Origin of the sequence: Pedobacter jeongneungensis (assembly GCF_000633455.1) — a bacterium.
Taxonomy (GTDB): domain Bacteria; phylum Bacteroidota; class Bacteroidia; order Sphingobacteriales; family Sphingobacteriaceae; genus Pedobacter; species Pedobacter jeongneungensis_A.
On record NZ_AYMG01000008.1, the window covers coordinates 1 to 57,671 of the forward strand.

Annotated in this window: 56 protein-coding genes and 1 pseudogene (1 of these 57 running past the window's edge); 28 read left to right on the forward strand and 29 right to left on the reverse strand. The window is 37.8% G+C overall.

Annotation, left to right across the window (positions count from 1 at the left end; all coding sequences use genetic code 11):
- Positions 1–290: 290 nt before the first annotated feature.
- The 7 genes from trxB to guaB all read right to left on the reverse strand — a co-directional run bounded on the left by trxB (position 291) and on the right by guaB (position 10,371).
- Entirely contained in the window at positions 291–1,247 is a 957-nt protein-coding gene (gene trxB, locus U859_RS0106375; RefSeq protein WP_025142590.1) for a thioredoxin-disulfide reductase, read from the reverse strand.
- Between the two features lie 355 nt (positions 1,248–1,602).
- On the reverse strand, positions 1,603–3,231 hold the full coding sequence (locus U859_RS0106380; protein WP_025142591.1) for an acyl-CoA carboxylase subunit beta: 1,629 nt from the start codon (positions 3,229–3,231) through the stop codon (positions 1,603–1,605).
- Between the two features lie 383 nt (positions 3,232–3,614).
- Positions 3,615–4,154 (reverse strand): hypothetical protein, encoded by a 540-nt coding sequence (locus U859_RS0106385; RefSeq protein WP_025142592.1) that lies wholly within the window; start codon positions 4,152–4,154, stop codon positions 3,615–3,617.
- A gap of 66 nt (positions 4,155–4,220) precedes the next feature.
- Positions 4,221–4,682: a MaoC family dehydratase gene (locus U859_RS0106390; RefSeq protein ID WP_025142593.1), complete on the reverse strand. Its 462-nt coding sequence runs from the start codon at positions 4,680–4,682 to the stop codon at positions 4,221–4,223.
- A 203-nt stretch (positions 4,683–4,885) separates the two neighbouring features.
- Positions 4,886–5,479: a TIGR00730 family Rossman fold protein gene (locus U859_RS0106395; RefSeq protein ID WP_025142594.1), complete on the reverse strand. Its 594-nt coding sequence runs from the start codon at positions 5,477–5,479 to the stop codon at positions 4,886–4,888.
- Between the two features lie 381 nt (positions 5,480–5,860).
- Positions 5,861–8,440 (reverse strand): TonB-dependent receptor, encoded by a 2,580-nt coding sequence (locus tag U859_RS0106405; RefSeq protein WP_025142596.1) that lies wholly within the window; start codon positions 8,438–8,440, stop codon positions 5,861–5,863.
- Positions 8,441–8,901: 461 nt separating this feature from the next.
- Entirely contained in the window at positions 8,902–10,371 is a 1,470-nt protein-coding gene (gene guaB / locus U859_RS0106415; protein WP_025142597.1) for an IMP dehydrogenase, read from the reverse strand.
- 270 nt (positions 10,372–10,641) lie between these two features.
- Here guaB and U859_RS0106420 point away from each other — a divergent pair, with 270 nt between their 5' ends.
- On the forward strand, positions 10,642–10,923 hold the full coding sequence (locus tag U859_RS0106420; protein WP_025142598.1) for a pyrimidine/purine nucleoside phosphorylase: 282 nt from the start codon (positions 10,642–10,644) through the stop codon (positions 10,921–10,923).
- A 333-nt stretch (positions 10,924–11,256) separates the two neighbouring features.
- On the opposite strand, the gene U859_RS0106430 is transcribed toward U859_RS0106420, so the two are convergent.
- Positions 11,257–12,528, reverse strand: a complete 1,272-nt coding sequence (locus tag U859_RS0106430) for a M16 family metallopeptidase (protein WP_025142600.1) — start codon at positions 12,526–12,528, stop codon at positions 11,257–11,259.
- Complete coding sequence (locus U859_RS0106435; protein ID WP_025142601.1) at positions 12,521–13,765, reverse strand: M16 family metallopeptidase; 1,245 nt, start codon at positions 13,763–13,765, stop codon at positions 12,521–12,523. The genes U859_RS0106430 and U859_RS0106435 overlap by 8 nt, the downstream gene beginning before the upstream one ends.
- A gap of 175 nt (positions 13,766–13,940) precedes the next feature.
- Between U859_RS0106435 and U859_RS0106440 the strand changes: the two genes are divergently transcribed.
- Positions 13,941–15,065, forward strand: coding sequence for a CofH family radical SAM protein (locus U859_RS0106440; protein ID WP_025142602.1), 1,125 nt, complete (start codon positions 13,941–13,943; stop codon positions 15,063–15,065).
- A gap of 166 nt (positions 15,066–15,231) precedes the next feature.
- On the opposite strand, the gene U859_RS0106445 is transcribed toward U859_RS0106440, so the two are convergent.
- Together U859_RS0106445 and U859_RS0106450 are read right to left on the reverse strand one after the other, a co-directional pair.
- Positions 15,232–16,077 (reverse strand): ferritin-like domain-containing protein, encoded by an 846-nt coding sequence (locus U859_RS0106445; protein ID WP_025142603.1) that lies wholly within the window; start codon positions 16,075–16,077, stop codon positions 15,232–15,234.
- Between the two features lie 20 nt (positions 16,078–16,097).
- Positions 16,098–16,823 carry a ferritin-like domain-containing protein gene (locus U859_RS0106450; protein WP_025142604.1) on the reverse strand — a complete coding sequence of 242 codons (726 nt, stop codon included), beginning with the start codon at positions 16,821–16,823 and terminating at the stop codon, positions 16,098–16,100.
- A gap of 124 nt (positions 16,824–16,947) precedes the next feature.
- On the opposite strand from U859_RS0106450, the gene U859_RS0106455 reads away from it, so the two are divergent.
- The 5 genes from U859_RS0106455 to U859_RS0106475 all read left to right on the forward strand — a co-directional run bounded on the left by U859_RS0106455 (position 16,948) and on the right by U859_RS0106475 (position 23,018).
- Positions 16,948–17,733 (forward strand): LytR/AlgR family response regulator transcription factor, encoded by a 786-nt coding sequence (locus tag U859_RS0106455; RefSeq protein WP_025142605.1) that lies wholly within the window; start codon positions 16,948–16,950, stop codon positions 17,731–17,733.
- On the forward strand, positions 17,723–20,728 hold the full coding sequence (locus U859_RS0106460; RefSeq protein WP_025142606.1) for a two-component regulator propeller domain-containing protein: 3,006 nt from the start codon (positions 17,723–17,725) through the stop codon (positions 20,726–20,728). Before U859_RS0106455 ends, U859_RS0106460 begins: the two co-directional genes overlap by 11 nt.
- 250 nt (positions 20,729–20,978) lie before the next feature.
- On the forward strand, positions 20,979–21,545 hold the full coding sequence (scpB, locus tag U859_RS0106465; RefSeq protein ID WP_025142607.1) for an SMC-Scp complex subunit ScpB: 567 nt from the start codon (positions 20,979–20,981) through the stop codon (positions 21,543–21,545).
- An 87-nt stretch (positions 21,546–21,632) separates the two neighbouring features.
- Positions 21,633–21,827 carry a hypothetical protein gene (locus U859_RS0106470; protein ID WP_025142608.1) on the forward strand — a complete coding sequence of 65 codons (195 nt, stop codon included), beginning with the start codon at positions 21,633–21,635 and terminating at the stop codon, positions 21,825–21,827.
- Between the two features lie 72 nt (positions 21,828–21,899).
- Positions 21,900–23,018, forward strand: coding sequence for a hypothetical protein (locus U859_RS0106475; RefSeq protein ID WP_025142609.1), 1,119 nt, complete (start codon positions 21,900–21,902; stop codon positions 23,016–23,018).
- 163 nt (positions 23,019–23,181) lie between these two features.
- Here U859_RS0106475 and U859_RS0106480 read toward each other — a convergent pair whose 3' ends face one another.
- The 8 genes from U859_RS0106480 to U859_RS0106515 all read right to left on the reverse strand — a co-directional run bounded on the left by U859_RS0106480 (position 23,182) and on the right by U859_RS0106515 (position 29,736).
- Positions 23,182–24,111, reverse strand: a complete 930-nt coding sequence (locus U859_RS0106480; RefSeq protein WP_025142610.1) for an EamA family transporter — start codon at positions 24,109–24,111, stop codon at positions 23,182–23,184.
- A 4-nt stretch (positions 24,112–24,115) separates the two neighbouring features.
- The gene (locus tag U859_RS0106485) at positions 24,116–24,595 is read right to left on the reverse strand and encodes an Lrp/AsnC family transcriptional regulator (RefSeq protein ID WP_025142611.1); all 480 of its coding nucleotides are present in this window, start codon (positions 24,593–24,595) and stop codon (positions 24,116–24,118) included.
- 119 nt (positions 24,596–24,714) lie between these two features.
- Entirely contained in the window at positions 24,715–25,035 is a 321-nt protein-coding gene (locus U859_RS0106490) for a helix-turn-helix domain-containing protein (RefSeq protein ID WP_025142612.1), read from the reverse strand.
- Between the two features lie 82 nt (positions 25,036–25,117).
- A complete protein-coding gene (locus U859_RS0106495) occupies positions 25,118–26,470 on the reverse strand; it encodes a UDP-N-acetylmuramate--L-alanine ligase (protein WP_025142613.1) in 1,353 nt (450 codons plus the stop codon).
- A 125-nt stretch (positions 26,471–26,595) separates the two neighbouring features.
- Complete coding sequence (prmA, locus tag U859_RS0106500; RefSeq protein ID WP_025142614.1) at positions 26,596–27,438, reverse strand: 50S ribosomal protein L11 methyltransferase; 843 nt, start codon at positions 27,436–27,438, stop codon at positions 26,596–26,598.
- Entirely contained in the window at positions 27,439–28,200 is a 762-nt protein-coding gene (tpiA, locus tag U859_RS0106505; protein WP_025142615.1) for a triose-phosphate isomerase, read from the reverse strand. It abuts the gene before it with no gap.
- A gap of 48 nt (positions 28,201–28,248) precedes the next feature.
- Positions 28,249–29,415 (reverse strand): GlmU family protein, encoded by a 1,167-nt coding sequence (locus U859_RS0106510; RefSeq protein WP_025142616.1) that lies wholly within the window; start codon positions 29,413–29,415, stop codon positions 28,249–28,251.
- A 72-nt stretch (positions 29,416–29,487) separates the two neighbouring features.
- Positions 29,488–29,736, reverse strand: a complete 249-nt coding sequence (locus U859_RS0106515) for a type B 50S ribosomal protein L31 (RefSeq protein ID WP_025142617.1) — start codon at positions 29,734–29,736, stop codon at positions 29,488–29,490.
- Between the two features lie 286 nt (positions 29,737–30,022).
- Between U859_RS0106515 and U859_RS31940 the strand changes: the two genes are divergently transcribed.
- A complete protein-coding gene (locus U859_RS31940) occupies positions 30,023–30,190 on the forward strand; it encodes a hypothetical protein (RefSeq protein WP_162799884.1) in 168 nt (55 codons plus the stop codon).
- Between the two features lie 7 nt (positions 30,191–30,197).
- The gene (locus U859_RS0106525; RefSeq protein ID WP_162799885.1) at positions 30,198–30,887 is read left to right on the forward strand and encodes a hypothetical protein; all 690 of its coding nucleotides are present in this window, start codon (positions 30,198–30,200) and stop codon (positions 30,885–30,887) included.
- A gap of 10 nt (positions 30,888–30,897) precedes the next feature.
- On the opposite strand, the gene U859_RS0106530 is transcribed toward U859_RS0106525, so the two are convergent.
- Positions 30,898–31,182: a hypothetical protein gene (locus U859_RS0106530; RefSeq protein WP_025142619.1), complete on the reverse strand. Its 285-nt coding sequence runs from the start codon at positions 31,180–31,182 to the stop codon at positions 30,898–30,900.
- A 296-nt stretch (positions 31,183–31,478) separates the two neighbouring features.
- Positions 31,479–31,886, reverse strand: coding sequence for a methylmalonyl-CoA epimerase (gene mce / locus U859_RS0106535; protein ID WP_025142620.1), 408 nt, complete (start codon positions 31,884–31,886; stop codon positions 31,479–31,481).
- A gap of 117 nt (positions 31,887–32,003) precedes the next feature.
- Between mce and U859_RS0106540 the strand changes: the two genes are divergently transcribed.
- The 8 genes from U859_RS0106540 to U859_RS0106590 all read left to right on the forward strand — a co-directional run bounded on the left by U859_RS0106540 (position 32,004) and on the right by U859_RS0106590 (position 39,557).
- Entirely contained in the window at positions 32,004–33,215 is a 1,212-nt protein-coding gene (locus tag U859_RS0106540; protein WP_025142621.1) for an IscS subfamily cysteine desulfurase, read from the forward strand.
- A 113-nt stretch (positions 33,216–33,328) separates the two neighbouring features.
- On the forward strand, positions 33,329–33,742 hold the full coding sequence (gene iscU / locus U859_RS0106550; protein ID WP_025142622.1) for a Fe-S cluster assembly scaffold IscU: 414 nt from the start codon (positions 33,329–33,331) through the stop codon (positions 33,740–33,742).
- A gap of 100 nt (positions 33,743–33,842) precedes the next feature.
- On the forward strand, positions 33,843–34,169 hold the full coding sequence (locus tag U859_RS0106555; protein ID WP_025142623.1) for a HesB/IscA family protein: 327 nt from the start codon (positions 33,843–33,845) through the stop codon (positions 34,167–34,169).
- A 636-nt stretch (positions 34,170–34,805) separates the two neighbouring features.
- Positions 34,806–36,722 carry an AMP-dependent synthetase/ligase gene (locus tag U859_RS0106570; RefSeq protein ID WP_025142626.1) on the forward strand — a complete coding sequence of 639 codons (1,917 nt, stop codon included), beginning with the start codon at positions 34,806–34,808 and terminating at the stop codon, positions 36,720–36,722.
- A gap of 57 nt (positions 36,723–36,779) precedes the next feature.
- Positions 36,780–37,055: a type II toxin-antitoxin system HigB family toxin gene (locus U859_RS0106575; protein WP_025142627.1), complete on the forward strand. Its 276-nt coding sequence runs from the start codon at positions 36,780–36,782 to the stop codon at positions 37,053–37,055.
- Positions 37,056–37,076: 21 nt separating this feature from the next.
- The gene (locus tag U859_RS0106580) at positions 37,077–37,433 is read left to right on the forward strand and encodes a type II toxin-antitoxin system HigA family antitoxin (protein WP_025142628.1); all 357 of its coding nucleotides are present in this window, start codon (positions 37,077–37,079) and stop codon (positions 37,431–37,433) included.
- A 63-nt stretch (positions 37,434–37,496) separates the two neighbouring features.
- Complete coding sequence (gene lysS, locus U859_RS0106585) at positions 37,497–39,206, forward strand: lysine--tRNA ligase (protein ID WP_025142629.1); 1,710 nt, start codon at positions 37,497–37,499, stop codon at positions 39,204–39,206.
- 138 nt (positions 39,207–39,344) lie between these two features.
- Positions 39,345–39,557, forward strand: a complete 213-nt coding sequence (locus U859_RS0106590; protein WP_025142630.1) for a hypothetical protein — start codon at positions 39,345–39,347, stop codon at positions 39,555–39,557.
- 103 nt (positions 39,558–39,660) lie between these two features.
- Here the strand turns inward: U859_RS0106590 and U859_RS0106595 are convergent, their stop codons facing one another.
- Positions 39,661–40,215, reverse strand: a complete 555-nt coding sequence (locus U859_RS0106595; RefSeq protein ID WP_025142631.1) for a pyridoxamine 5'-phosphate oxidase family protein — start codon at positions 40,213–40,215, stop codon at positions 39,661–39,663.
- A 168-nt stretch (positions 40,216–40,383) separates the two neighbouring features.
- Here U859_RS0106595 and U859_RS0106600 point away from each other — a divergent pair, with 168 nt between their 5' ends.
- Positions 40,384–40,881 (forward strand): YdeI/OmpD-associated family protein, encoded by a 498-nt coding sequence (locus U859_RS0106600; protein WP_025142632.1) that lies wholly within the window; start codon positions 40,384–40,386, stop codon positions 40,879–40,881.
- 61 nt (positions 40,882–40,942) lie between these two features.
- Here U859_RS0106600 and U859_RS0106605 read toward each other — a convergent pair whose 3' ends face one another.
- Together U859_RS0106605 and U859_RS0106610 are read right to left on the reverse strand one after the other, a co-directional pair.
- A complete protein-coding gene (locus tag U859_RS0106605; RefSeq protein WP_025142633.1) occupies positions 40,943–42,964 on the reverse strand; it encodes a M3 family metallopeptidase in 2,022 nt (673 codons plus the stop codon).
- Positions 42,965–43,079: 115 nt separating this feature from the next.
- Positions 43,080–43,619 (reverse strand): hypothetical protein, encoded by a 540-nt coding sequence (locus tag U859_RS0106610; protein ID WP_025142634.1) that lies wholly within the window; start codon positions 43,617–43,619, stop codon positions 43,080–43,082.
- Positions 43,620–43,735: 116 nt separating this feature from the next.
- Here U859_RS0106610 and U859_RS0106615 point away from each other — a divergent pair, with 116 nt between their 5' ends.
- The 5 genes and pseudogenes from U859_RS0106615 (at position 43,736) to U859_RS30310 (ending at position 46,217) form a co-directional block, all read left to right on the forward strand.
- Positions 43,736–44,254: a thioredoxin family protein gene (locus tag U859_RS0106615; RefSeq protein WP_025142635.1), complete on the forward strand. Its 519-nt coding sequence runs from the start codon at positions 43,736–43,738 to the stop codon at positions 44,252–44,254.
- A 152-nt stretch (positions 44,255–44,406) separates the two neighbouring features.
- Complete coding sequence (ung, locus tag U859_RS0106620) at positions 44,407–45,087, forward strand: uracil-DNA glycosylase (protein WP_025142636.1); 681 nt, start codon at positions 44,407–44,409, stop codon at positions 45,085–45,087.
- Positions 45,087–45,401, forward strand: coding sequence for an alpha/beta fold hydrolase (locus U859_RS31560; RefSeq protein ID WP_051584663.1), 315 nt, complete (start codon positions 45,087–45,089; stop codon positions 45,399–45,401). The genes ung and U859_RS31560 overlap by 1 nt, the downstream gene beginning before the upstream one ends.
- A gap of 132 nt (positions 45,402–45,533) precedes the next feature.
- Positions 45,534–45,734: a hypothetical protein gene (locus U859_RS31565; protein ID WP_051584664.1), complete on the forward strand. Its 201-nt coding sequence runs from the start codon at positions 45,534–45,536 to the stop codon at positions 45,732–45,734.
- Positions 45,735–45,810: 76 nt separating this feature from the next.
- A pseudogene (locus U859_RS30310) lies at positions 45,811–46,217 on the forward strand (GxxExxY protein).
- A gap of 121 nt (positions 46,218–46,338) precedes the next feature.
- On the opposite strand, the gene U859_RS0106635 reads toward U859_RS30310, so the two are convergent.
- On the reverse strand, positions 46,339–46,809 hold the full coding sequence (locus U859_RS0106635) for an Lrp/AsnC family transcriptional regulator (RefSeq protein WP_025142637.1): 471 nt from the start codon (positions 46,807–46,809) through the stop codon (positions 46,339–46,341).
- Positions 46,810–46,936: 127 nt separating this feature from the next.
- On the opposite strand from U859_RS0106635, the gene U859_RS0106640 reads away from it, so the two are divergent.
- On the forward strand, positions 46,937–47,599 hold the full coding sequence (locus U859_RS0106640) for a metal-dependent transcriptional regulator (RefSeq protein ID WP_025142638.1): 663 nt from the start codon (positions 46,937–46,939) through the stop codon (positions 47,597–47,599).
- On the forward strand, positions 47,586–49,451 hold the full coding sequence (locus U859_RS0106645; protein WP_025142639.1) for an Nramp family divalent metal transporter: 1,866 nt from the start codon (positions 47,586–47,588) through the stop codon (positions 49,449–49,451). Before U859_RS0106640 ends, U859_RS0106645 begins: the two co-directional genes overlap by 14 nt.
- A gap of 437 nt (positions 49,452–49,888) precedes the next feature.
- Here the strand turns inward: U859_RS0106645 and U859_RS0106650 are convergent, their stop codons facing one another.
- Positions 49,889–50,368, reverse strand: coding sequence for a TlpA family protein disulfide reductase (locus tag U859_RS0106650; protein WP_025142640.1), 480 nt, complete (start codon positions 50,366–50,368; stop codon positions 49,889–49,891).
- A gap of 582 nt (positions 50,369–50,950) precedes the next feature.
- On the opposite strand from U859_RS0106650, the gene smpB reads away from it, so the two are divergent.
- Positions 50,951–51,400 (forward strand): SsrA-binding protein, encoded by a 450-nt coding sequence (gene smpB, locus U859_RS0106660; protein ID WP_025142641.1) that lies wholly within the window; start codon positions 50,951–50,953, stop codon positions 51,398–51,400.
- A gap of 65 nt (positions 51,401–51,465) precedes the next feature.
- Here smpB and U859_RS0106665 read toward each other — a convergent pair whose 3' ends face one another.
- From U859_RS0106665 to U859_RS0106675, 3 genes are all read right to left on the reverse strand, one after another.
- Positions 51,466–52,122: a protein-L-isoaspartate(D-aspartate) O-methyltransferase gene (locus U859_RS0106665; RefSeq protein WP_025142642.1), complete on the reverse strand. Its 657-nt coding sequence runs from the start codon at positions 52,120–52,122 to the stop codon at positions 51,466–51,468.
- A 239-nt stretch (positions 52,123–52,361) separates the two neighbouring features.
- On the reverse strand, positions 52,362–54,842 hold the full coding sequence (gene priA, locus U859_RS0106670) for a primosomal protein N' (RefSeq protein WP_025142643.1): 2,481 nt from the start codon (positions 54,840–54,842) through the stop codon (positions 52,362–52,364).
- Positions 54,842–55,228, reverse strand: coding sequence for a DUF423 domain-containing protein (locus tag U859_RS0106675; protein ID WP_025142644.1), 387 nt, complete (start codon positions 55,226–55,228; stop codon positions 54,842–54,844). The genes priA and U859_RS0106675 overlap by 1 nt, the downstream gene beginning before the upstream one ends.
- A gap of 90 nt (positions 55,229–55,318) precedes the next feature.
- Here U859_RS0106675 and U859_RS0106680 point away from each other — a divergent pair, with 90 nt between their 5' ends.
- Together U859_RS0106680 and U859_RS0106685 are read left to right on the forward strand one after the other, a co-directional pair.
- Positions 55,319–56,887 (forward strand): hypothetical protein, encoded by a 1,569-nt coding sequence (locus U859_RS0106680; RefSeq protein ID WP_025142645.1) that lies wholly within the window; start codon positions 55,319–55,321, stop codon positions 56,885–56,887.
- Between the two features lie 30 nt (positions 56,888–56,917).
- On the forward strand, positions 56,918–57,671 hold the 5' portion of the coding sequence (locus U859_RS0106685) for a DUF5723 family protein (RefSeq protein ID WP_025142646.1). Its footprint extends 659 nt past the window's final position; only the first 754 of its 1,413 coding nucleotides appear in the window; it begins with the start codon at positions 56,918–56,920; its stop codon lies beyond the right edge, outside the window.

Genomic DNA, 57,671 nt, shown 5'->3' on the forward strand with positions numbered 1-57,671 from the left:
ATCCTAGTCCTTAATAATGGGGAATACCCTAATTGTTATCTGGTCACTAAGGGAAAAAACGGTAGCGGATTGCATCATCTCTTAGGCATAAAAACCTTGACGAAATTTTAATGTGCCGCTACCGCTTTAGGTAATCTGATTAATAATTTAAGCAAAATAAATATTTGTACTCCTTAAATAAAAGATCAAAACAAATCTAAAGGACGATCGGCGTGATCGAGATGACGATTTTAACAAAAAAAGAGAAACCGTTGCTGATTTCTCTCTTTCAAAATATTTCAAAATTATTCTTATGCTTCTACCGGATGCTCTTTAGCGGCCAGGTACCTTTCGGCATCAAGTGCGGCCATACAACCAGAACCTGCTGCAGTAACCGCCTGACGGTAGTACATATCCTGCACATCGCCACAGGCAAAAACGCCTTCAATATTGGTTAAGGTAGAACCTGGTTTGGTGGCTAAATAACCGGTTTCGTCCATATCCAACTGACCTTTAAAAATATCGGTATTGGGTTTGTGACCAATCGCCACGAAGAAACCTTCTACGGCGATATCAGACTCCACGCCTGTTTTATTGTTTAAAACTTTAACCGCAGTTACATTTTTTCCGTTACCCAAAATTTCCTGGGTTTCGGTATTATAATGTACGATGATGTTCGGAGTAGCCAATACGCGGCTCACCATTGCTTTTGAGGCTCTAAACTCATCCCTCCGTACCAATAAATGCACAGTTTTACAAAGTTTAGCCAAATAGGTTGCTTCTTCAGCAGCGGTATCACCAGCACCAACGATGGCAACATCCTGACCTTTAAAAAAGAAACCATCGCAAACGGCACATGCCGAAACGCCAAAACCATTGTATTGTTGCTCGCTTGGTAAACCCAACCATTTAGCGGTTGCACCTGTAGCAATAATAACGGTATCGGCTGTAATGGTTTTAATTTCATCAACCACTACTTTATGCGGTGTTGAAGAAAAATCAACCGAACTTACATAACCAAAACGGATATCGGTACCAAAACGCTCTGCCTGCTTGCGGAAATCCTCCATCATTTCTGGCCCCATAATACCTTGTGGGTAACCCGGAAAATTTTCTACATCGGTAGTTTGCGTAAGCTGTCCGCCAGCCTGCATACCAGTATACATAATTGGTTTTAAATCAGCTCTTGCCGCATAAATTGCAGCAGTATATCCTGCCGGACCAGAACCTATAATTAAACACTGAACGTGTTCGTTTTCTTGTGACATTATATTGTGTGTTTGAAATTCATTAATCGTAGCGCAAATTTAACGCTTTAAACAATTGTTAACAAGCGTACATTGTCAACATAGTTTACTTATTAACAGCAGAGGGCAGGGAGCGCGATGCAAAGAGCTTAGCGGATAGCGAAAAGCGTTCGGCGCGTGGCACTAAACTAAGGTGCATTCAGGTGGCTTAGGTGGTAAAAAATATCTTCGTGGTGTCAGATGTTACCATCTGACACCACCTAACTGATCCATTTCCGAAAATGATATTTTGTAATTCATGTTTGATTATCAATACTTGTACACTAAAAATGAATTATCAACTATCAAATGGTAACATCTGCCAGCACATAGAAACCTAAGTTTGTATCACCCCTACATTAAACTTCCTGGTAATCGGCGATTGGTTTGCTGCTTCTATCCCCATCGAAATTACCTTCCTGGTTTCCAGGGGATCGATAATCCCGTCTACCCAAAGCCTTGCTGCTGCATAATAAGGTGTAGTTTGACTATCGTATTTATCTGTAATTTCTTTTAATAATTCAGCTTCTTTTTCGGGCGTAACTACCTCTCCTTTTGCTTTTAAAGAGGCTTGCTGAATCTGCAATAATGTTTTTGCTGCCTGCGAGCCGCCCATTACAGCAATTTTAGCAGTTGGCCAGGCATAAATCAAACGTGGATCGTAGGCTTTGCCGCACATAGCATAATTACCGGCACCGTAAGAATTACCCAAAACAATGGTGAATTTTGGCACTACAGAATTGGCTACTGCATTTACCATTTTTGCACCATCTTTTATGATGCCACCATGCTCTGACCGACTGCCTACCATAAAACCAGTAACATCCTGCAAAAATACCAGGGGAATCTTCTTCTGGTTACAGTTCATAATAAATCTCGAGGCTTTATCGGCACTATCTGAATAAATTACACCACCGAACTGCATCTCCCCTTTTTTTGATTTTACCACTTTACGTTGATTGGCTACAATACCTACAGCCCAACCATCGATACGGCCCAAACCGCAGATAATACTCTGACCGTAACCTTGTTTATATTCTTCAAATTCTGATCCATCAACCAAACGGTTGATCACATCCATCATTTCGTAAGGTTTATCCCTATTCTCAGGAAAGATACCATACAGTTCTTCTTCTTTTTCTTTTGGTTTAACCGCCGCAATGCGATCGAAACCTGCATTTTCTGGCGCGCCCAGCATGCTCATGATATTACGGATGCTATCTAAACAAGCTTGATCATTAGGGTGTTTATAATCGGTAACGCCTGAAATTTCGCAATGTGTGGTTGCGCCACCCAAAGTTTCGTTATCCACTTCTTCGCCAATGGCCGATTTTACAAGATAAGAACCCGCTAAAAATACCGAACCAGTTTTGTCCACAATCATGGCTTCATCGCTCATAATCGGCAAATAAGCCCCACCAGCTACGCACGCCCCCATGATGGCCGAAATCTGAACAATACCTTCTGACGACATGATGGCATTATTACGAAACATCCTGCCGAAATGCTCTTTATCGGGAAAAATTTCATCTTGCATTGGGAGGTAAACCCCAGCACTATCAACCAGGTAAATTACGGGCAAACGATTTTCCATGGCAATTTCCTGCGCACGGAGATTTTTCTTGGCCGTCATAGGGAACCAGGCACCGGCTTTAACAGTGGCATCGTTTGCTACAATCATGCACTGCCTGCCGCTTACATAACCAATACCACATACTACACCGGCAGAGGGACATCCACCCTGCTCGGCATACATACCATCGGCAGTAAAGGCACCGACCTCCAAAAAGTCAGAATCTTTATCAATTAAATAAGCAATGCGCTCGCGCGCTAAAAGTTTTCCTTTTTCTTTTTGCTTAGCAGCATTCTTTTCGCCTCCACCGAGATAGATTTTTTTGAGTTTGGTTTTCAGTTCGTAAACCAACTGTTTGTTTACATCCTCATTTTTGTTGAATTCGATATTCATGGAGGCAATATAAATTTAATTTTAGAAAAATAGCATTGACCAAATCGGTTTCTGGTCTACGGAAAGGTTTAACCGCAAAGCGCGCAGAGAAAGGCCGCAATGAGCGCTAAGTGTTTTAACCACAGAGATTACAAAGAAAAGACACAGAGGACATGGAGTTGGGATTAGGTTAAAAATTTCCGTGTTTTCCGGGCATCCTTGGCTTTTTTAACCGCAAAGCGCGCTGAGTAAAGCCGCAAAGATCGCTAAGTTTTTATTAACCGCCTTTCTTTTAACCACGGGGATCAAAGAGAAAAAAGCACAGAGAACATGGAGAAGTTTAAATTATAAGGTGCACTAACCGCAAAACGCTTAACGCAATCCGCCGAACGCCAAACGCTTAACTACTTCTGATAAACTACTCCGTCAATCTTTATTTTTTGATACTTTTCTGCCCAGCCTTTGCCTTTGATGTATTTTACTTCCGATGGATGTCCTTTTAAATTTGGGTGATAAACAGGATCGAACGAAAAGGTCATTTCCTGATCTGATTTTTGAACAACAGTTACTTCATTATCATTTTCATCCTTTTCGCCTGTAGTAAAGAACTTCTCTCCTATTTTGGCATTAAAATCAGCGCGGGTATAGGTTTTAGTAGGGCTATCGGGGTAACTTTCTACTAATCTATTCCGCTCATCGATCCGCAGATATACCGTGCTGCTTGCATCGCCACCTACCAGGGAATAAAATTGGTAAAAAAGTTTTTTGTTGATCCTTACAGTGTCTTTAATCTCGGTGTAAGATTGCGCATTCATATACCATAAATTGCCGATCTGCATGGGTAAAAATGAATCGGCAACTGCGTTTTCCACTTTCTTTTTCTGACAGGAAAGGATAACCAGACTAACTAAAATTAAACTGAGCGATGTGCTGATCTTTTTCATAAGTATATGAGTATAATTACTTTTATTAATAACGTTAAAAATCAGCTACACGCTACAGCATTATAACTAATTGATAAAGTGGTACAAGAAAACTACTTCTCCATTAAAAGCAGGTTTTTTCTGGTCTTCTATCTCCATTTCGATAGCCATATTTACCTTTGTTACGCCACGTAGGTTAATAATTGAAGCCAATTTAGCTTTTAACCTTACTTTACTGTTTACGGTAACCGCTTGTGCAAACCTTAAACTTTCAATACCATAGTTGATCTCCATTTTCAGGTTCTGGATATCAACTATTTCTTTCCATAGGTAAGGGATTAAAGATAAGGTTAAATAACCGTGTGCAATAGTAGCTTTAAACGGACCTTCGTTTTTTGCCCGCTCTTCGTCAACGTGGATCCATTGATGGTCTAAGGTAGCGTCGGCAAATTTGTTGATCTGTTCCTGGGTAATGGTGTGCCATGAAGAAACGCCTAATTCCTTGCCAAGGTATTGTTCAAATTCTGCGTGGGAGGTAATGATTTGCATTTTTAATATACTTTTTAGCGCCAGGCGTTTTGCTGATGGCGGATTATTGATTATATGTTGAGATTGTATTCGTTTTAGCCTTGGGTTGATGGTTGATGGTCTTATAGTTCATAGTGAATATATCCAAGTTATCAAGCTATGAATTATCAACCATAGACCATTAACCATGATCCATTAACGATGCGCAACTGGCCATATCACAGTTAACTTAAATTTCTTTCTTTAAACCAAACTTCATCAGGAATGGCTGAGAAATTATCCATCTTACCGATTAAAATTTCTGCATCTGCTTCGTTAAAAACGAGGTCGCGGTTGGCCGGTTTTAAGAATCTGCTCTGCACCATCATTTCCATTTGGGCAAATAACGGATCGTAAAATCCATTTACGTTTAATACGCCAATCGGTTTGTTATGTAGGCCTAACTGCAACCAGGTAAGCACTTCAAAAAATTCTTCGAGTGTACCAAAACCACCAGGTAAAATCACAAATCCATCACTTAAATCGGCCATTTTTTGCTTTCGCTGGTGCATATTTTCGGTTACGATCATTTCGGTTACACCTTTATGACCGACCTCTTTATCCATTAAAAACTGTGGAATGATACCCGTAACCAAACCACCCAGCTCCAGTACATCGTTAGCCAAAACACCCATAACCCCAACACTACCACCACCGTAAACCAACTTAATCTGTTGTTTTACCAATGTTTCTGCCAACTGTTTTATTGCATTGCGTAATTGTACATCGCCGTTAAAGTTTGAGCCACAATACACACAAACCGAATTAAGCTTATTCATTTTGTCTAAAATTTACCGAAGTTAAGATTTTCCCGGCTTTCTATAAATTTTAATTCTGCACAAAGCTGTTACAGGAGTTATTTTAATTAAACCTCGCAGGTTTTTAAAACCTGCGAGGTTTGATCGTATAATTTTCTTCCCAAGAACCACCAACCTTGTTAAATAAACCTGATTGCAGAGAAAGCCCGTAGCGCAGCGAGGACTTGAAACGAAAAGCAGGACTGACTTTAAAATAGAATTCTGTATTTGCTTTTCAAAATAATATTGACCACCTAAGCCACCTGAGGACATTTAAGTTTTTTTTCTGGTATAAACAAAAAAGGAGCAGCATTACGCCACTCCTTCTAACCAAATATAAGAGAGAAAAGATTAATTTAGCTATTAGAAAGCATAACGGATGGTTGCGCCATAAGTTCTTGGATCGCCGAGTACGCCTGCATATAAACCAGAGTTACCCGCAGCTGCCTGTAACTGCTCGTAATAGTTTTTATTTGCAATGTTTCTGCTCCAAACAAATAATGAGAATTTATCCGATTTAAAACCTAACCTCGCATTAAATAAAGCATAACCTTTAACATTTAACACACTAGATGGTGTAGGATTAGATGAATATTCTGAACGGTAACTGGCATCACCAGCAATAAAATATCTACCTTCTTTAGTAGCCAGGTTACCTGCTGTGCTTAATTCTGTACCACCAGAAATGTTCCATTTAGATACACCTGGCAATCTGCCACCCGAAGCATCTTTAAATGCAACCTGAGTAGCTACATTGTTCACCAGTTCTGTATGGCCGGTTTCCTCTAAAGGAAGAGGTGCGTTGGTAAATTTAACGTATTTTCCATCAAGATAAGCTAAAGCTGCATTTAAGGTTAAAAACCTTTCCAGCTGGTAAGTTCCATCTATTTCCAATCCTTTTACCCTAACTTTTTCAGCATTAGCCAGATACCCCCTGTTTACACCCAATTGTGGCGACTGAACATTGGTTTGGTAATCTTTAATATCAGTATTAAATAAACTAAGATTTACAATAGCGCCTTTAAAAGGTTTTGTTTTAGCACCTAACTCGTAATGTTGAACATACTCTGGTTTTACAACAGCTACTGATAAATCGGCCGCTCCGGTAGAGGTAGTTGGTAACCCACCTACGTTAACACCAACTGGTTTGTAAGCAGTAGAGAAAGTTCCGTAAACATTCAAATTGTGCGTAGGACGGTAAGACACAGTAAAGTTTCCCGATAAATTGTTATTATCTACCTTGGTTGTAAACTGCTGATTGGCATATACAGCCGCTTTAAGTGCCAATAATGCTGCATCGGTAGTCTGTAAACCACCGTAAGTTACCCTATCATAATCAACATCTTTTTTATCATAAGTATATCTTAGACCTGGTAAAACGTGCAGATTCTTTAACACCTCCCAATCTACCTGTGCAAAAATAGCTGCGCTTAACGATTTGATAGTAGAGTTGGTTTTAATCCCAAAACCATCTAATAAACCAGGGGTTGAATATAATGCCTGACTGCCGGTATTACTGGTTTGTACAAATCTCCATTGATCTTTACCTACTTCTTCTGTTTGCGCCAGACCTTTTAAATTCTGACCTAACAAATACACACCAATTACACCGCTTAATTTATCAGTAAGATTACCTGCATATCTCACTTCCTGAGAGTATTGATCGTGGCGCGAAGTACCCTGCGATTTGGTTAAAGCTGCTAACTCCGAGAAATCCCTGTCGTTTGTAGGATCCCAGTTCCAGAATCTCCAGGCAGTAGTTGAGGTAAGTGTTCCGTTACCGATTTTGTAATCTACGTTTAATGATATACCACCGATAGACTGGTTATGTCTCCAAGGGGTATTGGTATTGATTTCTCTTGAAAAAGGATCGATTTTCGGCTGTTGATAACCTAAATCAGAAACAATTTTGGCATACTGGCGGTAAGCACTTCTTTCAGTTGTAGTTACACCTGCTATCACCAATGGATAGCCTGCAGGATGTTGAATGCTCACATCGCCACTCAACAATACCTGTAATTTTTCTGATGGGGTATAATACAACTGACTTTTAAAACCAAGGTTGTTTTGTCCGCTGTATTTACGTTCTTCCCTGGTATTCCAGATGGTACCATCGCGTTGTGTACCTGAAATTGAAATTTTTGCAGCAAGATCTTTAGCAAGCGCACCAGAAACTGATGTTTTTGCCTGGATGAAATTATAATTTCCGGCGCTCAGTTCTACTTTTGCACTTGGTGTTAAAGTTGGTTTGCTTGTGGTGATGTTAAATGCACCTGCAGTGGTATTTTTACCGAACAAGGTACCTTGTGGACCTCGTAAAATTTCGATCTGCTCGATATCAAGAAAATCGGTAGAGGTTGCAGCCGGACGTGCATGGTAAACACCATCTACATAAAAACCTACTCCCGGATCGATACCATCGTTGGTTAAACCGAAGGTTGAACCCAATCCCCTGATGTTAAGTGTTGTATTTCTGGCGTTCGAAGCATATAACTGTACCGAAGGAACCAATTCTTTTAAACGGTTAACATTAAAAGCACCAGCATTTTCTGCTGCGCGGCCACCGATTACCGTAATCGGGATGGGCACATCCTGTAAAACCTCCGAACGTCTGCGTGAGGTTACCACAATTTCATCTAAAAGGGCACTTTCTACCAAAACCAGTTCGATTGGCGTATCCTGATACCTTAAAATCTGAAAATCCTGTGGTTTATACCCTACCGAACTTACCTGAAGGTAAAATGGCGGTTCCTGTTTTGCATCGATTTTGAAAGCACCGTTATCATCGGCACTCACTGTAATATTAGTGCCCCTTACTTTTATGGTTGCGCGTGGTACCGGCTCACCACCAGACTTTTTTATAATACCTGTTATTGGACTTTGAGCAAAAGTAATGCTTGCCAAAAGGAAAAATGAAAATAAAAAGAGTAAACGTTTGTTCATGATTAGTTATATAGTTTGTTTTAATATTGTTGATTAACGACCCGTTCGAAAATATCCGATAACTGTTTGAGAATGGTTACAACAACAATATGAGCGTGATTTGTAGTTTGTTTTCATAATTATTATATAAATCCTATAGATTTAGTCGACAAATATATTAATTTTTTTTATCTGCCAAATTTTATTTTGTGATTTTTATATTACTTATCAAAATAATAGGAGTCCGCGTTAGGGATTGTAAGGGTTCAGTACCGATTTTTCATCGGTACCGGAGCAAAGCGAAGCCCTGAAAAGCCCGCCCCCTTGCGCAGCTTGGGGAACGCCCATATTAATAGACAGTTTTTAGTTGGCGGGGGTTAGACAAAAAAAAGGGGCTATCGTAAACCGATGCCCCTACATTTCAATTATTTAATAAAGGTCAGGCCTTAAACCCTACACCCTCTTACCTTCTGCCTTAAACTCTATCTGGTATAATTTGGAGCTTCTTTGGTAATGGTAATATCATGTGGATGGCTTTCGCGCATGCCTGCCGCGGTAATCTGTACAAACTGTGCTTCTTGTAATGCTTCGATATTTGCTGCACCACAATAACCCATACTTGCACGTAAACCGCCTATATACTGGTACATTACTTCTGCTAAAGTACCTTTAAATGGCACGCGACCAACAATACCTTCAGGAACCAGTTTTTTAATATCATCTTCTACATCCTGGAAATAACGGTCTTTAGAACCCTGCTCCATGGCTTCGATCGATCCCATACCACGGTAAGATTTAAATTTACGTCCTTCGTAGATAATGGTTTCACCTGGTGATTCTTCTACCCCTGCGAATAACGAACCTGCCATTACCGTACTTGCTCCAGATGCAATTGCCTTAGCAATATCACCAGTGTGTTTAATACCGCCATCAGCAATAACTGGTACACCTGTACCTTTTAATGCTTTGGCACATTCGTAAACGGCATATAACTGAGGAACACCAACACCGGCAATAATTCTGGTGGTACAGATAGAACCCGGGCCTATACCTACTTTAACAGCATCTGCACCAGCATCTGCCAAAAATTTAGCCGCAGCACCAGTAGCAATATTACCAACGATAACCTGTAAATCGGGATATTTAGCTTTTACTTCTTTTAATTTATCAACCACTCCTTTTGAGTGACCGTGAGCAGTATCGATGGTAATTACATCAACTCCGGCTGCAACTAAAGCATCAACCCTTTCAATGGTATCGGCAGTTACCCCTACGGCAGCACCTACGCGTAAACGGCCACGCTCATCTTTACAGGCAGCAGGATAATTTTTAACTTTTGATATATCTTTAAAAGTAATTAATCCACTTAGATAGCCATCTTTACTTACTACGGGAAGTTTCTCGATTTTATGATTCTGAAGAATTTCTTCTGCCTGTACTAAAGTAGTACCTTCTGGTGCAATGATTAAATTATCTTTAGTCATTACCTCAGAAATTGGTCTTTTCATATCCTTTTGAAAACGAAGATCCCTGTTTGTAATAATACCAACTAATTTATTATCGCTGCTTACCACTGGAATACCACCGATTTTATGCTCTTTCATAATTTTGAAAGCATCGGCTACAACAGCCGTTTCCAATAAAGTAACCGGATCCTGAATCATGCCACTTTCAGAACGTTTTACTTTACGTACCTCAGCAGCTTGTCTGTCAATAGTCATGTTTTTGTGCAACATCCCGATACCACCATTTTGCGCAATAGCAATGGCAAGCTCGGCCTCTGTTACAGTATCCATTGCGGCAGAAATCAATGGAACATTAAGTTTAATTTTTTTGGTTAAAAAAGTGGATGTATTTACTTCACGGGGCAGAATTTCTGAATATGCGGGTACTAATAGTACGTCGTCGTACGTTAAACCTGTGGCAATAAATTTTGTGGAATCGAGTTGCATAGCAAATAAATTAGGATTTATTATTTGCCAGGCAAAGATACGGAAATAACGCGAAAATAAAAGCATAATAACAAAAATGCTTAAATATTGAGCTTGCCTGACAATTGAAAAAATTATTCGAATAAACGATTATAGCAGGTTTATAGGAATGTGATGGCTTTCGCCGAATAATAATCCGGATAAATGTTATTATTATTGTGTCAATCAAAAAGATACCACATTGCTAAAATGTATTAGCAATCATTTAGCTAAAACCTCTAATAATAAAACATGATTACCGAAAACCAATATTTTGATGGCAACGTAAAATCGTTGGGTTATGAAACCACCGAAGGAAAATCGACAATAGGCATTATAAACCCGGGTGAATACACTTTTGGAACCGCTCAAAAAGAAATTATGCACGTTATAGAAGGCGAATTGGAAGCATTGCTTCCTGAAGTTACTGACTGGCAAATCATTAAAGCTGGCAGTAATTTCGAAGTGCCTGCAAATTCATCATTCAAAGTAAAAACGACTGTACAAACGGCTTATTTATGCCAGTATAGATAGTAAAAGAGGTTTTATCATCAATCTGGGATTGTCATACTGAGGGATAATTTATTTTATAAAAATCAATATAAATGACAGAAGGTTTTAATGCGGTTTCTTGGCCGGGAGGAATCGTCATTGCGAGAAAGGCTTTTTCAGCCGACGAAGCAATCTTTCTAGCAAGGATCGCTAGCAGGAAAGATTGCTTCGTCGTACCTCCTCGCAATGACGACTTTTCTTCGCATCTGTCAATGGTAGCCTGTCGAAGGACGCTTATAAATGTATTTTAGGCATTTCGACAAGCTCAACGTGACAGTTTCTGATAGAAACTCTTTTTAATTGATTTAGCAGTATTTATTTCTTTCCAATTACTACTTCTGTAAAGCTATCTGTAGTGAGGTATTTATTAGCCAGCGCCAATAACTCTTCGGCAGTAATGGTTTTTACTTTTTCAATATATTTTGTATAATAATCGTAACCCAATCCTGAAAAATAAATATTCTTAAATTTATCGGCATGTGAGAAAACATTTTCCAAACTACCCAGCATCGAACCCAACATATAATTGCGAACCAGGCTCAACTCCTCTTCCCCTATCAGTTCATTTTTTAAAATGTCTATTTCTTTATAAATTTCTGTCAAAGCCGCAGCGCAAACATCAGCACCTACCTCGGTAGAAATAAACAGATAACCTGCTTGTTGCAGTGAAGAAATGCCAGAGCCAATGCCATAAGTATAACCCTTGTCTTCACGGATGTTATTCATCAAACGTGAGCCAAAATAGCCGCCTAACACAGTATTTAAAATCTGAAGTCCGGAAAAATCTTCGTGTTTACGGTTAATAGCCAACTGACCAATTCTGATGGCAGACTGTAAAGCCTCTGGTTTTTCAGTATAAATAACCTGTTTTGCTGTAGCGATAAAATCAAAACTGTTTTTTACGGCATCGCTTTTTTCCCATTTTTTACCGAAAGCATCATTCAATAAGTTAAAGCTTGCCTCATCAAACTTTCCGGAAACAATAATGGTACAGTTATTTGGTGCGTAAGCCGCTTTAAAATATTCGATCAGGTCTTCGCGTTTTAGTGCATCATAGTGTTCAGCCTGTATATTTACACCATAAGCAGTATCACCAAATAAAGCGTGTGCAAACTCTTTTCTTGCCAGAATATCGTTTTTCTTTAGGTTTACCTGTAGTTTTTGCTTCTGGTTTTGGATATAAATATCAAGCTCGTGTTGGGGAAACTGACTTTCTGATAGAACATCTTTTACTATTGGCAAAACCGATTGCAGATGTTTATTTAACGTATAAAGGGTAACAGAAGATTGATCCTGAAGGTATTCAGTCTGAAAAAATGCTCCATAAAAATCGATCTGCTCGGCAATTTCCTTTGCTGTTAATTTATTGGTTCCATTGTTGATCAGCGAGCTTACCGCAATGGCCTGTAATGGTTTATCGAGTTTCCAGTTTACATTTTCGAAAATAAATTCGATACGCACTAAATCCTGCTCTCCGGAATAAATGGTAAAAACAGGAACACCGTTATCCAGTGCTTTTTTTTCTGGTTGGATAAAATTTATAATCGATACCTGCTTAAAATCAGGCGCTTGTTGTCTGTTAAGCATTTTCTTCGGTTAAATAGTATAAGGTTGACGATGAATTTGAGTTAAAAGTTTCGTTAGATATCCTTTTGATATCTTCTGCCTCCACTTTTAAAAACGCTTCGGTTTCCTGGTTTAATAAAGCGGCATCGCCTAATAGTTCATAATAAGCCAGGTTCATTGCTTTATCCAACAGGCTCATTTCAGAAAAAACAAGTACCGATTCTACCTTGTTTTTCACTTTGGTTAATTCTGCATCAGAAACGAGTTCTGATTTAATTTTATCCAGTTCTGCCCAAATGGCTTTTTCTGCAGCTTCTACAGTAACACCTTCTACCAGTTTGCCTTCAACAATAAACAAACCCGGATCTAAACTGCTGGAGATGTAAGCATTAATATCACTAAAAAGCTGCTGTTCTTTTAATAAGCTATTGTATAAACGAGAAGATTGTCCACGCGATAAAATATCCGATAATAAATCAAAAGCATAATAATCCTGGTTTAAACGTCCTGGCATTTTAAAAGCCATATAAATGGCATTAAGCGGTACATTTGCCTTTACGGTTTCTACTCTTGCTTCAGTCTGAGGATCTTCCTGAACCAAATTGCGGATATACTTTTCACCAGCCGGGATGGGTTCGAACCATTTTTCGGCCAGTTTTTTCACATCTTCGGTTTTTACATTCCCACCCACTACCAAAATGGCGTTTTGTGGAGTATAATGTTTTTTAAAAAATGCTTTTACGTCCTCCATTGTCGCATTTTCGATATGCGAAAGTTCTTTCCCGATGGTAGCCCACCTGTAAGAATGCTTTTTATAAGCCAATGGACGCAATTTTAACCAAACATCGCCATAAGGCTGATTAAGGTAACGTTGCTTAAATTCTTCGCTAACTACGTTTCTTTGCGTATCTAAACTTTTTTCAGAAAAGGCTAAACTTAACATGCGGTCGCTTTCCAGCCAAAACGCGGTTTCGATATTTTCTGCCGGTAGTGTAATATAATAGTTGGTAATATCATTACTGGTAAAAGCGTTGTTTTCGCCCCCTACCCTTTGCAAAGGCTCATCGTAACTTGGAATATTTACCGATCCTCCGAACATTAAATGCTCAAATAAGTGTGCAAAACCGGTTTTTTCGGGATCCTCATCGCGGGCACCCACATCATATAAAATATTTAAAACTGCCATCGGGGTTGTAGCATCTTCATGTACTAAAACCTTTAACCCATTGGCTAGTGTAAAACGATTAAAATCTACCATATCTAATTTTAGAACCGTAAAGATATTGTTTTAAGGGAAATTGGAAGATGGAAAATGTAAGAGGGAAGATAAAAATGCAAAACATGCGAAAAATTACCTCTTAAAGACAACAATCTTTTACTAAAGACTGACGACTTGGGACTCGCGACTAAGGACTTTTCTTTATCTTTGTACTATGAATACAGCCGATTTACTGCAACGGGCATTACATTTTGATTTTTTAAGCCTCGAAGAAGGCGTACATTTATACCACCATGCCGATACTGCATCGTTGATGTTTGTAGCGAATGAGTTAAGAAAAATTCAAGTACCCAGTGGTAAAGTAACCTGGCAGATTGACCGGAATGTAAATACAACCAATGTTTGTATTGCCAACTGTAAATTCTGTAATTTCTTCCGCAGACCTGGTCATGATGAGAGTTATATTACAGATATCGAAACCTATAAGGTAAAAATTGAAGAAACTTTCCGTTTGGGTGGCGATCAATTATTATTGCAAGGAGGCCACCACCCAGATTTGGGTCTGGCTTTTTACGCTGATCTATTTAAAAAATTAAAAGAATTATATCCTGATTTAAAACTCCACGCATTAGGTCCGCCAGAAATTGCACACGTTGCAAAACTGGAAGGCATGACACATACCGAAGTATTAAAAGTGCTTAAAGAAGCCGGAATGGATTCGCTACCGGGTGCTGGTGCTGAAATTTTAAATGACCGTGTAAGACGTTTAATCTCTAAAGGAAAATGTGGCGGACAGGAATGGCTTGATGTAATGCGTGCCTGTCACCAGTTGGACATTACCACATCGGCAACCATGATGTTTGGGCATGTAGAAACCATCGAAGAACGTTTTGAACATTTGGTTTGGATCCGTCAGGTACAAAGCGAAAAACCTGCTGATGCCAATGGATTTTTGGCCTTTATCCCATGGCCTTTCCAGGACGATGGTACTTTATTAAAGAGGCTTCGCGGAATCAGCAACAATGTAACTGCTGATGAATATATCCGTATGATTGCCTTAAGCCGCATTATGCTGCCTAACATCAAAAATATCCAGGCCAGCTGGTTAACCGTTGGTAAAACCACTGCTCAACTTTGCCTTCATGCTGGTGCAAACGATTTTGGATCGATCATGATCGAAGAAAATGTTGTTTCGGCCGCTGGTGCACCTCACCGTTTTACAGCAAATGGTATCCAGCAATCAATCAAAGCGGCAGGTTTTGAGCCACAGTTACGTGGACAAAAATATAATTACAGGGATTTACCTGAACATTTGGAAGAGCAGGTGATAACTTATTAAGGTATGTAAAACGGAGGATGTGAGATTGAAAAAAAACCTTGATTTCAACTCATAAATCCTGAAAATCATACAATCCTATAAATCCTGATCAAAAAAGGGAAGTAAAACCAAGTTCTACCTCCCTACCTTAAACTAAACATTACCTAATCAATAATGTAAATATTTTTTAAGCTAATTTTTTACCGGTTTTGATAAATTGGTTTGCAATTGTTTTAACAGCTGCACCAGTTAAAAATTCGTCGAAACTTTCTGCTGCCTGAGTTTGCGATGCTCCACCTAAACCGTTAATTTCAATACCAGCCTGTACGGTATTTTGCTCACCTGCATAAACGGCATCAACTGCTGAAATTCCGGTATCATTACCATTAGCAGCATAACTGATCCAAGGTTTTAAAGCAACACCTAAAGAAGCTGCAACCATTTGACGGATATGCGATGCGTGACGGGCTTCTACTGAGTGGATCTGTAAAGCGGTAGTTAACACTGCATTGCCTTTTAAAATCGGCGCTTGTCCTTTATACGCACGTACACCAGTATCTTCAAAAGCTAAAGCCACTTTTAAGAAAGTTTGATAGTTACTAAAAACATCTCCAAACGCTCCACCAGCTGTAAAATCGAAATCAGCATCTACATAGCCATCAGCACCTGTAATTTGTAATGCACTTTTTAATAAATCAACGTGAGCTCTTTCATGGGCTCTAATCGTAGTGATAGCTGCATTTGAAGCTGAAGTAGGGAAAGTGATGGTAGAATTTGTTAAAGCGTGGTTGTAATAATTGTATTCCAGATACTCTAATGCTAATGCAAAGTTTAATACATCATTAACTGTACTAGGGTTAGTTTGCCCATAAGCCTTTTGGAACATTGAACCCAAAGCAAGCGGTAATGCTGCCATTGATATTTTTTTACCAACGTTGAAAAAATCTTTCATTGCTGATCTACGCGGACTTAATCTTTCATAGATCTCACCGTCCACTTTTTCTATTTCGTCTAATATATTTAAGATATTCATGATTGTTGAGTTTTAAAAGATTAAAGGTTGATTACGTTAATTTTTGTTTTTACATATTTACCAGCGATTGCCAAAACTTTATCTGGTGTTAAAGCTCCGTCCAAACCTGCTGAATTATTTGCTCCTAATGCGGTTAAGCTATTTAAATCGGCAAAAGTTCCGTTAGAAATCTGATCCCTAACCCATGCAGCATGACGGGCTTCTACTGAAACGATTTTACCTGCCAGAACAAGATAATCTGTAGTAGTAATACGTACACCAGCACCATTGTAAGCAGCAACACCTAAATCTTCGAATGATTGAGCTGCAGCTAAAACACCTGAAGCACTTGTAAAATCGATACTTGAAAAATCAACCTCTAAACTGCCAATTGCTGCAGTACTCAATGCTTTTTTAAAGAATTCTCTGTGTGCAATTTCATGAAACTGAACATCTTGAAAATATGCTTTCTGGGCAGCTGTAAATGCTGAAGGTGGTGCAGAAGCAACTTTGATGTAAAATGCAGCCTCTAATTGTTCTAAAGCATAAGCATAGTTTAATACACCTATGTCAGTTTTAAAATCCAAAGTTGCGCCATCCATTGTTGGATTTTCGTAGCCACGGTCTTTTTTACAACCTGCTGCAACCAATGCAATAGCTGCAGCACTAGCACCTGCATACTGAAGAAAAGATCTTCTGCCAACGGTGCTGTTTAATAAACGTTCATCTTGAAGTTCACTTTTTGTTTCTAGTTCATTGTTTTTCATAGTAATCTATGTTTAGTGGTTTTGAATTCGTTTGATGATACATACGTGACAATCAGAACACTGGTTTTTTCTTTTTGCATTTTTTTTTGTAAGCGCATTTTAATACATTCACCAACCTATAACTATGACTACACTAAAAGCCATTATTGTTGATGATGAGGAGTTTGCCCGATCGTCGCTATTTTTTTTACTGCAACAGAACTGTTCACAGGTAGAAATTACCGGTATTGCAAGGTCTGTAGCCGAAGCGAAAGATATTTTAGCGCATCATCCAATCGACTTAATTTTTCTGGACATTGCCATGCCAGGCGGTAACGGTTTCGAGCTCATTCCCGATGCACAAAAACACAACGCAGCTGTTATATTTACCACAGCTTACGATCAGTATGCACTAAAAGCAATCAAAGCCAATGCGCTCGATTATTTGCTGAAACCGATTGATATCGATGAGCTTAAAACAGCTGTAGAGAAGGTTTTTCAGCACATTAAATTGTTTAAAGGTCAAAATGAAAACGACGAAAGGATCAATAATCTAGCCTCTAGTTTAAGCTCCCGAACAGAAATCAGGAAACTTACCTTGCCTTACGGACAAGGCTTTAAAATGATCGATATTGACGATATTATTTACATCGAGGCAGACAGTAATTATTCCATCGTACACTTAAATAACCACGATAAAATTACCGTTTCAAAAGTTTTACGGGAGTTTGAAGAACTTTTACCAACCGATCAATTCGTAAGAATCCATAAATCGAGCATCATTAACCTAAACCACTTAAAGGAATATAATTCTAAAAATGGACTCCAGGTTTTCTTAAAAAACGGAGAAAGCATCAACATTTCGAGAAGAAGGGCAAGCGATTTTTTCGAAAAAATAAAATTATTTACCAAAGCAAACAGTGATCATTAATCGACCGATAAAAGTTTTATTTTTAGCTCAAAAAGCTATCCTGAAGCTAAACTTCAGCTGTAATCTTATTGCGCTTTTATTTTTAGCACTGATTTTCCTTTACCCTAAAAAAACATTCGCCCAAACCACCTACCTGCCCCATTACAATTCTAAAAACGGATTAGCAAGCAACAACTGTTATTATATTTTACAGGATAAAAAAGGCTTTATCTGGATTGCAACTGATAATGGACTGAGCCGTTTTGATGGTACTAATTTCCAGAATTTCACCATCGAAGATGGCCTGCCGGATACGCAAATCCTCCAGATGAAAGAAGATAAGGATGGTCGTTTATGGTTTTTTGCACTTAATGGTCAGCTTAGTTACCTTAAAGAAGGCAAATTTTATAACCAGGATAACGATGAGCTGCTTAAAAAATTAAACTTTAACACCGTAATTGTTTCATTTTTAGTTGATAAATCCGGGAGGATATGGCTCGGTACCAACGCCAACCTGATTATTTGCTGGGATGGAAAAACAATTAAAAAATACATTTCTCCTAACCAGAATGATAAATTCATCAACGCTTTTATCCACGAGGATGAACAGGGAAACATATTTGCCTACAGCGATTTAAGCGTTCAGCAATTTAATGGAAAAACTTTTTCCATGGTCAAATCAAAAGTACAACCACTTTCTTACATGACCGCCACTAATAGCGCCCATCGGTCTTTGTTCTATCTGGATAGTGGTGGATTGAAACAATACAGACACGGAACCATTAACGATCTGATTCCTATTCCGCAGAACCTGATCAAAAATATGTCGGGATATTTTTATTACGACGTTACCGCTAAAGAAGTTTGGTTATCGAATGCCAATGGTGCTTTTGCCCTTGATAAAAATGGCAAAACCGTTCAGTATTTACAGGATATTGCCGTTAATCAGGTAATAAAGGACAACAACCAAAACATATGGTTTGCTACCAATCAGGGTATTTATATGTTGCCAAATGCGAACAACAGGCTTTCCATTATCGATGCAGAATCGGGTTTAAGCAGTAATGTAATCAAAAGCATCACCAAAGATGGTAAAAATCGCCTTTGGCTGGGTACCGATGATGCGGTAATCGATGTATTAAGCATCAACAATTACCAGGTTAATGAAATCGGTCTCGATGATTTTAAGAAATACAAAACCATTAAGCAGATTTCATTCGATCCAAAAGATCAATCAATTTATTTCGCTTCTGATTATGGAATGGGCGTTTTTAAGAATATTTATAAGGGCAGCGATGAAGTAAGTTATTTAAAGGAATCAAACAATTCCATGTTTGTAATCAAACACTTCAGCATTGGCGAAAACAATAACCATTTAGCATTGGCTCTATCTTCAGGCGTGGTTTTCTTATCCGACAGGAGGAACAAATTTGAATTTAACGCCGCCAAATACCGCGAAAAAGAAGATTTTTTTAAAGACCGCTCCTACCATGTTTTTTACGACCGGGAAGGCAGTTTATGGTTCTCTAACGTTAGCGGTTTATCACAGTTTGTTAAAGGTAAACTGATCAAACATTACCAAAGTCATCCATTACTGACCAAGAGGATAAACGACATTCAGCAGCTTGCCGATGGTACGCTGATTTTAGCTACTGATGGTTATGGACTAATCTTTTACAAAAACAATCAGATTACCAGGCAGATTACCCAAAAAGATGGTTTAACCAATAACATCTGCACTAAAATATTCGTAAAAAACAGCGAGATATGGGTACTTACGAACAAAGGTGTCAACAAAATTGCCGATTACCCAAATCAACCCAGTGTTGCCAATTTCGATTATGGTAAAGATTTGTTGAGCGACGATATTAACAGTTTATTTATCGACGATAGCACAGCTTATTTTGCCACCAACAAAGGTTTGATTCTATTCAAATACAATAATAAAAATATCATTAAAAACCTACCAAAAGTTTATGTTACCTCTATCATTAAAGATAACGAACGTTTACCGGTAGATCAGGGTAATTTCACCTTCGAAACAGGTAATAACACCATTTTATTTACCTTTAGTGCGGTAGATTTTACCACCAGTGATATTACCTATCGCTACCGTTTAAATGAAAATTCGCCCTGGATTGAAACACGCACCAGGCGATTGGATTTCTCTTCCCTCCAATCGGGCGATTACGTTTTTGAAGTAAGTGCCAAAAGCCAGAACGGCAACTGGGGCGAATCGGCAAAAATTTCCTTTACCATTAAAAAACATTTTTGGCAAAGTCTGTGGTTTTTATCCATTTTAATCCTGCTGGTGGCTTATATTTTCTATAAGGTGGCTGTTTATATTACCCGCAAACAAAAAGATAAAGAGCAAGAGCAATTATTATTAAAAAATAAGGTACTAATGCTTGAGCAGCAGGCTTTACAGGCGATGATGAACCCGCATTTTGTGTTTAACGTAATGAATTCCATCCAGCATTACATTAACACCCAAAATACAGCCTCGGCAAATAAAGTTTTAACAGGTTTTGCCCGTTTGATCAGAAAAAACCTCGAAATCTGTACAAAAAGTTATATTTCTTTAGAAGAAGAATTAGAATACTTGAATCTTTATTTAAAGCTAGAGAAAAACCGTTTCGGCGATAAACTGGAATATATTTTTAATATTGACGAAGATATAGACCGGGAAGAAACCTTTATCCCCTCGATGCTGTTACAACCTTACGTAGAAAATGCAATATGGCATGGTATAATGCCAAAAGAAACTGGTGGCGAAATTCAGATCAACATTAAATTGCAGGACGAATTTTATTTAAACATTGAAATTATTGATGACGGGATTGGCATAGACAATTCTTTAAAGGATAAAAAAGAAACCCATATTAGTAAAGGCATGCAGTTAACAAAAGAGAGATTACACCTTTTAGGGCAGATTGGAGCAAAACCTATACACTTAAACGTGAAGCAAAACACTACAAATGGCACAACAGTATCCATTTCTATCCCGCTAAAATAGAAATTTTACCGTTTACTCAATTATTAATACCACTCACTAAATAGAACCTTGATCGAACCCTCTTTAGCCTTAAACTTGTGTTAGAAATAAACGATAGTGTTTATCAAAGACGTTCTTATAGAATTGATATAGATATTTAATAACCTAACCTAAAACTATATCTTAATTCAGGTTTCATTTGTGTGTTGAAAGCGGTCTTGTTTTTAAAAGCGAGACCGCTTTTTTATGCCCAAAAATTCTATTTTTGTATATGCCCAAACACAATATCACCAGGCACATCGAAGCCCTTATATTTTCTTCCAGCCAAAGTATAGGCACGCAGGAAATCATACTTGCCCTTAATGCCGTTTTTAACGAAGAGTTTATCGAAACACAGGTATTCGAAAACATCGAACAGATTAAGGAAAAATATAGTCATGATGATTTTGCAATCGAACTTGTATTCTTAAACAATGGTTATCAGTTCCTCACCAAAAAAGATTATCACGAAACCGTTAACCAGCTTCAGCTACACCGATCGAAGAAAAAATTAAGTCAGGCTGCTATGGAAACCCTGGCCATTATTGCTTATCGCCAGCCAATTACCAAACTCGAAATTGAACAGATCAGGGGTGTAAATTCCGATTACTCTGTGCAACGCCTGCTTGAAAAAGAACTGATCAGTATTGATGGAAAGGCAGAAACACCAGGCAGGCCAATCCTTTACAGCACCAGTTCATTATTTATGGATTATTTCGGACTAAATAACCTTAGCCAGCTTCCTCAGTTAAAAGACATTGTAAAAGAGGAAAATACCGTTGGCGAAAATGTTGAATAAATAATTTAATTTCTTTGCTTACAGGTTGTTATTAAAAAAGTTTTTTTTGTATTTTTAAACTATAAAAGCAATTTTTATTTTTGTGTTATGAAAGCGCCAAAGAAACTCCCAACAAAGCCGACTACTAAGAAACAGGTAGACGAAGATGATGACCTTGAAGATGATGACGATATTCAAACAACGAAAAAGAAGCCTCAGGATGATGATGATGACGATTTTGACATGCCATTAGATGACCTTGACAACTTCGATAATTTCGACGATGATGACGACGATTTTTAATATTTAAAAAACATATATTTGAAAAAGCATCCGCCCGCTTGGTAGGATGCTTTTTAATTTTAAAATGTGCCCATGCAAGTTATACCGGTAAATAATCCATCATTAAAAAAAGACTTTCTAAATACGCCCAAGCTCTTATATAAAAACGACAAAAACTGGATCTGTCCGTTGGATAGCGAAGTAGAAAATGTTTTTAATCCGGAAAAAAACACCTTTTTTGCACATGGAAAATGCACACGTTGGGTTTTGAAAGATGATGCGGGAAAGCTTATCGGCCGTGTGGCGGCCTTTATCAATGAGAAAAAAGCCTATCATTACGATCAACCAACTGGCGGAATGGGTTTCTTTGAATGCATTGATGATGAAAAAGCGGCATTTCTTTTATTTGATACTGCAAAAGCCTGGTTAACCGAAAATGGCATGAAAGCGATGGACGGACCAATTAATTTTGGAGAGAACGACACCTTTTGGGGTTTATTGGTTGAGGGCTTTACCCCTCCTTCTTTCGGGATGAATTATAATTTTCCGTACTATCAAAAGTTTTTCGAAAAATATGGATTTGTTACCGAATATGAACAGTTAACCAATCATATCAATCTTACCATTCCTTTCCCTGAACGTTTTACAAAAATTGCCAATTGGGTAAGAAATAAACCGGGTTATACTTTTGAATATTTCAGTAAGACAAACGCCAGCAAATACATTAATGATTTAATGGAAATCTATAACGACGGCTGGCAGGATTTCGAAAATTTTGTTCCCATTAAAAAGGAAACCCTCGAAGAAAGCTTTAAAAGCATGGAGCCGATTATGGATGAACATTTGATCCAGTTTGCCTATTTTAATGGCGAACCAGCATCTTTTGTAGTATTAATCCCTGATGCGAACCAGATGATTAAGGGTTTTGATGGTAAACTAGGCTTAATCGAAAAATTAAAATTCGCGTACCGCCGCTGGGTGGGCGTTACCCGCATGAGGGCAATTGTAATGGGTACTAAACCTAAATTCCAGAAACATGGTTTAGAATCAGTCCTCTTTATCCGTTTGGGAGAGTATGTATTGCCTAAAAACCAGTACAAAGAACTCGAATTGAGCTGGGTTGGTGATTTTAACGAACAAATGATCGCGATACATAAGGCCACCGGTGCTACTTTTGGTAAAAAGCATTTAACGATGCGCAAGGTATTTTAAACTTAACAGGTTTGTCACTTGCCAAGGTTCGTGTCGCCACGAACCTTTTTTAATTTATTTTGCCACGGAGACGCAGAAAACACGGATCAATTAAACTTCTAAGTCTTATGCAGCAGATTTCTCCATTCCGTACACTTCAGTCGAAATGACGTTTAAGTATAACCTACGCACTTTTATATTTCGGCAAATTAATCAACAACACACTTCCTAAAATAATTACCAAACCAATCACCTGTGTAAGGCCAATTACTTCATTGGTAAAAGTTAAACTCAACAGTACTGCCACAACAGGATTTACGTAAGCATAAGTACTTACCTGTGTAGCCGGACGCACTTTTAGCAACCACACATAAGCACTAAAAGCTGCAATAGAACCGAATAAAATCAGGTAGATAATTGATAACCAGGCGTCAAGCGATATACTACCCCAATCTAATAATTTAAATTCTGATTTCACTAATGCTCCGGGTAAAAAAGCCAAACTCGCCATCAACATTTGCCAGCCTGTATTTACTGAAACCGAACTTTCTGTAGTGGGGTGATATTTTGAATAAAGTGATCCTCCAGCCCATGCAATTGGCCCGAAAACCAGCAGTACCATACCGATAATCTGTAGATTACTTTGAGGTTTATCAAGCGCCAGCCTAATCTGATCGCCAAATAAAAGCACAACACCTAAAAATCCTATGATCAAACCGGAAACGATATATTTATTACTGAGATTTTCTTTCCAGTGCGATTTATCCAGAATCACAAACCATATTGCTGCCGAAGCCACCATAATGGCTACCAAACCGCTTGGTATAAATTGTTCTACCCAAATTACGATGCCATTCCCTAAACCCAGCATTAAAATCCCACTTACTGCAGCAATTTTAATGGTTTTTAGGTTGAAAATCTGCTCCCCTTTTATCTTGCACCAGCCTAACAACAAAATGCCTGCAACAGTAAACCGCACTACACCTAAAATAAAAGGTGGAAAACCAGCGAGTGCTTTCTGGATAAAAAAGTAGGTAGAACCCCACACAATATATACAATGGCAAAGGCCAGGTAAACCATTACCGGAGATGCCGTTTTATTTAAATTTGTCATGACTTTATTTTTGAGGAATTACCAATTGTTGTTGCTCTTTTACCGTTTCTAACACAATCGTTGTCTTCACGGATAAAATATTGGGAACTTTGCTAAACTCATCGCGTAATAAAGCCATTAATGATGCAGAATCAGTCGTTCTCACTTTCACCAGGAAACAATCATCACCTGCAATTACATGCACTTCCTGTACATCTGGGATTTTTGCCAATTCACTTGCAGTATCATTACAACTGAAACTTTGCGAAGATTTCATGGAGATGAAAGCCAATAACTTTAAGTCAACTGCTGCAGGATTTACTTTAGCATTGTATCCGGTAATTACATTCTTCTTCTCGAGTTTTTTTACGCGCTCCAGCACGGCTGAGGGAACAAGATCCAATGCCTTCGCTAAATCTACGTTCGAGATCCGCGCATTATCCTGCATGAGTCTGAGTATAGCCAGATCGATATGATCCAGACTAAAATTGTTTTCAATTACCATTCTATAAAACTATAAATATTTAGAATAAAATTCAAAATATTTTAAATAAAAATGAATTTTATTCTACATTATAATTTTATAATGATAATTAGTCGGCAGACTAAGTGATTATTCGAATTTTATATTCCAAGTTTATCGTATAGATCGATCACCTTTTTACGGAGTTTATTGATTTCTTCTTCCTTTTCAATCAGTTCTTTTTTAAGTGCAGCCAATTCTGCAGAGGGGTCTGCCCCTACCGATTGACCATCGATCAATTGTACAACGGGAATTTTAAAGGTTTTGGAAATCTGGAGTAAACGGGAAATATTGAGATCGGTTTGGCCTGTCTCTATTTTGCAGAAAGCCGGAGTAGAAATGTTTAGTTTTTTAGCAGCATCCGCCTGACTTAAACCTAAGGCCAATCTGCTTTGTTTAATACGATCTCCGATGCTTTTCATAGTTTAAATTAGATATGAGATGTTAGATATGAGATTTGAGAGGGATTTGAGCTTTCAAATATCACCTCTCATATCTCTAACCTCACTTCTCCAAAGCAGCCGACAACTCAGGCAGATCGAAACCTGCATAATTACCAGAACTCATCATCAGCAGATTTGTATTCTTATAATTGAGGCTTAACAGATAGCTTTTTAGCTTTACAGCATCGTTAAAAAATTTCAGTTTTGGATTAGCAAAAGCCTGTTGCACATCATCTTCAGAAAAAGGTTCCATGCGTTTTTGCTCAAAAGATTTAATGTCGATAAATACGATTGCCTCATCAGCTTTATCCATTGCACCGGTATATTCTTTTAAAAAATCTTTATTCAAACTGCTAAAAGTATGTAGTTCAATACAGGCTACCAATTTACGATCGGTAAACTGCGCTTTAACCGCATCAATAGTAGCCTTTAATTTTGATGGTGAATGCGCAAAATCTTTATAAACATTTGTCGAATCATCAGCAGAAATGACTTCTAAGCGTTTGGCAGCTCCTGTAAATGAAGTAATAGCGGCATAAAATTCACTTTCATTAATATCCAGTTCTTTACATACCAATTTCGCAGCATTAAGGTTCATCAGGTTATGATCGCCAAAAATCTTTAAAGCTGTTTCTTCCGGCAAAAGGTAAGTTATTCCCTTTCTGATTTCGTGTTCTGGAATGGCATAACCAATTTTGGTTACATCAGCTTTTGAATTAGCTACAATTTCATTCAGGTCAGCATCTGCTTTACAGTAAATCAATGTTCCATTAGGCTCAATGGTATCAATAAATTTATCAAACTGTAAGGTATAATCGGCATAAGTTGGAAACACATTAATGTGATCCCAGGCAATACCGCTGATTACGGCAACATTGGCTTTATACAGGTGAAATTTTGGTCTTCTATCAATCGGTGAAGATAAATACTCATCGCCTTCAATAATCATTACCAGAGCTTCTTCCGTCACTTTTACCATGGTTTCGAAACCAGCCAGCTGTGCACCAACCAGGTAATCGAAATCGCGTTTATAATAATTTAACACATGCAAAATCATACTGGTAATGGTTGTTTTACCATGACTGCCACCAATTACTACACGTAACTTATTTTTGCTCTGTTCGTAAATATATTCAGGGTAAGAATAGATTTTAACGCCCAGTTCCTGTGCCTTCAATAACTCTGGATTATCTATACGGGCGTGCATGCCCAAAATTACCGCATCAAGATCTTTAGAAACGCGGTTTTCTTCCCAGCCCATTTCAGCAGGTAATAAACCATATTTATCCAAACGGGATTTTGCTGGTTCGAAAATCACATCATCAGAACCTGAAATCTGATATCCTTTTTTATGTAGGGCGATGGCCAGGTTGTGCATGGCACTTCCACCGATTGCTATAAAATGTATGCGCATATTTTTTTGTTTTAGATATGAGAAGGGAGATTTGAGATGTGAGACACAAGATTTGAGATATGAGAACAAACCCTGCGCCTTAAATCTTTCATCGCGTTTGGCGGTTTGCGTATGGAGTTTAAGCCTTAAACCTTTTTCTCAAACTGTGCAGCAACCCAATCGCCGTTCTGTTTATGATCAACGTATTTGATGCCATATTTAGCACATTCGGCGGTAATCATTCCCAGATCAGGATCTAAATAAAACCCACTGAAGAAAATTTTGCCTCCGGCTTTTAAAACTTCGGCATAACGGTGAATATGATCTAAAAGGATATTCCGGTTAATATTGGCAAAAATAACATCATATTCTTCGTTAGGAATGACTTCTTTACTGCCACAAAGTGCTTTTAAATTATCTACATGGTTAAGTGCAGCATTTTCTATGGTACTTTCATAACAGATGTCATCATAATCGATGGCCATTAAACTTTTAGCACCCAGTTTTGCAGCCAGAATAGCTAAAATCCCGGTTCCACAGCCCATATCAAGGATATTTTTATCCTTTAGGTCGGCTGCTAAAATATACTGCATCACCATGGTGGTGGTTTGGTGGTGACCGGTGCCAAAAGCCATTTTTGGATCGATTACAATCTCGTAAGGATATGATGGCTGTGGCTCGTGAAAGGTTGCCCTTACATAACACACATCATCAATAATCAACGGACTGAAGTTTTTCTCCCATTCGGCATTCCAGTTTTCATCGGCAACATCTTCTAAGGTATAATCGGTTGCAAATTCTTCGCTATAATTGGCCAAAAGTTCTTTTAATTCCTGCTCGTTAAAATTATCCTTGATTACGAAAGCCGTAAAACCACCTTCACTATCTTCGAAAGTATCGAAGCCTAAATCGGCAAGATCGCTGATGAGCAGATCCTGTTGATAGTCTTCGATACCTTTGAATGTAAATATTGCTTTAATGTATTGCATTTAGCTGTTTAATGCTTTAATAATATCTGTAAAATCGCGTGATTTCAATGATGCACCACCAATCAGTCCACCATCAATATCTTTTTGCGAGAATAAACTTGCTGCGTTGCCCGGGTTACAGCTACCGCCATATAAAATGGTTGTATCATCAGCTACATTGAAGCCATAGTTTGCCTCAATTTCACTGCGGATAAAAGCGTGAATATCCTGTGCCTGCTCTGGAGAAGCTGTTAAACCTGTGCCAATAGCCCAAACCGGTTCGTAAGCGATCACGATCTTTTTGAAATCTTCTTCGGTTAAGCTGAAAATGCCTTCTACCAATTGTTTTTTTAATACTTCATAGTAGCTACCGTTATTACGCTCATCTAAAGTTTCGCCGATACAGAAGATCGGAGTTAAGCCATGTGCCAAAGCGGTTTTGGTTTTAGCCGCCAATAACTCATCACTTTCTGCAAAATACTGTCTGCGTTCTGAGTGACCTAAAATCACATATTCTGCACCAACAGATTTCACCATTTTAGCGGAAGTTTCGCCTGTATAAGCACCACTTTCTTTATCGCTAATGTTTTGAGCACCAATTTTAACATCGTTACCACCCAATTTTGCCAAGCTGTTTAAATGAATAAATGGTGAGCAGATAATAGCCAACTGATCGCCTTTGCGCTCATCTTTAACCATATTTACGATTTCGCTGAACAACGAAACACCTTCGTTGTAATCTAAGTTCATTTTCCAGTTACCGGCAACAATCTTTTTTCTCATTTTGTATTATTTAATGGTTGGTTGATCTTTTAAGATCAAGGTTTTATATTAAAATCGTCTATACGATTCGGTTAATTCAAATACTTTTTCAAGAATGTTCTTTTCTGTTTCATCAAAAGCTATATTCTTTCTTGCGAACACCTTTTCGGTTGTTTCGAACATCTTATTCAGTTTATAGGTTTCGAAACCACTGGCACCACCCCAGCTAAAATCTGGAATATGGTTCGGCGGAAGACCAGCACCAAAAACATTGGTTCCAACCCCTACAACACTGCCGGTATTAAACATGGTATTAATGCCACATTTAGCATGATCGCCCATAATCAAACCACAAAATTGCAGGTTGGTATTTCGCATTTTTCTGCTTTCGTAATCGTAAAGCTTTACTTCGGCATAGTTGTTTTTTAAATTCGAATTGTTGGTGTCGGCACCGATATTGCACCACTCGCCCATTACCGAATTACCTAAATATCCTTCGTGGCCTTTGGCCGAATTGCCCCAGATTACCGAATTGTTAATTTCGCCTCCTGCACGGCTATTCGGGCCGATTGTAGTACCAGAATATATTTTAGCACCCATTTTTACTGATGAATTCTCACAAAGCGCAAAAGAACCTCTTATTAAACTACCTTCCCAAACTTCAGCATTTTTACCAATGTATATAGGTCCGTAAGTACTGTTAAATACACTGCATTCTGCTTTGGCTCCATCTTCGAGAAAAATATCATCACCAAGCAGTTGATTCGTACCACTTAGTTTTGCCGAGCTACGCCCTTCGGTTAATAGTTTAAAATCTTTTCTAATTTCGGCTGGGTTATGACCAAAAATATGCTCAGGATAAACAATATGTATAAAATCGCCGGCATATTCAATTTGCTTTAGCGATTTAACAGTTTCAAAATCGTGCCGATCGGCAATATAAGCAACAACTACATCTTTTTTATAGAGCGCCTCGCCTGCCTTAAGGTTAGCAACAGCATTAAGCAAAGCTTCATCTGGGCAAACAGAACCGTTTATAAATAAATCGGCATCAGGTTTTGGCGCAAATTTTACTGAAAGGTAATCCTGGGTATGAAAGCCGTAATCGGCTTTTAAATGTTTGGCCCATTTTTCTGCAATGGTTAAAATACCTATGCGCAGATCGGCCACCGGCCTGGTAAAAGTAAGCGGACGCAGGGACATCCAGCTAGCATCATCAAAAAGATTGATTGTCATAAGCTGCAAAAATAAAAAAAGTCCCGATGCTTTTGGCAAAGGGACTTCAAAAAATGCTTTTTACAGCTAAAATTATTTCTTAGCGTAACGGTTTTTGAATTTATCGATACGTCCTGCTGTATCAACCAATTTCATTTTACCAGTATAAAAAGGGTGTGAAGTATGAGAAATCTCTAATTTATAAAGAGGATATTCGTTACCATCTTCCCATTTAATTGTTTCTTTAGTATCTACACAAGATTTTGTTAAGAAAGCATATTCGTTAGACATGTCTTTAAAAACAACTGGTCTGTAGCTTGTTGGGTGCAAATCTTTTTTCATTTGAATATTATTTTTAGTTATTTGTGTGAAAGCATCAAGAACATTTTTGCAATTTGCTGGCAACAACGCTTATGACATTTCCTATTAGTCTTTCTACCTCTATTTTAGAGGATGCAAATATCTTAATTTTATTTTTGATTTACAAGCCTAAATAAAGAATTTTAATTTACATGACTTTTATGCATGCTTTTTTAAGGAAAACACATTCGAGTAATAAGCAAATCTAAACTTTTTTGAGCTGAATATTGTTTTTCAGATATATAAAAAATATATGTAAATTTGGTATATGAGAAAAGAAAGTAAATTTGACGGCATTATCCATGCCGATAGCAGCGGAAAGCTCTACATCAAAAGTCCTGATTTTTTTGCGCAGCCAAGGATTATCCAAATGGTGGGCTCATTAATGGAGTCGAGTATTTTTAAAAAAATAGAAAAAGATAAAAATAAGAAATAACCTGTAAATGCCTTTTAACCTACTCTTGTTTCCTCTTGTAGGCGGCTACTATATATTAATCAGGTTCAGATACCTGCGGTATGTTCAATACCGGCTCGAAAGCCAGCGAATATTATTAAACTCTGCTTTTGCAGGCATCATGCTTTTGGGTGTATGCTTTTTGTTAAGGGCAATTTTTATCGCCATCTGGCCTCAAACAGTTGAAGACCTCAGCAAATTGCTTCCCATACATGCTCCTTATTTTGGAACAACCAGTTTATCACTATTAGTTGCTGTAGCGGCAACCGAAATTGCCAATCTTTTTATCAACCGCCTTAAAGCCATTAAAAGGGCTATAGCTACTTCGGGAAATGAATTTGAATTGTTATTAAGCTCATCTTTTTTTGATGCCCATCTTTTACAATTTACGATGGATAGTGGCAAATTTTATATTGGCTGGGTGAAAGAACTGCCCAAACCCTTTACTACGAGCTATATCCGCATTACCCCTGCTTTTAGTGGCTACCGCAAGGCTGATGACAAAGAACTCGTTTTTACCACTCAATATTTAACGGTTTATGCCAGTTATATTGAAGATGGCTCTGTAGCGAATACCGATGAATTGAAAACCGATCTCGTATTAAAAGCAGATAAGATCAATTCCATTTCGTTTTTTGATATGGATATGTACAACCGCTTTAATCCTTCGCAGGAATAAATACATTAAACTAATCTTTCTTCTGGCTATACTTTTTCCAGGTTTCTATTTTAGCCTTCTGGCGTGCAATGTAAGCATCGGCAATTACTTCAGCTGAACTGGAACCTTCTACAGTTTCCAGCAATTCTTTTAATTTATACTGATCTACATCTGCCTTATATAATATCTGGATGAGTTTCGGAAAATCATTATCAATTAAATAAGCAAAAGCATCAACCATCGCATCACGTAACTGGCTTTCTGAAAGGTGATCTGGTATATCGAAATCTTTGCTGATGATACTAATTAATGACATGGAATAGGATTTTTAAGATTGCAGAATTTCAAGATTAAAGTGTGTTAGAATAGGCGTTGTTAATATTAGTCTTAGGCAATTTGCATTGTCCGAAGAATCACAGGCCAAAATTAAATAAACCTGATAAAAGCGGCAGCTCCCGATTCTTCATCGGGACTATAGCGGTTAGCAGGACTGCAGGTGCTATGGAATACGGAACCCTAGGTTTTCAAAATCAAATTTTAGTCGCTTTTAAGATCCCCTCATGCGCGAGGATGACGAATCTCAAAAATTATCCATCTCTCATCTTCCCTCGATTACACCCACTTAATCTCCTGACAAATCTCGATCAACACGCCATTGGTATCTTTTGGATGCACGAAACACACCATTTTATTGTCGGCACCTTTTTTGGGCGATTCGTTAAGCAGTACAAAACCTTCTTTATGCAAACGTTCCATTTCGGCCAGAATATCGTCGACCAGAAATGCGATGTGATGAATCCCCTCTCCTTTTTTTTCGATAAACTTAGCAATTGCACTTTCAGGAGATGTGGCTTGCAACAGTTCTACTTTATTCTCGCCGGTTTTAAAGAAAGCTGTATTTACAAATTCAGACGCAACTTGCTCTGTCTTATAGCAATCGGTATTGAGCAGTTTCTGATAAATATCTATAGAACTGTTGAGGTCTTTTACCGCGATGCCGATGTGTTCTATCTTGTTCATAGATTATAAGGTTATGTGAATGTAAAAATGCGGCTTTTATCTATAAGCTCATAGCTATTATTTATAATTGTTAAATAAGTTTTTTAGTATCTTTGTGTTATAATTAACAGAATAGAGATGAAACAGCCGATATATTTAGATAATAATGCTACAACACCGTTAGATCCACGTGTGCTGGAAGCAATGCTACCTTACTTTACTGAGAAATTTGGAAATGCCGCAAGTCGTAATCACGCGTTTGGCTGGGTGGCTGAAGAGGGTGTAGATTACGCTCGTGAGCAGGTAGCCAAACTAATCGGCTGTACTGAAAAAGAAATTATTTTTACATCAGGTGCTACCGAAGCCGATAACCTGGCTATTAAAGGTGTATTTGAAATGTATAAAGAAAAAGGTAACCACATCATTACTGCGGTTACTGAACATAAAGCAGTTTTAGATACCTGCAAACACTTAGAGAAAAATGGCGCACGCGTTACTTATTTAGGTGTTAAAGAAGACGGTTTAATTGATTTAGCTGAATTGGAAGCTGCTATGACTGCTGAAACTATCTTAGTTTCGATTATGTATGGTAACAACGAAATCGGAGTAATACAACCAGTTAAAGAAATTGCAGCCATTGCACACAAACACGGTGCTTTATTTATGACTGATGCTACGCAGGCAGTTGGTAAAATCCCTGTTGATGTAAATGCTGACGGTATCGATTTAATGGCTTTCTCTGCACACAAAATGTACGGTCCGAAAGGTGTTGGTGTACTTTACGTTCGTCGTAAAAATCCAAGGGTTAAAGTTACTGCACAGATGGATGGCGGTGGCCATGAGCGTGGAATGCGTTCTGGTACGTTAAACGTTCCTGGTATTGTTGGTTTAGGTAAAGCTTGTGAGCTTTGTCGTTTAGAAATGGAAAGCGAATCAATCCGTTTATCAGCTTTACGTGATAAGTTAGAGACTACTTTAAACAAAATGGAAGAAAGCTATGTTAATGGTAATACACAACACCGTTTACCACACGTAGCTAATATTTCATTCAAATATGTTGAGGGTGAAGGTTTAATGATGGCCATGAGTGATTTAGCGGTATCTTCAGGGTCTGCTTGTACTTCAGCTTCGTTAGAACCATCATACGTATTAAAAAGCTTAGGTTTATCTGATGATTTAGCACACTCTTCTATCCGTTACGGTTTAGGAAGGTTTACAACTGAAGCAGAAATTGATCAGGCGATTGAAGTAACTCAAAAAGCGGTTAACCACTTAAGAGAACTTTCTCCACTTTGGGAAATGTTTAAAGAAGGAATCGATTTGAGTAAAATTGAGTGGGCAGAACACTAAGCCAGTTTGGAGTTGGCAGTTAACAGTTTGGAATACCTGAACTGGCAATTGAAAACTGATAATTTAAAACTAATTAAAAATTTGCTCCGCAAGGAGATTAAAAAAATAAAATCATGGCATATTCAGAAAAAGTAATTGACCATTACAATAACCCACGTAACGTAGGTACATTAAATAAAGACAGCAAATTTGTAGGAACAGGATTAGTTGGTGCACCTGAGTGTGGCGACGTAATGCGCTTGCAGATTGAGGTTGGAGAAGATAACGTAATCACCGATGCTAAATTTAAAACATTTGGCTGTGGTTCAGCTATTGCTTCTTCTTCTTTAGCTACAGAATGGTTAAAAGGAAAAACAATTGATGAAGCTTTATCTATCGATAACATGGATATTGTTGAAGAATTGGCTTTGCCTCCGGTAAAAATCCACTGCTCGGTATTGGCAGAAGATGCAATTAAATCTGCGATTAACGATTACCGCGTTAAAAATGGCTTAGAAGCTATTGTATTAGAAAAATCGCACCACTAGAATAGATGTGAGACAATAGATTTGAGATGTGAGAGCACCTACCTTAGGGCGCTCAAATATATCTCAAATCTAACCTCTCAAATCACAAATCTCTATCACAATGATTACAATAACAGATAAAGCAAAAGAAAAAATCACTCACTTAATGCAGGATTCGGAAATGGGTTCTGATTACTTTTTACGCGTTTCAGTAAAAGGTGGTGGTTGTTCAGGTTTATCATACAATTTAGATTTTGATAACGAAGAACAAAAAGGCGATCAGTTTTTTGAAGACAGAGGAATCAAAATTGCGTTAGATATGAAATCATTCCTTTATCTGGCTGGAACTGAATTAGATTTCACTGATGGTTTAAATGGAAAAGGTTTCAACTTTATCAACCCCAATGCGAGTCGCAGCTGTGGTTGTGGCGAGAGCTTCTCAGTTTAATCGAATCGAATAACTTTATATAAAAAGGTTTCATTTTATGGAACCTTTTTTGCGTTTTATGAGGTTTGTCTTCGCAAGATTAGCCGCACATTTTTTCCCGCAGATTAAGCAGATTTGAAGCGCAGATTAAGCAACAACTTAATCACCTTCATGTATTTCCATCCAGCCAGGCCAAAGCACCACATCTCCGTTCTACTTAAATCCGGCCTAACATCCCGATAGCTATGGGGATCGGGCTCTACTACCCCTGCCATCCTACTGGCCTTAAAAGAAAACGGCGTAGCCCTCATGAATACCATTGAAAATTATACCAAAAAATGAATAAATTTTCAGCCGGCATTTTTTGTTTTTTCATTTGTCTTTATATTTTCAATGGCATTCAAGCTAGCTTCGCTGGTCTTTTTGATGCCAAAAAGAAAGAGCCTTTCGGCGGCGGAGAGCCGAGGCAAGACTGTGCAGATGGGCCAAATGATATTATAAACATAAAGGTAATATCGAAGTAAGCACTATTGTTATATAAAGATCCTTCGCTGTACTCAGGATGACAGGTATGGAAGAAACCCAAGTGTCAATTTGTATTTTTAAACCAAAAAGCGTTATTATTGTTAATTATATTCAGCGAACCAATTACGAGCAATGCCATTAATAAACGAATTTTCAACGGTCCCTACCCTGTTGCGGAATGTTGTAAAAAATATACACAAACCACAAGAAACCTTTTTGATCCATAAACAGGGTGCAGAATGGACTGAAATTTCTTACGAAGATACCCTAAAAAGAGCTGATGCAGTTTCCGCATTCTTTTTGGAAAAAGGAATAAAAAAGGGCGACCGCCTGGGTTTAATGATCGAAAATTCCCCGGAATATGTGTATTACGATCAGGGTATTCAGCAGATCGGCGTGATCAACGTTTCCATTTATCCTACGCTTTCTGAGCAGGAAGTGTCTTATATCATCAACGATTCTGGCATAAAAGCCATTCTTGTTGGGAATAATTTCTTATACCGTAAAGTATTAAAGGTTGCTGCCAATTGCAAGGAACTAAAATATATTATCCCCGCTTTTAAAGATTTTGAAAAAGTTACTATTCCTGCAGATGTAAACGTAGAAGTAATTGCTTTTTCTGATATCCTGGCACTTAAACATCAGGTTACGGCTGCTGAGAAAGCCGAAATAGACCAGTGCAGAAGTTTGGTATTACCAAATGATGTTTCCTCATTAATTTATACTTCCGGAACAACAGGAACTCCAAAGGGAGTAATGCTTACCCATTATAATTTTGTAAAGAACGTGGAGGTATGTTTGCAACAGATCCCGGTGATCGACCAAACAGAGACTTTTCTTTCCTTTTTACCATTGTCGCACGTATTCGAACGTACAGCCACTTACCATGTTTGCTGTGCACAAGGTTGTAAAATCGCCTTTGCCCAAAGTTTAGAACTCTTAGCTAAAAATATGGGCGAAGTGCGTCCAACAGTGATGAGCTGTGTTCCCCGCCTTTTAGAGCGGATACACGATAAGGCGATAAAAGGAGGAACTGCAGGTGGAGGTACCAAAGCAAAAATATTTACCTGGGCCTTAGAAACCGGCAATAAATACCGTGTTGCAAAAGAAGCGGGCAAAAATCCAGGTTTAATCTTATCGGCAAAAAAAGGAATTGCCGAGAAACTGGTCTTCAGTAAAATCAAAGAAAAAACAGGTGGAAGATTAAAATTCATGATTTCTGGCGGAGCTGCCCTACCTAAAAATGTTGGTGAGTTTTTTGGTGATCTGGGCATTAAAATCTTGGAAGGATTTGGTTTAACAGAAACTTCGCCTGTGATGTCGGTTACCGAATACCACAGACAGGTTTATGGCACCGTTGGACGAGTGATCCCTGGCATTGAGGTAGGCATACAAGATGTAGAAAGCAAAGAAATGCTGAGCATTCAAACACACAATACTTTTAACGAAGATTTTGAATGTGCAGAAGGTGAAGTAATTGTCCGCGGTCATTGTGTAATGAAAGGTTACTTTAACAAACCTGCAGAAACTGCTGAGGCGATAGACAAAGATATGTGGTTCCACACCGGTGATATCGGTCGTTTTTATAAAGGAAACCTGCAGATTACCGACCGTTTAAAAAACATGATCGTTAATGCCTATGGCAAAAACGTATATCCTACGCCAGTAGAAAATATCTATTTAAAAAGTCCGAAGATTGATCAGCTGTTTTTAATCGGCGATAAACGCGAATTTATCACCGCCATCATCATTCCTAACAAGGAAACTTTAGAAGAAACCTTTAAACTTCAACCCTCGTTTTTTGAAGAAACTGATCCTTTTATCCGCAACCAGGAAATCATCGACTGGATGGAGCTGGACATTAAGAAAATCTCTAACGAACTGGCTAAATTTGAGCGTATCAAAAACTTTAAGATCAAACGTAATCCTTTTAATATAGATGAAGGGGAAATTACACCGACCATGAAAGTTAAACGCCGCATTGTAGAAAAGAAATATGCCGAGGCCATTAATGAAATGTATGAGGAAGGTGTAGAAGCGGAATCGTAACAATTAAAAATTTCCCATTTAGGGAACTTTTCTTATATTTGTTCAATATTTACTTAAGTGAGAATAATCGCTAAAAAAATACTGCGTGATTTTTGGGAAAGGCATCCAGATTGTGAAGAACAACTGAAATCGTGGTACCAGGAAACAAGCAATAGCAATTGGGAAAAGCCTAATGATGTAAAAAGCGATTATCCCAGTGCAAGTATCTTAGCTGATAATAGAATTGTTTTTAATATTAAAGGCAATAATTATCGGTTGATTATCAAAATCAATTATGATTATCAGATGATCTGGATACGTTTTATTAGTACTCATGCTGAATATTATAAATAGATGCTACCAAAATCTAAACACATGAATATTAAGCCGATCAAAAATCAAAATGATTATACTCAAGCCTTAGAAAGGCTTGAAGTTATTTTCGATGCTAAAAAAGGCTCGGTCGAAGGTGATGAATTAGAGGTATTAGCGATCCTCATCGAAAATTACGAGGACAAACATTTCCCTATTGGTTTTCCTGACCCAATTGAGGCCATCAAGTTTAGAATGGAACAAATGGGCTATAAACAAAGTGATTTAGCCAAAGTTGTTGGTTTAAAAAGCCGAGCAAGTGAAATATTAAACCGAAAGCGGAAATTATCACTCGATATGATCAGGCAATTACACGAAAGTTTCAATATACCTACAGATGTGCTTATCCAGGCATATTAAAATTATACATTAAGACAAAAATAAAACCCTGCAAAATCATTACTTTTGCAAAAAATACCCGAAATGAGTATAGGATTATCAGAACAAGAAGTATTACGACGTGAGTCGTTAAAGCAATTACGCCAGTTGGGCATAGAGCCTTATCCGGCAGAAGCTTATGAAGTTAACGTTACCGCTGCCGACATTTTAGCAAACTACGAAAAAGATAAAACTGCCTATAAGACCGTTAGTTTAGCCGGTCGTATTATGGGACGTAATATTATGGGTGCCGCATCTTTTGCTGAATTACAGGATTCGACAGGGCGTATCCAGATTTATTTAAAGAGAGACGAGCTTTGTCCTGGTGATGATAAAACCTTATACAATACCGTATTTAAGAAACTTTTGGATATTGGTGATTTTATCGGGATTACTGGTTACGTTTTTACCACACAAACAGGAGAAATTTCTATTCATGTTACCGGTTTTACCGTTCTAGCTAAATCTTTACGTCCATTACCGATTGTAAAACGTGATGATAAAGGGAATGTGTACGATGAATTTACCAATCCTGAATTGCGTTACCGCATGCGTTATGTAGATTTAACGGTAAACCCTGATTACAAACAGATTTTCATCAAACGCAGCAAGGTAATTAACAGCATGCGCAATTACTTTGATGAGCAAGGTTGGATGGAAGTAGAAACCCCTATCCTACAACCTATACACGGTGGTGCAGCTGCCCGTCCTTTTGCTACACACCACAATACTTTAGATATGCCGCTTTACCTGCGTATTGCGAATGAGCTTTATCTAAAAAGATTAATTGTTGCTGGTTTTGATGGCGTTTATGAGTTCGGTAAAATGTTCCGTAACGAAGGGATGGACCGTACGCATAATCCAGAGTACACTTCGATGGAAATTTATGTAGCCTATAAAGATTATATCTGGATGATGGCTATGGTTGAAGAATGTTTGGAAAAAGTAGCGATTGCGACAAATGGTTCTGCTGTAGTTAAAGTTGGCGAAAACGATATTAATTTTGAAGGACCATACGAAAAACTAACCATGTACGAATCAATCCAAAAATATACAGGAATTGATGTTTCGAAAATGACTGAAGAGGAGCTTTTGCAAACCTGTGCATCACTAGGCATCGAAACGGATTCTACCATGGGCCGCGGTAAATTGGTAGACGAAATTTTCAGTGATAAAGTAGAAGCCAATTTAATCCAGCCGACATTTATTACGGATTATCCAATCGAAATGACACCGTTGGCGAAGAAACACCGTAGTGCAGAAGGATTGGTAGAGCGTTTCGAAATATTTGTAAATGGTAAAGAAATCGGAAATGCTTATTCAGAGCTGAACGATCCGATTGATCAAAAAGAACGTTTTGAAGATCAGTTGAAACTTGCGGATCGTGGTGATGCTGAAGCTATGGCTATGGATGATGATTTCGTTCGTGCCTTAGAATATGGTATGCCTCCTACTTCAGGTTTAGGTTTTGGCATCGATCGTATCGTGATGTTAATGACCAATCAAAGTACCATCCAGGAAGTGTTATTCTTCCCACAGATGCGCCCGGAAAAAAAGAAAATTGAGTTAACACCAGAGGAAACAGAATTATATGCATTGGTTTCGGAAGGTGAACAACACCAGTTAACTGATGTAAAAGCAAAACTTGCCGATTGGAGCAATAAAAAATGGGATACTACCCTAAAAGCATTAACCGGTAAAGGCGTTTTAAAAGTTTCCAAAACCGATGATGGTTTGTTTTTATCGCAGAAATAGTCAAAAAAGACTTTCATAACGGTGAAATAACGCTTTTAGTGTTAACACAAACATAACAAAAACTTAAAAGGCTTGCTAACAATTGTTTAGCAAGCCTTTTCTATATTTACAGCAATCGATAAATAAAATCATTGCCCTATGAATACGTCAAGTTTAGAAATCAACGAAAGAGAGTACTGCATTAAATTAAGCAAAGATGCTTTTGATTTAACTTTAGTGCGCCAATTAATAAAAAGAATCCAGGCCGAAGCTTTATTTTTCTCAAGAGTTCAGGCAGAAGACGAAGACATCTTAAGTAAAAGAGCCCAAAGAGAAGAATTTGAAGGATTTGATTATTTAGGAGACAAATAGTAAGTATTCAATTTACAATTCTCAGTTAATAGTTAATTTAACGATTAACCAGTTAACCGCTTTATACAATTAACCGGTTAACCAATTAAAACAGTTAACCTCACTAATCAACCTCCAAAGTCCCTTCTACCGAATCATCCATTGTTTTCCCTGTAATTACGGATGCAGCCATTTTCAAAAATGCAACGGCAGTGCCGTGTTTGGTATCCCAATAATAACCTTCGGATGGGATAACTTTGATTAGCGTAATATTCGGGTCGTCTTTCCCTCCCTGAAACCAGGTTTTTATAAACGGGCTCCAAAGCTCATCAATTTTGGCCTGATCCCTGCTGATTTCTGAAATACCATAAATATTTACAAAACCTGAATGTGCACCTGCCTGAAATAACAGGTGTGTAAAAGGATCAGTAGAAATTTCGTCGTTTTTATGACTGTCTTTCATGCTCATAAACCAGATATTCCCTTCATCATCTACCTGCTGAATAGCCATTGGTCTTACCGATAAAGGTATACCCGTTTTAATATTGGTACAGAAAAAACAACTTTCAGCTTTTTCTGCCAACTCCCTAAGTTTTTCGATGGCTGCTTTGCCACCAAGATCTTTAATGTTATTTTCTTCCTGAGTATTATTCGTACTTCCTTCTTGTGATGTTGCCATAGGATTAAGATTTTATATTTACTACAATAGAAATTGGGTTTTGGTTTTGAGTTTTTGCGGAGAACCTTAGGCGAAGGGCGTTCGGCGGAGAGCGTAAAGATAAAATATAGTGTTTGATTTATTGGCTAAAAATTATGGCGTTTTGATCAAAGGCAATATCTTTAATTAATGAATATCAAAAAACCGAAAGCTTTTAAGGCTGAGATTAAAATTATAGGCATCAATCCTTTTGTGTTTATACCAGAAGAAGCATTAAATTATATTTTTCATCAATCGGGAAAAGACAAGGGACAGCTTCCGGTTAAAATGAAAATTGATGGTTATGAGTTTAAACAAACGCTGGTTAAATATGCCGGAGATTGGCGTTTATACCTAAATACGCCCATGCGAAAAGCAGCCGGAAAAGATATTGGAGATATCGCGACTTTCGAAATTGAATTTGATACGGAAGAACGGACAATTAGTATCAATCCTAAACTGGTACAGGCCTTAGCAGAAAATAAACAGGCAAAGGATGTATTTGATGGCCTCGCCCCTTATTTACAGAAAGAAATTATACGTTATATTGCCAACCTTAAAACGGAAGAATCGATTGATCACAATGTAAAAAAAGCTATTCAGTTTCTTTTAGGTAAAGAACGGTTTATTGGTAGGGATGGGATTTAAAGCATTATTTAATATAGTACAAAAGACAATTATTAACTGTCCTTTGTACTATAATATTATTTTATAATAATCCTCGCTTTCTCAGCATTGGTTTAATATCAGGATTATGTCCTCTGAAATTAAAAAACATTTTACCAAGATCTTCAGTATTTCCTTTGGACAGAATCATATCCCTAAAACGCTGACCATTCGCCCTGGTTAATCCTCCATTCTCCTGAAACCACGAAAAGGCATCATTTTCAAGCATAGAAGTCCAGCTATAGGCGTAATAACCTGCGGCGTAGCCATTACTCCAGATGTGCAGAAAATAGCTGGAGCGGTAACGTGGTGGCACATACGATAAATTTAAATTGGTTTTCTTTAAAGCTTCGGCTTCAAATTTGTCGACATCCTGCAATGGTAAACCAGGAGAAATTGTATGCCATTGCATATCCAGATCGGCTGCTGCCAAAGCTTCAGTAAAAATATAGCCCTGATTAAATGAACTCGCCTTTTTAATTTTATCTAACAAAGCTTGTGGCATTTGTGCTCCGGTTTGATAATGAAGGGCATAATTCTTCAGTATTTTTGGATCGGAAGCCCAATGCTCATTAAACTGGGAAGGAAATTCTACATAATCACGGGCTACACTTGTACCCGAAAGACTGGGATATTGCTGGTTGGCAAACAGACCGTGTAAACCGTGTCCAAATTCATGGAACATGGTTGTAACATCATCAAAACTAATTAATGCTGGTTTTCCGGCTTCGGGTTTTGCAAAGTTGCAAACATTATAAATTACCGGTATTGTACCGAATAGTTTAGATTGAGGAACGAGGTTATCCATCCAGGCACCGCCATCTTTGTTATCACGTTTGTAGTAATCACAATAAAAGAGACCAAGCTGTTTTCCATCTTTGTCCATCACATCAAAAACACGAACATCTTCCTGGTAAACAGGTAAATCTTTACGTTCTTTAAAAGTAATGCCATAAAGTTGTGTGGCAGCATAAAACACACCGTTAATAAGCACTTTATTTAACTCGAAATAAGGCTTAACCTCGTTTTCATCCAGATCGAATTTTGCTTTACGAACTTGCTCGGCATAAAAATCCCAATCCCAGGGCTCTAGCTTAAAGCCGCCTTTTTGCTGATCGATTACAGCCTGTATATCTGCGGCTTCACTTTTTGCCTTCGCGGTTGCAGCAGGAATAACTTTGCTAAAAAAACCTTCTACTGCTTCAGGCGTTTTAGCCATCTGATTTTGCAATTTCCAGGCTGCATAATTTTTAAAGCCAAGCAATGCTGCCTGAGCAGAACGGATCTGCGCAATTCTTGAAATTATTTTACGGGTATCATTTGCATCACCTTTTTCTGCCCTGTTCCATGATTTATTAAAAAGTTCCTCTCGCTTGTTACGATCGGTCATTGATTGCAATTCGGGTTGTTGGGTCGTATTTTTTAAACCTTTACCTGCTGCCTGTAACTGTGCGGTAAACTTCGCGCCCAAAGTAGCTTCTTCTTTATTCAGCTCTTTAAGTTTGTCTTTATCAGCGTCAGATAGCTTTGCCCCTGCCAATTCAAATTTTTGGTAATAACACTCCAGTAAGCGCAACGATTCGGCATCCAGTTTCAGCTGATCCTTCTTTTTGTAAAGGGTTTCTACCCGGTTAAAAAGTTTGGTATTTAAATAAATGGCATCGGTGTTTGCTGTTAATTTAGGAGCCTCCTCTTCTTTAACCTTTTGCAATTCGGGATTAGTATTGGCGCCTGTAAGCAGGTTAAAAACCGTACTTGTCCGGTTCAGCAATTGTCCGCTTTTTTCTATGGCCAGAATGGTATTTTCAAAATCAGGTGGTTCAGTCTGATCAGCAATTTTACGGATTTCATCCATTTGCTGTTTCATCCCTTCTTCCAATGCCGGTTTAAAATCACCGTTTTTTATTTTGTCGAAAGCAGGAGCCTGAAAGGCAAGTTCGCTTGCTTTAAAAAAAGGATTGGCCGATGAAAAGCTTTCCCTGCTTTCTTCAGCATCTTTTTTGTTATTGCAAGCACCTAGAATGGCTAAAAAAGCCAACATGGGTAAATAAGATACTTTTTTCATGAATATTTAAAAGTTAGGTATCCATAAAAATAGTAATTTATATGCTGCAATTTTCAACAAACAAAACCGAGCTGAAACAAAAAAGCCATTTCGGTTAAGAAATGGCTTTTAAATTTTATCTGTAACGAACTTGCTGTTGCTTGTCCATCATCCCCATCTGATCTTTCATCTGTTTAATCTGATCGGCCAATAATTTATTTTTATCTGCTTTTTTTGCTTCGGCAAGATACATGGTTGCTTCGCGTTTATTGCGTTTAGCCATTGCAATACCGGCCAGGCTTAGTTTTGCCAAAGCAACATTATGATCCATCTGCATTCCTAAAGCAAGCGATTTTTTGAAATATTTTTCACTCTGCATTGGTGCTGTTCTGCTTTCAATTAAACCAATCAATAAATTGTAGTAACCGTGCTGAACTTTAATCAACTGGCTTTCGTAATTGGTAATGCGATCTAAAAACATTTTTGCTTTAGGCATGTTATCTTTTCTGAGAAACCATTGCGCTAAAAGCATGTTCTCATTAAAGAAATAAGTTACCAGTACAATTATTCCTAATAAAATGGCAATAATGCCCCACGGCCAGAAACCGAAAATAAATAAAGCTACTGCGCCACCCAGTAAAGCAAACCCCGCAATTAATCTGATAATATTTGGCATAAATTTTATTCTAATTATTTTTTTTTTGCAAATATCGTGTTTAAATGGCAGAAATTAGATTTTAAAACAATAATTTCATTAAAAATTACAAAGCTCAAAAAAAACCGCGCATCAATATGAAAATCCTATTATCTATAACCCTAATCGTACTTGCAATGAACGTTTCTGCACAAGAAGTAAATAAAAAAATCCACGATCAAGTCCACAATAAAGATATCCTGATTAACGCCTGCACACGTGAAGGAATTACCACTTTTCCTGAATTTAAAGAAATGTACGATCCGCTTTATGCTGCTTATATTCCGGACGCAGCAACCATGATCGAACTGAAAAAACTGGTTAAAAACGAAAAAATCAAAATTGTTTTAGGTACCTGGTGTGGCGACAGTAAAGCCAACGTTCCGAACTTCTTTAAGATTTTAGATGCGTTACACTTTAAAGAAAAGAATGTTGAAATTATTGCAGTTGACGGTAATAAAAAAGCAGAGAACGGCATTTTAGATGGCCTGGATATTTCGAGGGTACCCACCTTTATTGTTTTTGATAAAAAAGGGAAAGAACTGGGAAGAATTATTGAAGGTCCAAAAACAAGCCTTGAAGGTGATTTACTAGCGATATACAAGAAAAAATCTTAAACTTTTTGAGTTGAGTTTGGTTGATAATCTATTGGTCCATGGTTCATAGTCTAATAGTTGATAGCCTAATCGCCAAGGGTAAACTCCCCAAACCATTGACCATGAACTATCAAACCATTAACTAAAAACATTATACATCTTACATCAATATTATGTCTGCAGCATTAGAACCAGGTTGGTTAGCCGTTTTAGAGCAAGAATTTGAAAAAGACTACATGAAAAACCTGAAGTCTTTTTTACAGGAAGAGAAAAACAATGGTGCGACGGTTTATCCTAAAGGCGCTGATATTTTCAATGCATTAAACACCACTCCTTTTGACCAGGTGAAGGTGGTGATATTGGGCCAGGATCCATATCATGGTGCAGGGCAAGCGCATGGATTATCTTTTTCGGTACAACGGGGTATAACCGTCCCGCCCTCGTTAAAAAACATTTACAAGGAATTAGAAACAGATATAGAAGGTTTTAAAACACCTAATCACGGACACTTAACACATTGGGCTGAGCAAGGTGTTTTGTTATTGAATGCAACACTAACAGTTCGTGCTTCTGAGGCCGGCTCCCATCAAAACCGCGGATGGGAAATTTTTACAGATGAAATTATTAAAGCTTTATCTCAAAAACGCGAGCATATTGTTTTCTTATTATGGGGTAAATATGCACAACAGAAAGCAGCTTTAATTGACCAAAAAAAACATTATGTGCTTACAGCAGCACATCCTTCACCATTTTCTGCTTATAATGGCTTTTTCGGATCGAAACATTTCTCAAAAGCAAATCAGCTTCTGGTACAGAATAATTTAAAACCAATTGACTGGAACTTACCAGCCTAATGAATACTTATTTTATCTGTGGTTTAGGTGCCGACAAAAGGATTTTTGCTAAGCTTAAGCTGGATGAAAAAATCAATATGATTCATGTAGATTGGATCAAACCGGTTAAAAATGAATCACTGTCCGCTTATGCAGAAAGGTTGAGCAAAGTTATCGACAACGCCCAACCTTTTGCTTTGGTTGGGGTTTCTTTTGGAGGAATGATCGCGGTAGAAATAGCAAAGATTTTAAACCCCGTTAGCACGATCATCATTTCGAGCACGATGTTAAGCAATCATTTACCAGTGCTTTACCGTTTTGCAGGCAGATTGTGAATTCTGAAATTTATTCCAGCCAAACTTTTAAAGTCATCGAATAAACTTACGCAGAATTATTATTTCGGCACACGATCTAGTATTGAGAAAACATTACTGAGCAAAATTATTAAGGATACTGATCCTTATTTTTTGAAATGGGCCATTGGAAGCATATTAAGCTGGAAAAATAAAACGATACCTGAAAAGATTTATCACATTCATGGTACAAATGATAAAATCCTTTATTCTAAAATAGCAAAACCTGATTTCGTAATCGAAAACGGAACCCACTTTATGGTTTATCAAAATGCTGAGGAAATTTCGGGAATTATTAATAAATTGCTTTTATAATTCGATCAACAGATTCAATCAACGAATTGTTTAGATCATCCCAGAAAACATTATTAACTAATTAATGGATTTTATGATGAACAAAACTTTTCTCGACCAGTTGGAATACAAGGTTACAGGTGCTTGTATTGAAGTAAACAAAATTCTTGGTCCTGGCCTCCTTGAAAGTGTGTATCAAAAGTGCTTAATGTGGGAATTACAATTACAGGGTATAAATTTTACTACCGAACACCCTATTATACTTTCTTATAAAGATGTTTTATTAGATACAGCACTAAAGTAGATTTGGTTATTGAAAACTGCTTAGTATTGGAGTTAAAAGCAGTTGAGATTATATTACCTATTCATGAAGCACAGATTTTGACTTATATGAAACTACTTAAAATACCTAAAGGCTTGTTAATTAATTTCAATTCAGCCAATATAGTTCATAATGGAAAAAAGAGCTTTGTTAACGAATTTATGTACGACATTAACAATTAAACATACAGATATGAACGCCCAACTTAAATGACCTCAGGTGACTTAGGTGGTAAAAAAATTAGATGAACCACCTAAGTCACCTGAGAATACCTTAGCTTTTCAGTTATTATATCGTTTGGGATTAATACTCTAAAGGTACAATTGGTTCTTTCTTCGTGGTCGACATGATCATCATCGTTTGAAATGTTTTCACTACAGAAATCTTACTGATTTTATCCATAATTAAACGCTCATATGCTTTGATGTCTTTTACATAAACCTTTAATAGAAAATCGGCCTGACCAGTAACATGGTGGCATTCGGTAATTTCCTTGATCTGATTTACTTCATCCAAAAAGATCTGGATAGTATTATTTTTATGAAAATCGAGTTGAATCTGGATAAAAGTTTTGATGCCCAAACCCAGTTTTTCTTCATCCACCAATGCATGATAACTTTTAATGTATCCTGCCATTTCGAGCTTACGCACACGCTCTAAAGTTGGTGCAGGTGATAAACCAATTTCTTGTGATAAAAGCAAGTTGGTAATTCTTCCGTTCTCTTGAAGAATTCTTAAAATTTTAAAATCAATTTTATCTAATTCAGATGCCATATGGTGTTAAAGGTATTTGAGAATACAAACATAACCAAATTATATTCTAAATTTTAACATAATTTATCATATATATTTTAAATAAAAATTTTTAGATTTACCTAAAAATAAAATTAGATAAACATAAATGCAAAGTTACACCGAAGAGAATTATCTAAAGACGATTTATCACCTGGCAGAGCAGACAACTAACGTTCAAACCAATGCCATTGCAGAGCAGATGCAAACCAAACCAGCATCGGTAACCGATATGATTAAGAAGTTAGCTGATAAAGGATTAGTTGATTATATTAAATATCAAGGCGTAACCTTAACGGAAATAGGAAGAAATACTGCGATTGATATTGTGCGCAAACACCGCCTTTGGGAAGTTTTTTTGGTAGATAAATTAAATTTTAAATGGGACGAGGTGCATGATGTTGCGGAAGAGCTGGAACACATCAAATCGGTTGAACTGATTGAAAGATTGGACGAATTTCTGGGTTTCCCAAAAGCAGATCCCCATGGCGACCCTATCCCTGATAAAAACGGAAGATTTGCCAAAACCCAGTTTATTAAACTCATCGAATTAAAAGTAGGCGATTCGGGTACCATTACCGGCGTAAGTCAGCACAGTTCTGCTTTTTTAAAACATTTAGAAAAATTAGGGCTTACCCTGGGCAAACAAATCCAGGTTAGTGATGTTACCGATTTCGATGGTTCAGTTGAGATCCTGTTATCCAATAAACAAATTAATATTAGTAGAGAAGTTGCAAAACATATTTTAATCAGCAGTAATGGCAAAAACTGAATCCCTAAGTGAAGTACATCAAAGCGTAAATACAGATAAAAGAAAAGGCTGGAAAAGAATTTTGGCCTTTATTGGTCCCGCCTATTTAATCAGCGTGGGTTATATGGATCCGGGTAACTGGGCAACCGATCTGGCCGGTGGTAGTAAATTCGGTTACCAACTGATATGGGTTTTACTCATGTCGAACCTTATTGCATTGCTTTTACAGTCTTTAAGCGCCCGTTTAGGTATTGTAAGGGGATTGGATTTGGCCCAGGCTTCAAAACAGGCTTATCCCCGCTGGGCGAATATTCCATTGTTTGGATTGGCACAAACCGCCATTATTGCCTGCGATCTGGCTGAAATCATTGGAATGGCCATAGGATTACAACTCCTTTTTGGTTTACCGCTCATATGGGGTATATCCATTACCATTTTTGACACCATTTTACTACTATTCCTCCTTAATAAAGGTATGCGGGCGATGGAAGGATTTATCGTTTCGATGGTTTTTATTGTTGGGATTTCCTTTTTGGTCGAAATGTTTATTGTTGAACCATCCATTAAAGAAATAGCCAGAGGATTTGAACCTTCTATCTTAAATGGTGATGCGCTTTATATCGCCATCGGTATTATCGGTGCCACCGTGATGCCCCACAACCTTTATTTGCACTCATCTTTGGTGCAGACCAGAAAAATTGAACGGAGCAATAAAGGGATCAAAGAGGCTTTAAAATTTAACCTGATTGACACCACGGTAGCACTAAACCTGGCCTTTTTTGTTAATGCAGCCATATTAATTCTTGCTGCAGCAGCTTTCTATAAAAATGGTTTGCACGAAGTGGCCGAAATACAGGATGCCCATAAGTTACTTTCGAACATTTTTGGAAGTGTGGCCCCAACCCTATTTGCTATCGCATTAATTGCAGCCGGACAAAGTTCTACGGTTACCGGAACTTTAGCGGGACAAATTATTATGGAAGGGCATATCAATTTAAGGATCCAGCCCTGGTTGCGCCGCTTGATTACCCGCTTATTGGCCATCATCCCTGCATTTTTTACCATTTTGCATTATGGCGACGATGCCCTGGGGGGATTGTTGGTGCTGAGTCAGGTGGTTTTAAGTTTGCAGTTGGGGTTTGCCATCATTCCTTTGATCCACTTCACCTCAGATAAAAAACTGATGAAAGATTTCGCGATCAAACCATGGGTGAAGGTGTTGGCATGGGCAAGCGCAATTGCCATTATTGCATTGAATGTAAAACTGGTAATTGAAGAAATAAGTGGCTGGGCCAAAGAAGCCAATAACTGGTGGATTTATGTGATTGTAGTGCCGGCTTTGATCTTAATCGTTTTATTATTACTCTACGTTTTCTTCCATCCTTTATTGGAAAAGAAAAAGAATGCCTCACGACAGCTTGTACCCCATGGAAATGCCCTGGATATTGGTAAAATTGATAAGATCAGTTACAAACGGATCGGTATTGCGGTCGATTTTTCTAAAAACGACAAAAACACTATCCGACATGCTCTGATTCAGGGTGGTAAAGATGCACACTATTATCTTATCCACGTGGTAGAAACTGCTGCTGCACGTTACCATGGCAATGATGTAATGGATCATGAAACGATGAGCGATGCCGAAAACCTGGAGAAATACCGCATCAATCTGGAAGATTTAGGTTACGATTCTACCCCGTTTATCGGTTTTGGAAACACCGGCAAAGCCATAGCCGATATCAGTAACCGGAATGAAATGGAACTATTGGTAATGGGCGCGCATGGACATAAAGGCTTAAAAGACCTTATTTTTGGTACTACGGTAGATTCGGTGAGGCACAAGGTGAATATCCCCGTGTTAATTATCAGGTAAGATTTTCAGTTCTATTTAATTAGCCACCTCTGTTCCTTATTATCTATTATCATGTAGGCACAAAAATTATAAAGATTCTTCTCCCGCTCTATGCCGCGGGGCATGATACTTTGGGGCGCCAAAGTATCCAAAGCGCTTCGTCAATCCGGCAAGGGGCCTTTTACACAAGTCCCCAACACATCAAAAAAACAGCGGCACTTTGTTTTGTTCGTTAGCGCTGGGTGAAAGCTTTTACAAACATGAAACACAAAACCACTGCGTTTGAGGTTTGGAAGTACCGCTTGTACTGTTTTGCAACTGTTTTTTTGATTTTTCTGGCCCTGGGGATTGACAGCGTTCTTCGGTAAAACCGGTTGTTTTTTGAAAGGAACCTAGTATAACGACAAACTTCTAAAAAGATGTGTTAACATAGTAGTAAATCTGTGGCTAAAAAAAGATTATTTACTTACTACCGTCATTAGTTTTTTAATGCCGCCATCGCCTGATTGGTACATTAATAATTTACCTGCTGGCGAATATAAGTACATGGCTGGATATTGTTTTGGTAAAAAGGTTGGAATAAATATGCGTTTTTTATCTTGTAATACCAACACATTAGGTTTTGCATTTAAACCTTTGGCATAAGAATCGAAAAATTGGGGAATAATATATCCTTCATCCATGGTAATCATGTAAATATTTACATCCTTGAACTTAGCATAATTCGTATTCAGTATTTTACTTTCGCGCTGGCAATGCTCGCAGGTACAATCGAATAAAATAAAAAGGTTCTTTTTACCTTGTTTAATATCGGTATTAGAAAAAGCTTTTCCATCCAAACGGTAAAAAGTAAACTGAGGCAACAAAGTTGGCTGCTGTGCTTTTACCTGGAAAGTAAGGGATAATAATAAGATTAAAAGTAGGTTTCTGAATTTCATTTTAGATATTTTATGTCCAAACTTAATTGAATAAATACGAACATAATAATATATCCTTAGCTTTTACAAACTGATGAAGATTTTTATTACTTCCTTAATCGGAGATTTAAGTTTAAAAATCGTCGTCATCTCGACTGAAGCGCAGTCCCAAACTTTCGGGAGAGAGATCTACCAAGACAGATTTCTCGGCTGCGTTGCACCCGATAGCTATCGGGTTCGCTCGAAATGACGACCTCTTACCATTTCCTCCCATGAAATAAGAATCCGGTTGGCGGATGAAAGGTTTTTTTCCTTGCACCTGCCTGTGTTAAATAAACGCGATTGACGCGGAAACCAAAAGCTTTTTCTGCTTTTGTTGCAGCAAAAGCGGGACTATGGCTGCCAAAAGAACTGTCCGTACATTTCCAAATCATGAGACATTAAAAAATTTTGCAATTGCATAAAACAAACTGTGAACACTAAAAACCTTAACTTAATGTGATTAAAACTACATTATCACATCAATTTTTAGGATATTTGCAACCCTGCACTTATATTTTAAATAATTGTGGCATATTACAATACCATATACTTTATTAAATTTTGAAAAACGACATCAACATAAAAAATAAAAGAGCTTATTTCGACTACAATCTTTTAGATAAATACGTAGCCGGCATTGCCCTTTTAGGAACTGAAATAAAAGCCATAAGACAAGGAAAAGCCAATATGACGGATGCATTCTGCACGTTTATTGGTGGAAACCTCTATGTACGCAATCTACATGTATCGGAATATAGTCACAGTTCTTTTTATCACCACGATATTAAGCGCGACCGGGCACTACTGCTACAGAAAAAAGAAATCAGGAAATTAAAGTTAAAAGGCGAAGAAAAAGGTTATACCATAGTTCCTCTGCGTATTTTTATTAACGAAAGAGGTTTCGCCAAAATGGAAATCGCCCTCGCACAGGGTAAAAAAGAATTCGACAAACGCGACAGCATTAAAGATAGAGATACGAAGCGTGAGTTGGATAGGGCGATGAAAAGATAGTCCAATTGGCAGTTAATAGTTTTCAGTTCGAACTGCCAACTATTAACTGTTAACTGAAAACTGAACTACCACGCTTGATCGCCCACTAAAGGCACAAACCTAAACGTATCTAACACAATTTTTTCGTAATCCGTTTCGCTCACGCGGATAACAGTAACCATTTTCTGGGTTTTCTCATCCCCCACCGGGATAACCAGTATACCACCTATTTTTAACTGTTTCAATAAAATTTCGGGTACCAAAGGTGCGCCTGCGGTTACAATTATTTTGTCGTATGGAGCATGTTTTGCAATTCCCTTTGAACCATCGCCACAATAAAAAGTCGGCCTATAACCCATTCCAGGCAAAACCTGAATGGTTCTGTTATAAATATTTTCTTGTCTTTCTATCGTAAAAACCGTAGCACCAAGTTCCATTAAAATACAGGTTTGATAACCCGAACCGGTTCCTATTTCGAGTACTTTATCTCCTTTTTTAATGTGCAGCAGTTCACTTTGGTAAGCAACGGTGTAAGGCTGTGATATGGTTTGACCATCACCTATCGGAAAGGCAATATCCTTGTAAGATTGATTCCAGAAAGTTTCGTCAAAAAAGAAATGCCGAGGAACTTTACCAATGGCTTTTAACACATTTTCATCTTCAATCCCACGAGATCTTAACAGCTCTACCAGGTTTTTTCTCGCACCACGTTCTCGGTAATTATCAACAAATTTATACGCCATGAGCTTCAAAATTAGCGTTTCTTAAACGGTGATACAAGATAAAGAAATCCACATTACCGTAAGTAACACTAAATCAAAACTTAAATTAGCAATTAATTTGATCTGTCATTCTGAACGCAGTGAAGAATCCCTTGCCTAAACGCATCAACCCCAAAAACAGTGCTGCGCTTAATTAAAGTTTGGTACTTATCGCTTGCAGATGCTTCACTAAGTTCAGCATGACAATACACTCTCCCCTTCTAATACGGATCGACATCTATTTGTGTAAAAACCCCTTTAAATTCTTTGGTTGCATTAAATTCGGTCAGGGTTTCTCTTAGCGCATCTTTAACTTTTTGAATGGCAGTATGCTTATCGGCTTTGATAATGATCTGTTTGATGTAAAGATTCCTCACACGGCTTATCAGTGGCTGCTCGGGTCCTAAAACCCTTTTACCAAATTTTGCTTTAAGGATATTTGCTAATGTAAAAGCAGCATGATCCAACACATGAGAATCTTTATGTTTGATGTACAAAAAGATCATCCTTGAAAAAGGTGGATACAGAAATTTCTCACGCTCCGCAATTTCGTCGTTGTACATGCCTTCATAATCGTTGTTCACCACTTGCTTGATGATCCGGTTTTCGGCATCGTAAGTCTGGATGCAAACATTCCCCTGATCGGCCCTTCTACCTGCCCTGCCTGCAACCTGCGCCAATAACTGGAAACTACGCTCGTAGGCACGGAAATCAGGATAGCCCAACAAAGTATCGGCATTTATTACGCCGATAAGATTCAGGTTATCGAAATCCAACCCTTTGGCCACCATTTGTGTACCGATGAGGATATCTGTTTTCTTTTCCTGAAAATCATTTAAAATCTGCTGCAGACCATTTTTGGTACGGGTACTGTCCATATCCAGGCGTGCAATGGTCACCTCTGGATAAAGTAATCTGAGTTCCTCTTCAATACGCTCGGTACCAAATCCTTTTTGTTCTACGTGTACAGAGCCACAAGCCGGACAGATATTTACACTGCTTTGCTGATAACCGCAATAATGACAATGTAATTTACCACTGCTTTTATGATAGGTTAAACTTACATCGCAGTTTACGCATTTTGGTGTATAACCACATGTGGCGCAGATGAGAATGGTGGCATAACCTCTCCTGTTCTGAAACAGCACAATCTGTTCTTTTTTAGAAAGTGCCAGGTCGATATCTTTGATCAGTACACTCGAAAAATACGAACTCATCGTTTTTTTCTTCGTTTCTTCAGAGATACTTACTACTTGCTGATTTGGAAGTTGAACCCCACCAAAACGTTCTTTCATCTCTACAAGCCCATATTTGCCTTGTAAAGCATTATAATAACTTTCTAACGATGGTGTAGCTGAGCCTAAAACCACTTTAGCCTGGTGCAGGTATCCTAAATAAATAGCAGCATCTCTGGCCTGGTAGCGAGGTGCCGGATCGTATTGTTTATATGATGGTTCATGCTCTTCATCAACCACGATTAATTTCAAATCCTGAAATGGAAGAAAAACGGCTGAACGCGCGCCAAGGATTACCTTATACGCACCCGTTCTTACCTTGTTCCATATTTCTACCCTTTCGCTATTGTTAAATTTTGAGTGGTACACTCCAATTGAATTGCCAAAATAACGTTTAATCCGCTCTACTATCTGAGTAGTTAAAGCAATTTCGGGAAGCAGGAACAATACCTGTCCATCTGTATGCTGGATAATTTTTTCAATCAGTTTAATATAAACCTGTGTTTTACCTGATGCAGTAACCCCATGCAGCAAAACCACTTCTTTTTCTTCAAAATACTGATTAATCTGGCTCAAAGCCTTTTGTTGACCTTCATTCAGTTCAAAATTCACACTGAATTCTTCGTCATGAGCGGCCAAACGACTTACCGGCCTTTTCATCACCACAAAAATATCTTTGTCGGTTAATGCTTTTAATGCAGCTGGCCCACAATTGCTTTCTTCTAAAAGTTGTTCTTTTGAAATTGGCAAATTAGATTTTTGAAGTTTCAAGTAGCCAAGCAAGGCATCCAATTGCTTAGGGGCCTTATCAAGCACATTAAACAGTTGCTTTAAATTCTCTTCTTCAGTATAAAAATCGTTCAATATCACGAACGATTTAAGTAATGGTTTATACTTCTGCACTACCTCTTCGGCCACCAGAATCAACTCTTTATCCAATAAATGGTTAATGATCGGATATACGGTTTTCTGTCCGAGCAGTTTAGAAACATCGTTAACGGTAAGTTTCTGTTGCTGTCTTAACGCATTAACAATGATTTCTTCCTTATCGGTAAGTTCGGTTGCTTCGTTATAATCCTCACGGAGAATCAGGATGGTTTCGCTTGCCAGCTTCAAACTTGCAGGGAGTGCCGCCGCCATTACATCCCCTTCATTACACATGTAATAGTTAGTCATCCAGCTCCAGAATTTGAGCTGCATTGGGGTAATTACAGGTTCAGCATCTACAACATCAATGATGTATTTTGCTTCGTATACAGTTGGTGGTACAGTGGTAATGCCACTGATCAGTGCTGTATAAATTCTATGTTTTCCAAACTGAACTACCACACGTTTACCGATGGCAATCTGGTCGTTTAAATCAAATGGCACACGATAAGTATAGTTTTTCGCCAAAGATAAAGGCAAAATAACTTCAACAAAAAGTGTTTCTCTTTCTGCAAAAATATCGTTTTCGAAACTGTTCATTATTTATCTTTAAATGCTGCAAAAAAGAGCATTATCCATCCCAACACTAACAAAAGTCCGCCAATAGGTGTTAACGGACCAATAAATTCCGTAAAACCCAAATGCGATATACTCCGCGTAGCCAACAAATATAACGAACCCGAAAAGAGAATAATACCAAATGTGAAGCAGAAATAGGCGATATTAATCAGCTTGTTCCGATAGCGGGCAAAGGTTGATAGGTATAATAATGCAAAGGTATGATAGAACTGATAATCAACGCCTTTTTGCCAGATTTCTAATGAAGGTGCATCAATTAAAGCTTTTAAGCCGTGGGCACCAAAAGCACCCAGTAAAACTGCAATAGCACCAAAAAAAGAAGCTGTAAGGATTATTCGTTTATTCATAATGATCTGCTAGTAGCAATCGCTAAATTAATAAATTGACAAAGAACTTCTCACTAATCAATGTAATAAATTAAATTTGTTGCACAGCAGATGAAAAAAATCGTAATTCTAACAAGTGCATTATTTTTAGGTGTAGCCTTTATGGCTTACCTCTATTTTTCGAAATTGGGTACGGATAATGATGCGAAAGACCTGGCGCTGCAATCTGCAACCAATAATGCCGCCCTTGTGTTTTCTTTTCAGAACGACAAAGGCTTTTATGATATTCTGGAAGGCCAGCAGCTTATTCAACAGGTTTTGGGCAAAGATAAAATGAACCTGTTAAGACAATTAAAATCGGGCATTATCGATGATAATATGCTGAATAAGTACCTCAAAGATCAACAGGTGTATATTAGCGTACTCCCCGACTCGAATAAAACTTTAAATTTCCTGATCACCTTACAGATCCAGCCGGATAACGACATTAAAAAATTTTACGGGGCTTTAAAAACCAAAAAATCAATCAGCGAAAATTCTAAAGAACTATATACCGTTAAATTGAATGACAGCCTATCGGTTTATCTGGGTGTTCATGGTCAGGTATTAACCGTTTCTACCTCATTAAAACTCATCAACGATGCCAATGTACGTTTAACCGAAAATCCTTTTACAGAATATATAAAAGAGAATAACCGCCAGATCAAAAATGTACTGGCGCATGTGTATATCAACTTTAACCAGGCTCCTTTATTGTTAAAGAATATCATTGCCGGAAATATTAATGGAGAAATTGCTGTTTTTAATAAACAGAACAGTTTTGCGGTACTCAATTACAATTTTAGTAAAGAAAAAATCCTTTTCAGTGGAAATTCGGAGTTAAAAGATCAGCAAAACTACCTTAAACTGTTCGAAAGCACAGCTCCGCAAAACACTTCGATACAGAATATCTTACCTGATAATACTGCAAATTATGCCCTTTATGCTTATGATGATTACGGAAAATGGTTAAAAAAGCTAAATAACTGGCAAGAACAGACGAAAGTAACCGATAAAACAAATGGAGTAATTAAAAAGATAAAGGATGAATACCGAATAGATATGAATGCGATATTCCCGGTGTATACTAAGAACCAGTTTATACTTTTCCAGTTAAGTACCACCGAAAAACTTGGGGCAATTTCTTTATCCAATGGCGAGAAGGTAAAACAACTGTTGCTTGATGTGAGTGCTGATTATAATGATGACATAAAACTTTTTAAATCATCAGATATTTTATACAGTTATTTCGGAGAACCCTTTAAAAAATTCGGCCGGCCCTATTATACCATTGTGGATAATAATTTAATTGTAGCTAATAATGCAAGTACCGTACAATCGTTTTTAAATGACTACAAAAAGAACAGGCTTTTGATCCAAACTCCCCAATATCTGGATGCAGTTAACCAGATTTCGACCACTTCGAATGTGAGTTATTACATCAATACCAAAAACTCGGCAGATATTTTCAGGAGCAATATCCAATTGGGTTTTTACAAACATTTAAGGGCCGATAGCGGTTTAAAAAGTTTCGATACTTTTTATTACCAGATGAGTGCAGACCGGAACAAATTCATTACTAACTTGCTTTTAAACAAATATTTAAAACCAGAAATACCAGATTCGTTAAGTAACCGTTAATAAGAAATCATCCCAGACAAAACTATTTACATGAAGAAACTTTTACTTGCGTTACTGGCATTGACCAGCTTCGGGGTTGCAAATGCACAACAATATGCACTATTCGGCACGAAAACCATGTTTGATGCTTTCGAAAACCCTTCTCAAAAATCTTTCACACTCGATTCGTCGCGAAAATTTTCTTCGAATTTCTTCCTGCCATATTTTGGCGTAAATGCCATCAATAAGGGCAGTTCTAAATATATTGTACGAAGATTAACGCAAGAGGGCCAATACAACACCACCGGTTTACCTATTGGAACTGGAGAAATTAACCATTTCTTCGAGAACAGTAATATTTATGTGGCTACTTTCCGTCTTTTCAAATCATATAAATATCAAAAAGAAATGGGCTTTTCATGGCAGATCAGATCGGATGCCAATGTAGACTATACCAACGAAACTTTGGCTATTTTTGATTCTTTTGAACGTTTCACACCAAATAAGCAATATACAGGTATATTCGATACCAAAGGATATGAACAAAGCTATCACCAGTTCAGCTTTACCTACCGTGAGAACTGGAACAAAAGACTTGCTTTTGGTTTAAAAGCCAGTTTATTAAGCGGAATTTTATATAACAAACTCGACATTTCCAATTCCTATCTCTATATCGATCCGGAAGCATCATCCATGCTGATTGGTTTGGATGGAACTTATTCGGCGAACTTCTCTGATTTTAATGAGGTAGATAAGAAAACCTTTTTCCCTAATTTCAAAAACCCGGGTTTATCATTCGGTTTTG

Excerpts from the sequence above, each read along its gene's own strand:
- priA (WP_025142643.1), bottom strand. The coding sequence starts at position 54,842 with ATGAACAGTTTCGAAAACGATATTTTTGCAGAAAGAGAAACACTTTTT.
- U859_RS0106640 (WP_025142638.1), top strand. The coding sequence starts at position 46,937 with ATGCAAAGTTACACCGAAGAGAATTATCTAAAGACGATTTATCACCTG.
- U859_RS0106470 (WP_025142608.1), top strand. The coding sequence starts at position 21,633 with ATGAAAGCGCCAAAGAAACTCCCAACAAAGCCGACTACTAAGAAACAG.
- U859_RS31560 (WP_051584663.1), top strand. The coding sequence starts at position 45,087 with ATGAATACTTATTTTATCTGTGGTTTAGGTGCCGACAAAAGGATTTTT.
- U859_RS0106610 (WP_025142634.1), bottom strand. The coding sequence starts at position 43,619 with ATGCCAAATATTATCAGATTAATTGCGGGGTTTGCTTTACTGGGTGGC.
- U859_RS0106405 (WP_025142596.1), bottom strand. The coding sequence starts at position 8,440 with ATGAACAAACGTTTACTCTTTTTATTTTCATTTTTCCTTTTGGCAAGC.
- U859_RS0106430 (WP_025142600.1), bottom strand. The coding sequence starts at position 12,528 with ATGCTTAACAGACAACAAGCGCCTGATTTTAAGCAGGTATCGATTATA.
- U859_RS0106490 (WP_025142612.1), bottom strand. The coding sequence starts at position 25,035 with ATGAAAAGCATCGGAGATCGTATTAAACAAAGCAGATTGGCCTTAGGT.
- U859_RS0106525 (WP_162799885.1), top strand. The coding sequence starts at position 30,198 with ATGCCTTTTAACCTACTCTTGTTTCCTCTTGTAGGCGGCTACTATATA.
- U859_RS0106540 (WP_025142621.1), top strand. The coding sequence starts at position 32,004 with ATGAAACAGCCGATATATTTAGATAATAATGCTACAACACCGTTAGAT.
- U859_RS0106420 (WP_025142598.1), top strand. The coding sequence starts at position 10,642 with ATGATTACCGAAAACCAATATTTTGATGGCAACGTAAAATCGTTGGGT.
- guaB (WP_025142597.1), bottom strand. The coding sequence starts at position 10,371 with ATGCAACTCGATTCCACAAAATTTATTGCCACAGGTTTAACGTACGAC.
- U859_RS0106445 (WP_025142603.1), bottom strand. The coding sequence starts at position 16,077 with ATGAATATCTTAAATATATTAGACGAAATAGAAAAAGTGGACGGTGAG.
- U859_RS0106380 (WP_025142591.1), bottom strand. The coding sequence starts at position 3,231 with ATGAATATCGAATTCAACAAAAATGAGGATGTAAACAAACAGTTGGTT.
- trxB (WP_025142590.1), bottom strand. The coding sequence starts at position 1,247 with ATGTCACAAGAAAACGAACACGTTCAGTGTTTAATTATAGGTTCTGGT.
- U859_RS0106580 (WP_025142628.1), top strand. The coding sequence starts at position 37,077 with ATGAATATTAAGCCGATCAAAAATCAAAATGATTATACTCAAGCCTTA.
- U859_RS0106450 (WP_025142604.1), bottom strand. The coding sequence starts at position 16,823 with ATGAAAAACAATGAACTAGAAACAAAAAGTGAACTTCAAGATGAACGT.
- U859_RS0106555 (WP_025142623.1), top strand. The coding sequence starts at position 33,843 with ATGATTACAATAACAGATAAAGCAAAAGAAAAAATCACTCACTTAATG.
- U859_RS0106605 (WP_025142633.1), bottom strand. The coding sequence starts at position 42,964 with ATGAAAAAAGTATCTTATTTACCCATGTTGGCTTTTTTAGCCATTCTA.
- U859_RS0106435 (WP_025142601.1), bottom strand. The coding sequence starts at position 13,765 with ATGGTAGATTTTAATCGTTTTACACTAGCCAATGGGTTAAAGGTTTTA.
- prmA (WP_025142614.1), bottom strand. The coding sequence starts at position 27,438 with ATGCAATACATTAAAGCAATATTTACATTCAAAGGTATCGAAGACTAT.
- mce (WP_025142620.1), bottom strand. The coding sequence starts at position 31,886 with ATGAACAAGATAGAACACATCGGCATCGCGGTAAAAGACCTCAACAGT.
- U859_RS0106645 (WP_025142639.1), top strand. The coding sequence starts at position 47,586 with ATGGCAAAAACTGAATCCCTAAGTGAAGTACATCAAAGCGTAAATACA.
- tpiA (WP_025142615.1), bottom strand. The coding sequence starts at position 28,200 with ATGAGAAAAAAGATTGTTGCCGGTAACTGGAAAATGAACTTAGATTAC.
- U859_RS0106495 (WP_025142613.1), bottom strand. The coding sequence starts at position 26,470 with ATGCGCATACATTTTATAGCAATCGGTGGAAGTGCCATGCACAACCTG.
- U859_RS0106475 (WP_025142609.1), top strand. The coding sequence starts at position 21,900 with ATGCAAGTTATACCGGTAAATAATCCATCATTAAAAAAAGACTTTCTA.
- U859_RS0106395 (WP_025142594.1), bottom strand. The coding sequence starts at position 5,479 with ATGAATAAGCTTAATTCGGTTTGTGTGTATTGTGGCTCAAACTTTAAC.
- U859_RS0106590 (WP_025142630.1), top strand. The coding sequence starts at position 39,345 with ATGAATACGTCAAGTTTAGAAATCAACGAAAGAGAGTACTGCATTAAA.
- U859_RS0106480 (WP_025142610.1), bottom strand. The coding sequence starts at position 24,111 with ATGACAAATTTAAATAAAACGGCATCTCCGGTAATGGTTTACCTGGCC.
- iscU (WP_025142622.1), top strand. The coding sequence starts at position 33,329 with ATGGCATATTCAGAAAAAGTAATTGACCATTACAATAACCCACGTAAC.
- U859_RS0106440 (WP_025142602.1), top strand. The coding sequence starts at position 13,941 with ATGAATACAGCCGATTTACTGCAACGGGCATTACATTTTGATTTTTTA.
- U859_RS0106650 (WP_025142640.1), bottom strand. The coding sequence starts at position 50,368 with ATGAAATTCAGAAACCTACTTTTAATCTTATTATTATCCCTTACTTTC.
- U859_RS0106635 (WP_025142637.1), bottom strand. The coding sequence starts at position 46,809 with ATGGCATCTGAATTAGATAAAATTGATTTTAAAATTTTAAGAATTCTT.
- U859_RS0106510 (WP_025142616.1), bottom strand. The coding sequence starts at position 29,415 with ATGACAATCAATCTTTTTGATGATGCTAGCTGGATGTCCCTGCGTCCG.
- lysS (WP_025142629.1), top strand. The coding sequence starts at position 37,497 with ATGAGTATAGGATTATCAGAACAAGAAGTATTACGACGTGAGTCGTTA.
- U859_RS0106595 (WP_025142631.1), bottom strand. The coding sequence starts at position 40,215 with ATGGCAACATCACAAGAAGGAAGTACGAATAATACTCAGGAAGAAAAT.
- U859_RS0106485 (WP_025142611.1), bottom strand. The coding sequence starts at position 24,595 with ATGGTAATTGAAAACAATTTTAGTCTGGATCATATCGATCTGGCTATA.
- U859_RS0106675 (WP_025142644.1), bottom strand. The coding sequence starts at position 55,228 with ATGAATAAACGAATAATCCTTACAGCTTCTTTTTTTGGTGCTATTGCA.
- U859_RS0106570 (WP_025142626.1), top strand. The coding sequence starts at position 34,806 with ATGCCATTAATAAACGAATTTTCAACGGTCCCTACCCTGTTGCGGAAT.
- U859_RS0106455 (WP_025142605.1), top strand. The coding sequence starts at position 16,948 with ATGACTACACTAAAAGCCATTATTGTTGATGATGAGGAGTTTGCCCGA.
- U859_RS0106680 (WP_025142645.1), top strand. The coding sequence starts at position 55,319 with ATGAAAAAAATCGTAATTCTAACAAGTGCATTATTTTTAGGTGTAGCC.
- ung (WP_025142636.1), top strand. The coding sequence starts at position 44,407 with ATGTCTGCAGCATTAGAACCAGGTTGGTTAGCCGTTTTAGAGCAAGAA.
- U859_RS0106530 (WP_025142619.1), bottom strand. The coding sequence starts at position 31,182 with ATGTCATTAATTAGTATCATCAGCAAAGATTTCGATATACCAGATCAC.
- U859_RS0106665 (WP_025142642.1), bottom strand. The coding sequence starts at position 52,122 with ATGGCGTATAAATTTGTTGATAATTACCGAGAACGTGGTGCGAGAAAA.
- U859_RS31940 (WP_162799884.1), top strand. The coding sequence starts at position 30,023 with ATGAGAAAAGAAAGTAAATTTGACGGCATTATCCATGCCGATAGCAGC.
- U859_RS0106515 (WP_025142617.1), bottom strand. The coding sequence starts at position 29,736 with ATGAAAAAAGATTTGCACCCAACAAGCTACAGACCAGTTGTTTTTAAA.
- U859_RS0106390 (WP_025142593.1), bottom strand. The coding sequence starts at position 4,682 with ATGCAAATCATTACCTCCCACGCAGAATTTGAACAATACCTTGGCAAG.
- U859_RS0106615 (WP_025142635.1), top strand. The coding sequence starts at position 43,736 with ATGAAAATCCTATTATCTATAACCCTAATCGTACTTGCAATGAACGTT.
- U859_RS0106600 (WP_025142632.1), top strand. The coding sequence starts at position 40,384 with ATGAATATCAAAAAACCGAAAGCTTTTAAGGCTGAGATTAAAATTATA.
- scpB (WP_025142607.1), top strand. The coding sequence starts at position 20,979 with ATGCCCAAACACAATATCACCAGGCACATCGAAGCCCTTATATTTTCT.
- U859_RS0106385 (WP_025142592.1), bottom strand. The coding sequence starts at position 4,154 with ATGAAAAAGATCAGCACATCGCTCAGTTTAATTTTAGTTAGTCTGGTT.